Origin of the sequence: Nesterenkonia sandarakina, from assembly GCF_003003175.1 — a bacterium.
Classification (GTDB): domain Bacteria; phylum Actinomycetota; class Actinomycetes; order Actinomycetales; family Micrococcaceae; genus Nesterenkonia; species Nesterenkonia sandarakina_A.
In genome coordinates, this window is record NZ_PVTY01000007.1 from 1 (window position 1) to 56,827 (window position 56,827).

At 67.7% G+C, this 56,827-nt stretch carries 52 protein-coding genes and 1 pseudogene (1 of these 53 cut by a window edge); 20 read left to right on the top strand and 33 right to left on the bottom strand.

Annotated elements, in window-relative coordinates; translation table 11 throughout:
- The 4 genes from BCL67_RS06810 to BCL67_RS15785 all read right to left on the bottom strand — a co-directional run.
- On the bottom strand, positions 1 to 169 hold a 169-nt coding region (locus BCL67_RS06810; protein WP_146131102.1), incomplete at its 3' end, for a helix-turn-helix domain-containing protein.
- Between the two features lie 113 nt (positions 170 to 282).
- Positions 283 to 1,152 (bottom strand): formate/nitrite transporter family protein, encoded by an 870-nt coding sequence (locus tag BCL67_RS06815; protein ID WP_106122710.1) that lies wholly within the window; start codon positions 1,150 to 1,152, stop codon positions 283 to 285.
- A 132-nt stretch (positions 1,153 to 1,284) separates the two neighbouring features.
- Positions 1,285 to 1,707 (bottom strand): SDR family NAD(P)-dependent oxidoreductase, encoded by a 423-nt coding sequence (locus tag BCL67_RS15780; protein WP_258174830.1) that lies wholly within the window; start codon positions 1,705 to 1,707, stop codon positions 1,285 to 1,287.
- The gene (locus BCL67_RS15785; protein WP_258174832.1) at positions 1,704 to 1,949 is read right to left on the bottom strand and encodes an SDR family oxidoreductase; all 246 of its coding nucleotides are present in this window, start codon (positions 1,947 to 1,949) and stop codon (positions 1,704 to 1,706) included. Before BCL67_RS15785 ends, BCL67_RS15780 begins: the two co-directional genes overlap by 4 nt.
- Positions 1,950 to 2,104: 155 nt before the next feature.
- On the opposite strand from BCL67_RS15785, the gene BCL67_RS06825 reads away from it, so the two are divergent.
- Together BCL67_RS06825 and BCL67_RS06830 are read left to right on the top strand one after the other, a co-directional pair.
- Positions 2,105 to 3,922 carry a DNA-3-methyladenine glycosylase 2 family protein gene (locus BCL67_RS06825; RefSeq protein WP_374955632.1) on the top strand — a complete coding sequence of 606 codons (1,818 nt, stop codon included), beginning with the start codon at positions 2,105 to 2,107 and terminating at the stop codon, positions 3,920 to 3,922.
- A complete protein-coding gene (locus BCL67_RS06830) occupies positions 3,919 to 4,533 on the top strand; it encodes a methylated-DNA--[protein]-cysteine S-methyltransferase (protein ID WP_106122711.1) in 615 nt (204 codons plus the stop codon). Before BCL67_RS06825 ends, BCL67_RS06830 begins: the two co-directional genes overlap by 4 nt.
- Here BCL67_RS06830 and BCL67_RS06835 read toward each other — a convergent pair.
- Positions 4,451 to 7,792: a DNA polymerase III subunit alpha gene (locus BCL67_RS06835; protein WP_106122712.1), complete on the bottom strand. Its 3,342-nt coding sequence runs from the start codon at positions 7,790 to 7,792 to the stop codon at positions 4,451 to 4,453. The two genes, BCL67_RS06830 and BCL67_RS06835, sit on opposite strands and share 83 nt — an antisense overlap.
- Positions 7,768 to 8,118: a hypothetical protein gene (locus BCL67_RS06840; protein ID WP_258174834.1), complete on the bottom strand. Its 351-nt coding sequence runs from the start codon at positions 8,116 to 8,118 to the stop codon at positions 7,768 to 7,770. The genes BCL67_RS06835 and BCL67_RS06840 overlap by 25 nt, the downstream gene beginning before the upstream one ends.
- A 294-nt stretch (positions 8,119 to 8,412) precedes the next feature.
- Here BCL67_RS06840 and BCL67_RS06845 point away from each other — a divergent pair, with 294 nt between their 5' ends.
- Positions 8,413 to 8,922: a DUF805 domain-containing protein gene (locus tag BCL67_RS06845; protein ID WP_106122713.1), complete on the top strand. Its 510-nt coding sequence runs from the start codon at positions 8,413 to 8,415 to the stop codon at positions 8,920 to 8,922.
- A 22-nt stretch (positions 8,923 to 8,944) separates the two neighbouring features.
- Here BCL67_RS06845 and BCL67_RS06850 read toward each other — a convergent pair whose 3' ends face one another.
- Both BCL67_RS06850 and BCL67_RS06855 read right to left on the bottom strand, forming a co-directional pair.
- Entirely contained in the window at positions 8,945 to 9,457 is a 513-nt protein-coding gene (locus BCL67_RS06850; RefSeq protein WP_106122714.1) for a flavodoxin family protein, read from the bottom strand.
- An 80-nt stretch (positions 9,458 to 9,537) separates the two neighbouring features.
- Entirely contained in the window at positions 9,538 to 11,028 is a 1,491-nt protein-coding gene (locus tag BCL67_RS06855; RefSeq protein WP_106122715.1) for an NCS2 family permease, read from the bottom strand.
- Positions 11,029 to 11,293: 265 nt separating this feature from the next.
- Here BCL67_RS06855 and BCL67_RS06860 point away from each other — a divergent pair, with 265 nt between their 5' ends.
- Positions 11,294 to 11,722: a hypothetical protein gene (locus tag BCL67_RS06860; protein WP_106122716.1), complete on the top strand. Its 429-nt coding sequence runs from the start codon at positions 11,294 to 11,296 to the stop codon at positions 11,720 to 11,722.
- Between the two features lie 34 nt (positions 11,723 to 11,756).
- Here BCL67_RS06860 and BCL67_RS06865 read toward each other — a convergent pair whose 3' ends face one another.
- On the bottom strand, positions 11,757 to 13,043 hold the full coding sequence (locus BCL67_RS06865; protein WP_106122717.1) for an ion channel protein: 1,287 nt from the start codon (positions 13,041 to 13,043) through the stop codon (positions 11,757 to 11,759).
- 70 nt (positions 13,044 to 13,113) lie between these two features.
- Entirely contained in the window at positions 13,114 to 13,527 is a 414-nt protein-coding gene (locus BCL67_RS06870) for a phage holin family protein (RefSeq protein WP_258174835.1), read from the bottom strand.
- Positions 13,528 to 13,718: 191 nt separating this feature from the next.
- On the opposite strand from BCL67_RS06870, the gene BCL67_RS06875 reads away from it, so the two are divergent.
- From BCL67_RS06875 to BCL67_RS06895, 5 genes are all read left to right on the top strand, one after another.
- Complete coding sequence (locus BCL67_RS06875) at positions 13,719 to 14,984, top strand: phospholipase D-like domain-containing protein (RefSeq protein ID WP_258174836.1); 1,266 nt, start codon at positions 13,719 to 13,721, stop codon at positions 14,982 to 14,984.
- Between the two features lie 393 nt (positions 14,985 to 15,377).
- Complete coding sequence (locus BCL67_RS06880) at positions 15,378 to 15,911, top strand: DUF805 domain-containing protein (RefSeq protein ID WP_106122719.1); 534 nt, start codon at positions 15,378 to 15,380, stop codon at positions 15,909 to 15,911.
- A 103-nt stretch (positions 15,912 to 16,014) separates the two neighbouring features.
- Complete coding sequence (locus BCL67_RS15790; protein WP_258174838.1) at positions 16,015 to 16,278, top strand: class I SAM-dependent methyltransferase; 264 nt, start codon at positions 16,015 to 16,017, stop codon at positions 16,276 to 16,278.
- 320 nt (positions 16,279 to 16,598) lie between these two features.
- Complete coding sequence (locus BCL67_RS06890; protein WP_106122720.1) at positions 16,599 to 17,066, top strand: hypothetical protein; 468 nt, start codon at positions 16,599 to 16,601, stop codon at positions 17,064 to 17,066.
- Positions 17,059 to 17,373 (top strand): transcriptional regulator, encoded by a 315-nt coding sequence (locus tag BCL67_RS06895; protein WP_106122721.1) that lies wholly within the window; start codon positions 17,059 to 17,061, stop codon positions 17,371 to 17,373. The genes BCL67_RS06890 and BCL67_RS06895 overlap by 8 nt, the downstream gene beginning before the upstream one ends.
- A 55-nt stretch (positions 17,374 to 17,428) precedes the next feature.
- Here the strand turns inward: BCL67_RS06895 and BCL67_RS06900 are convergent, their stop codons facing one another.
- From BCL67_RS06900 to BCL67_RS06905, 3 genes and pseudogenes are all read right to left on the bottom strand, one after another.
- A complete protein-coding gene (locus BCL67_RS06900) occupies positions 17,429 to 18,322 on the bottom strand; it encodes an oxidoreductase (protein WP_106122722.1) in 894 nt (297 codons plus the stop codon).
- Positions 18,323 to 18,371: 49 nt separating this feature from the next.
- A pseudogene (locus BCL67_RS15435) lies at positions 18,372 to 18,494 on the bottom strand (AraC family transcriptional regulator); the annotation flags it as partial.
- A gap of 73 nt (positions 18,495 to 18,567) precedes the next feature.
- Complete coding sequence (locus tag BCL67_RS06905) at positions 18,568 to 19,062, bottom strand: two-component system response regulator (protein WP_181255920.1); 495 nt, start codon at positions 19,060 to 19,062, stop codon at positions 18,568 to 18,570.
- Between the two features lie 226 nt (positions 19,063 to 19,288).
- Between BCL67_RS06905 and BCL67_RS06910 the strand changes: the two genes are divergently transcribed.
- The 3 genes from BCL67_RS06910 to BCL67_RS06920 all read left to right on the top strand — a co-directional run bounded on the left by BCL67_RS06910 (position 19,289) and on the right by BCL67_RS06920 (position 21,923).
- Positions 19,289 to 20,230 (top strand): ABC transporter substrate-binding protein, encoded by a 942-nt coding sequence (locus BCL67_RS06910; protein WP_181255921.1) that lies wholly within the window; start codon positions 19,289 to 19,291, stop codon positions 20,228 to 20,230.
- Between the two features lie 7 nt (positions 20,231 to 20,237).
- Complete coding sequence (locus BCL67_RS06915) at positions 20,238 to 21,062, top strand: ABC transporter permease (RefSeq protein ID WP_219886436.1); 825 nt, start codon at positions 20,238 to 20,240, stop codon at positions 21,060 to 21,062.
- A 63-nt stretch (positions 21,063 to 21,125) separates the two neighbouring features.
- Positions 21,126 to 21,923, top strand: coding sequence for an ABC transporter ATP-binding protein (locus tag BCL67_RS06920; RefSeq protein WP_258174840.1), 798 nt, complete (start codon positions 21,126 to 21,128; stop codon positions 21,921 to 21,923).
- Between the two features lie 7 nt (positions 21,924 to 21,930).
- Here BCL67_RS06920 and BCL67_RS06925 read toward each other — a convergent pair whose 3' ends face one another.
- A complete protein-coding gene (locus tag BCL67_RS06925; protein ID WP_106122725.1) occupies positions 21,931 to 23,208 on the bottom strand; it encodes an MFS transporter in 1,278 nt (425 codons plus the stop codon).
- Between the two features lie 7 nt (positions 23,209 to 23,215).
- Positions 23,216 to 23,689, bottom strand: a complete 474-nt coding sequence (locus tag BCL67_RS06930) for an Lrp/AsnC family transcriptional regulator (protein WP_106122726.1) — start codon at positions 23,687 to 23,689, stop codon at positions 23,216 to 23,218.
- Between the two features lie 473 nt (positions 23,690 to 24,162).
- Here BCL67_RS06930 and BCL67_RS06935 point away from each other — a divergent pair, with 473 nt between their 5' ends.
- The 5 genes from BCL67_RS06935 to BCL67_RS06955 all read left to right on the top strand — a co-directional run bounded on the left by BCL67_RS06935 (position 24,163) and on the right by BCL67_RS06955 (position 30,128).
- Positions 24,163 to 24,891 (top strand): LysM peptidoglycan-binding domain-containing protein, encoded by a 729-nt coding sequence (locus BCL67_RS06935; RefSeq protein WP_106122727.1) that lies wholly within the window; start codon positions 24,163 to 24,165, stop codon positions 24,889 to 24,891.
- Between the two features lie 145 nt (positions 24,892 to 25,036).
- Complete coding sequence (locus tag BCL67_RS06940; protein WP_258174842.1) at positions 25,037 to 26,179, top strand: glycoside hydrolase family 26 protein; 1,143 nt, start codon at positions 25,037 to 25,039, stop codon at positions 26,177 to 26,179.
- A 218-nt stretch (positions 26,180 to 26,397) separates the two neighbouring features.
- Positions 26,398 to 27,138 carry a class II glutamine amidotransferase gene (locus BCL67_RS06945; RefSeq protein ID WP_106122728.1) on the top strand — a complete coding sequence of 247 codons (741 nt, stop codon included), beginning with the start codon at positions 26,398 to 26,400 and terminating at the stop codon, positions 27,136 to 27,138.
- A gap of 77 nt (positions 27,139 to 27,215) precedes the next feature.
- Entirely contained in the window at positions 27,216 to 27,515 is a 300-nt protein-coding gene (locus tag BCL67_RS06950; RefSeq protein ID WP_146131103.1) for a hypothetical protein, read from the top strand.
- Positions 27,516 to 27,770: 255 nt separating this feature from the next.
- The gene (locus tag BCL67_RS06955; RefSeq protein ID WP_106122730.1) at positions 27,771 to 30,128 is read left to right on the top strand and encodes an FdhF/YdeP family oxidoreductase; all 2,358 of its coding nucleotides are present in this window, start codon (positions 27,771 to 27,773) and stop codon (positions 30,126 to 30,128) included.
- 184 nt (positions 30,129 to 30,312) lie between these two features.
- Here the strand turns inward: BCL67_RS06955 and fmdA are convergent, their stop codons facing one another.
- The 6 genes from fmdA to leuS all read right to left on the bottom strand — a co-directional run bounded on the left by fmdA (position 30,313) and on the right by leuS (position 39,813).
- Entirely contained in the window at positions 30,313 to 31,572 is a 1,260-nt protein-coding gene (gene fmdA, locus BCL67_RS06960; RefSeq protein WP_106122731.1) for a formamidase, read from the bottom strand.
- 401 nt (positions 31,573 to 31,973) lie between these two features.
- Positions 31,974 to 32,606, bottom strand: coding sequence for an AmiS/UreI family transporter (locus BCL67_RS06970; protein WP_106122733.1), 633 nt, complete (start codon positions 32,604 to 32,606; stop codon positions 31,974 to 31,976).
- A gap of 127 nt (positions 32,607 to 32,733) precedes the next feature.
- Positions 32,734 to 35,214: a ComEC/Rec2 family competence protein gene (locus BCL67_RS06975; protein WP_106122734.1), complete on the bottom strand. Its 2,481-nt coding sequence runs from the start codon at positions 35,212 to 35,214 to the stop codon at positions 32,734 to 32,736.
- Positions 35,211 to 36,095, bottom strand: coding sequence for a ComEA family DNA-binding protein (locus BCL67_RS06980; RefSeq protein ID WP_106122735.1), 885 nt, complete (start codon positions 36,093 to 36,095; stop codon positions 35,211 to 35,213). Before BCL67_RS06980 ends, BCL67_RS06975 begins: the two co-directional genes overlap by 4 nt.
- A gap of 164 nt (positions 36,096 to 36,259) precedes the next feature.
- Complete coding sequence (locus BCL67_RS06985) at positions 36,260 to 37,261, bottom strand: DegV family protein (RefSeq protein ID WP_106122736.1); 1,002 nt, start codon at positions 37,259 to 37,261, stop codon at positions 36,260 to 36,262.
- On the bottom strand, positions 37,261 to 39,813 hold the full coding sequence (gene leuS, locus BCL67_RS06990) for a leucine--tRNA ligase (protein WP_106122737.1): 2,553 nt from the start codon (positions 39,811 to 39,813) through the stop codon (positions 37,261 to 37,263). Before leuS ends, BCL67_RS06985 begins: the two co-directional genes overlap by 1 nt.
- 77 nt (positions 39,814 to 39,890) lie before the next feature.
- Here leuS and BCL67_RS06995 point away from each other — a divergent pair, with 77 nt between their 5' ends.
- A complete protein-coding gene (locus BCL67_RS06995) occupies positions 39,891 to 41,000 on the top strand; it encodes an alpha/beta fold hydrolase (RefSeq protein WP_106122738.1) in 1,110 nt (369 codons plus the stop codon).
- A 7-nt stretch (positions 41,001 to 41,007) separates the two neighbouring features.
- Here BCL67_RS06995 and BCL67_RS07000 read toward each other — a convergent pair whose 3' ends face one another.
- Complete coding sequence (locus tag BCL67_RS07000) at positions 41,008 to 43,026, bottom strand: primosomal protein N' family DNA-binding protein (protein ID WP_146131104.1); 2,019 nt, start codon at positions 43,024 to 43,026, stop codon at positions 41,008 to 41,010.
- Positions 43,027 to 43,111: 85 nt separating this feature from the next.
- On the opposite strand from BCL67_RS07000, the gene BCL67_RS07005 reads away from it, so the two are divergent.
- On the top strand, positions 43,112 to 43,822 hold the full coding sequence (locus BCL67_RS07005) for a TVP38/TMEM64 family protein (protein ID WP_258174844.1): 711 nt from the start codon (positions 43,112 to 43,114) through the stop codon (positions 43,820 to 43,822).
- Positions 43,823 to 43,843: 21 nt separating this feature from the next.
- Here BCL67_RS07005 and BCL67_RS07010 read toward each other — a convergent pair whose 3' ends face one another.
- Entirely contained in the window at positions 43,844 to 44,752 is a 909-nt protein-coding gene (locus tag BCL67_RS07010) for an EamA family transporter (RefSeq protein ID WP_106122740.1), read from the bottom strand.
- 68 nt (positions 44,753 to 44,820) lie between these two features.
- Here BCL67_RS07010 and BCL67_RS07015 point away from each other — a divergent pair, with 68 nt between their 5' ends.
- Positions 44,821 to 45,672: a LysR family transcriptional regulator gene (locus tag BCL67_RS07015; protein ID WP_106122741.1), complete on the top strand. Its 852-nt coding sequence runs from the start codon at positions 44,821 to 44,823 to the stop codon at positions 45,670 to 45,672.
- A gap of 8 nt (positions 45,673 to 45,680) precedes the next feature.
- Here BCL67_RS07015 and metK read toward each other — a convergent pair whose 3' ends face one another.
- The 10 genes from metK to BCL67_RS07065 form a co-directional block, all read right to left on the bottom strand.
- The gene (gene metK, locus BCL67_RS07020; protein WP_106122742.1) at positions 45,681 to 46,898 is read right to left on the bottom strand and encodes a methionine adenosyltransferase; all 1,218 of its coding nucleotides are present in this window, start codon (positions 46,896 to 46,898) and stop codon (positions 45,681 to 45,683) included.
- Between the two features lie 44 nt (positions 46,899 to 46,942).
- Positions 46,943 to 48,259 (bottom strand): bifunctional phosphopantothenoylcysteine decarboxylase/phosphopantothenate--cysteine ligase CoaBC, encoded by a 1,317-nt coding sequence (gene coaBC, locus BCL67_RS07025; RefSeq protein WP_106122743.1) that lies wholly within the window; start codon positions 48,257 to 48,259, stop codon positions 46,943 to 46,945.
- Between the two features lie 122 nt (positions 48,260 to 48,381).
- Positions 48,382 to 48,645, bottom strand: coding sequence for a DNA-directed RNA polymerase subunit omega (gene rpoZ / locus BCL67_RS07030; RefSeq protein ID WP_036476028.1), 264 nt, complete (start codon positions 48,643 to 48,645; stop codon positions 48,382 to 48,384).
- Entirely contained in the window at positions 48,642 to 49,247 is a 606-nt protein-coding gene (gmk, locus tag BCL67_RS07035; protein ID WP_106122744.1) for a guanylate kinase, read from the bottom strand. The genes rpoZ and gmk overlap by 4 nt, the downstream gene beginning before the upstream one ends.
- A 26-nt stretch (positions 49,248 to 49,273) precedes the next feature.
- Entirely contained in the window at positions 49,274 to 49,594 is a 321-nt protein-coding gene (gene mihF, locus BCL67_RS07040; protein WP_106122745.1) for an integration host factor, actinobacterial type, read from the bottom strand.
- Positions 49,595 to 49,717: 123 nt separating this feature from the next.
- On the bottom strand, positions 49,718 to 50,596 hold the full coding sequence (pyrF, locus tag BCL67_RS07045) for an orotidine-5'-phosphate decarboxylase (RefSeq protein WP_106122746.1): 879 nt from the start codon (positions 50,594 to 50,596) through the stop codon (positions 49,718 to 49,720).
- Positions 50,593 to 53,985 carry a carbamoyl-phosphate synthase large subunit gene (carB, locus tag BCL67_RS07050; protein ID WP_106122747.1) on the bottom strand — a complete coding sequence of 1,131 codons (3,393 nt, stop codon included), beginning with the start codon at positions 53,983 to 53,985 and terminating at the stop codon, positions 50,593 to 50,595. The genes pyrF and carB overlap by 4 nt, the downstream gene beginning before the upstream one ends.
- On the bottom strand, positions 53,978 to 55,306 hold the full coding sequence (gene carA, locus BCL67_RS07055; RefSeq protein ID WP_106122748.1) for a glutamine-hydrolyzing carbamoyl-phosphate synthase small subunit: 1,329 nt from the start codon (positions 55,304 to 55,306) through the stop codon (positions 53,978 to 53,980). The genes carB and carA overlap by 8 nt, the downstream gene beginning before the upstream one ends.
- The gene (locus BCL67_RS07060) at positions 55,303 to 55,878 is read right to left on the bottom strand and encodes a PH-like domain-containing protein (RefSeq protein ID WP_106122749.1); all 576 of its coding nucleotides are present in this window, start codon (positions 55,876 to 55,878) and stop codon (positions 55,303 to 55,305) included. Before BCL67_RS07060 ends, carA begins: the two co-directional genes overlap by 4 nt.
- Positions 55,875 to 56,827, bottom strand: partial view of a dihydroorotase gene (locus BCL67_RS07065; protein ID WP_106122750.1) — the 3' portion only. The gene runs 427 nt beyond the window's last position; 953 of the gene's 1,380 nt are visible here — the last part of the coding sequence; its start codon lies off the right edge, out of view; the stop codon is at positions 55,875 to 55,877. The genes BCL67_RS07060 and BCL67_RS07065 overlap by 4 nt, the downstream gene beginning before the upstream one ends.

Genomic DNA, 56,827 nt, shown 5'->3' on the forward strand with positions numbered 1-56,827 from the left:
TGAGTCCTTCCTCGCCTTCGGCGAGGTACCGGGTGACCCAGGTGGTCACGGTGGGACGCGAGACTCGGAACTCCGCAGCGACGTGGGATTTGGGGATCCCGTCGCTCAGGTGACGAGTCACCATGCGCAGTCGTCCGGTCGGGGTCAGTGGTGCGTTAGCGTGGATCATGGGCGGGCTCTTCTCCTGCGGATGGGTTGTGTAGGAACTTCCATCCTGTGGCGGGGAGCCCGTTCCTCATCTCATCGACGCACCAGTGGCAAGAACCTCATGCCCCACAACAGCTAGTCCTGCTCTCCACGCGCGGCATCTGGGTCTGCCGGCGATTCACGGCGTCGCTGCTGCACCAGCTCTTTGGTCCGAACCAGCCTGAGCACCGTCACCAGCGCAATGCCGCCGAGGATGTTGAACAGCAGCGTGTAGCTGAACCAGCTCAGCCACTCCAGGAAGGTGATGTCTGCTCCGGTCTGGATGGCTCCGAAGATCAGCAGCGAGTCCAGGATGGAGTGGAAGAGCTGAAGACCCGCCAACAGGAAGCCGCCGACGACGGCCGCGACGATCCGCGCAATGTCCGCGTCGGTTCCCTGCTGCATGCGTGTCATCAGGGTGATGGTGCTGCCGCCGAGGATGGCCAGACAGATGGTCTGCAGGGAGAACGGTGCGTCCACGAAATGCGCGGCGGACTCTCGTATGGTCGATTCCCACTCCGGGAATGCCTGCATCACCAACCACATGAAGACCCAGCCGCCGGCGAGGTTTGCCACCAGCGTGCCGCCCCAGAGTTTCCCCAGTTGTGCGACGCTGCCCTCCCGCGAGACCACCGCCGCGACGGGCATCAGGAAGTCCTCGGTGAACAGTTCGCTGTGCGCCAGCAGGATCGCGATCAGTCCGACGCTGAATGCCAGACCTGCCAGCAGGTGATTGTCGGTCTCGTGCAGCACGGCCAGGTAAGCCATCACACCCAGTCCGACTTCCATCCCGCCGAAGAATCCGGTGACGAGCATCGCGCGGAAGGTGCGCTGGAGCCGTTCGGCCCCTTCGTTCACCGTGTTGTCGAAGGAGTGTTGCAGGGCCTCCTCGACAGGAGAGTCGTTCTCGCCCAGTCTCTGCGGCGTTCCTCGCTCATACGGCTGCTCTCCGAGGTTGTTGGGCACTGCGCCTGATAGCTGGGAGTCTAGTGACCAGGAATCCGCACAGTGCTATCCAGGCAGCCTCCACGACGACGACGGGCCCCGGTCTGCTGACCGGGACCCGTCGTCTTGCGGAAATGTCGACGCTGCGAGAGCCTAGCGATCCATCGGCTCCGCGAAGACGCGGAAGTCCTTGCGGTCAGCGTGGAGGTCCCACAGCTTCTCCGCCAGGACCTGCGGGTCCTTGGTGTCGCTGCCCTCGGTGATCTCACCGGGGATGATCAGCTGCCCGACGTGGATGTTCTCCTCGGCGAGCTCATCGTGGAGCATCTGCGCAAAGGCGCTCTCCCCGGCGAAGGCGATCGAGGTGCCGGCCACCTTCGCGCTGGGGCGTGCGCCGCTGCCACCGTTGATGAACAGCACGGTGCCCCGACCCAGAGCACGCATGCCCTGCAGCACCTGGTGCACGGCTGCGACGGGTCCGTAGATGGAGAACTCGACGGCTCCCTCGAGATCCTGCGCGGTGGTCTCCAGCAGCGGGCGCAGGAACTCCTTCTGAGGCAGCGGGCTGTAGGTCATGACCTCGATGGGTCCAGTTCCTGCACGGCCTTGTCCAGCGCCTCGGTCAGGCTGCGGGTGTCGCGGACATTGGCTTGGAAACCCTTGGCGGTGAAACCCTCAGCATTGAGCTCCTCAGCGAACGCGTCCACACGCTCCTGGCTGCGGGAGATCAGGGCCAGGTTGAAGCCTTCCCGGCCGAATCGACGTGCAACAGCGGCTCCCAGGCCGCGTCCTGCTCCAATAAGCGCAATGGTAGTCATATAGGTCCTTCCGTGGAGTCCGTGACCCCACACATAGCGGAATCGGACATCGTGAACATCCTGCGCCCGGTCACGTTCTATGCCGGACGCTTTGCTGACAACCACCGATGGTCGCGTCCGATTCCCGCTAGCATTCTCTGCGCCGGAGATGTGGAATGGAACACATGGACCAGGATGAAGTATTCGAGCGCCGCTACCGGGCCGTGAAGTCCCGGGATCGCCGCTTCGACGGGCAGTTCTACACCGCGGTCTCCTCCACGATGATCTACTGCCGTCCCTCCTGCCCGGCGCAGACCCCGAAGCCCGAGAACGTCACCTTCTATTCCACCTCCGCCGCCGCGCACGAGCACGGCTACCGCGCCTGCAAGCGATGCCTGCCCGAAGCGGCTCCGGGCACCCCCGAGTGGAACACCCGGCAGGACCTGGCCGGACGCGCCATGCGGCTGATCCGCGAAGGCCACATGAACGACGGCGGCGTGGAGGCCCTGAGCGCCCAGCTGGGCTACAGCAGCCGTCACCTGCACCGGACCCTGAGCGCGGAACTGGGCGCCGGACCGCTCGCACTCGCCCGGGCCCACCGGATCCACCTGGCCCGGAGCCTGCTGGTGGGCACCTCTCTGCCGATCACCGAGATCGCCTTCGCCGCCGGTTTCTCCTCGGTGCGCCAGTTCAACGACACCGCCCGAGCCGTGCTCGGCGCGACACCCCGGGAGATCCGGGTGCGCGCCCACCGGTCTGCGGGCGCTGCCCCGAAGCGCGGCGGGTCCAGCGCCGCCTCCACCTCCGGTGCCGCCTCTCCCGGTGCTGCTGGTGGAGCCGGTGGAGCGTCTGCGACGGAGCGGCTCGGGCTGCGCCTGGCCCTGCCGGTGCGGGAGCCCTTCAACGCGGTGGAGCTCTTCACCTTTTTAGCTGAACGCGCCCTTCCCGGCGTAGAGGCAACCCAGCTCGACGGCGAGGCCCTGGTCTACGCCAGGACCCTGCGGCTGGCCCACGGACCGGCCGCGATCCAGGTCACCGCGACACCTGTCACCACGTTCCCAGTGCCAGGGCACCCGGTCGCTGCGGCCTCCGCCATCAAGATCCCTGCCGCAGAGGCCCCCGCCGGTGCGGGTCCTGTCGGCTCTTCCCTGCAATGGCAGCTGCAGCTGGAGTGCGAACTCAGCGCCTGGGCCGACATCCCGACTGCCGTCGCCGTGGCCCGTCGGCTCTTTGACCTCGACGCCGACCCGCTCGCCGTCTGCGCTGCTCTCTCCGAGGATCCGGTGTTGGCACCCCTGCTCGCCCGTGCCCCAGGACTGCGGATCCCAGGAACCGCCGACGGCGCGGAGTACCTGATCCGCGCCATCGTGGGTCAGCAGATCTCGGTGGCGGCCGCGCGCACCCACCTCGGCCGGCTCGTCGACGCGCTGGGCGCCAAGCACGAGTCTTCCTTCGCGGGGCTGTCCAGGCTGTTCCCCACACCGGAGGAGATCCTCGCCGGGATCCCGGCGCCGCCGTCTCACACCGGCTCCGTCCCGCCCGTCCTGGACCCGGAACGGCCGCTGCGGCTGCCCGCCCGGTCCATCACCACCGTGCGCACCGCCGCGGCGGCCCTGGCCAGCGGGGAGCTCAGCCTGCACCAGGGAGCAGACACCCGGGCGCTGCATGACCAGCTCACCTCCATGCCGGGGATCGGGCAGTGGACGGCCTCGTATCTGATGCTGCGGGTGATGGGCGACCCCGACGTCTGGATGACAGGTGACGTCGTGCTGCTCACCGGCGCCAAGAAGCTCGGCCTGCTGGACCCGGCATCCAAGAAGACCGCGGCGCACCGAGCGTTGGAGTCCCATGCCCGGCGCTGGTCGCCCTGGCGCTCCTATGCCGCGATGCACCTCTGGCAGGCGGCCGCCGCCCTGCCAGCACTGCCCTCACCAGTTCTCCCCTCACCGGACCTCACCCCACGTGGTCACACCCGACAGAAGGCAGCATCATGACACGTCTCGACAGCAGCATCCACCACGTCAGTGTGAGTACACCCGATGGACCTTTCAGTGTGGTGGCCAATGACAGCCATGTCTTGGCCTCCGGTTGGACCTGGGACATCGCTGCCCTGCTGAAGCTGATCCATCCGGAGCTGCGGGAATTCACCGGGGAGTCAGCACCAGATGCTGGTGCTCCCCCGGCACCGGTTCGAGCTCCGGGACCTGCGGGACGGGCTTCGGTGCTGGATCAGGCTGCCGAGGCGGTGGCGGCCTATTACGCCGGTGACACCGCGGCCGTGGACGGCGTGCCGGTGAAGCAGCGCTCCGGGCCGTTTCGAGAACAGGCCTGGGAGGTGCTGCGTCAGGTGGCGCCGGGCGCGCCGCTGACCTACGCCGGGTACGCCGAGCGTGCGGGACGCCCGCGCGCGGTCCGAGCGGCGGCCGGGGCCTGCGCGATGAACGCCGCGGCGCTGTTCGTGCCCTGTCATCGGGTGATCCGCACCGACGGTGGGCTCGGCGGCTTCCGCTACGGGGTGCAGATCAAAGAGAGCCTGCTGCGGCGGGAAGCCGCCCCGGCACCGTCTCTCCGCGCAGATCCCAGGCCCGAGTCGCCTGCACGGTGACCGCCCGGGGTCCGGTGCGCCGGATGGTGCCCTCAGCCATGAGCATCTTCGCCGCGAAGAGACACTCCCCCGTATTGCGCTGAGCCTCCTCGAAGAAGCTCAGATCCACGCAGCCGGTGCCGTCGTCGAGGGTGATGAACACGACCCGTTTGCCCGAGGCCATCGGTGGGGTCTGGGTAGCCACCCGGATCCCGGCCACTCGCACGGTGGCGCCGTTGCGCAGGGACAGCAGGTCTTCGGCGAAGGTGACCCCCGCCGCCTGCAGCACCGGATGATGGAAGTCCATCACGTGTCCGCTGGTGTCCAGGGAGGTCAGGTCCAGCTCGGTGGTGACGATCTCTCGGGCCGCCAGCTCACCTGCCCCGGTGGGCATGTTGGCGATCTCCACGTCCCCGATGGGCAGGGCGAGCTGACCCTGGACCTGGCGGGCGGGAAGCTTCTTGGCGTACTCCAGGTTGGTGGACTCCACCCACTGGATGAGGTCTTTGCGGTGCTTCCGGCCTTCTGGCAGCAGAGCGTCCAGGGCGCCCACCTTGGCCAGGTCGCGCAGCGTGGAGCGTTTCAACCGCGACCGGTCGCGCAGATCCGCCAGTGAGGCGAAGGGCTGCTCCGCCTCGATCCGGCGCAGCTCGGCCTTCGATATCCCCTTCAGCCCGACCAGCGACATCCGGATCCCCCATACCGGCAGCCCCGCCACCGAGGTTGCCTCCACGTGATAGCTGCTGGTGGAGCGGTTGACGTCCATCGGCAGCAGCGGGATCTTCAGCCGACGGGCCTCGGAGACCAGCAGCCGCAGCGGGTACATGCCCGGGTCGTGTTCGAAGAGGCCGCAGAGGAAGTGGGCCGGGTGGTGGGTCTTCAGCCAGGCCGACTGGTAGGTGGGCACGGCGAAGGCCGCTCCGTGGGCCTTGCAGAAGCCGAAGCTGCCGAAGCTGAGCAGGATCTCCCAGACCCGGTCGATCACCGCAGCGGAGTATCCGCGCTTGGCGGTCTCCTCGCGGAAGAAGATCTCCACCGGTCCTGACTTGTCCTTGCTCATCGCGCGGCGCAGCTCATCGGCGACATCCAGGCCGCATTCGGTCATCGTGTCGAAGATCCGCAGGACCTGTTCATGGAAGACCACCACCCCGTAGGTCTCATCGAGGATCTCGGCCAGATCGGGATGCGGGTAGCGCACGGTCTCGTAGCCGTGGCGGCGTTCCAGATAGGGCTTGACCATGCCGGATCCCATGGGTCCGGGACGGAACAGCGAGATGTCCACCACCAGGTCGTTGAGCGTCTTGGGCACCAGCTTGCCGATCAGCTCGCGCTGCCCGGGGCTCTCGATCTGGAAGCAGCCCAGGGTGTGGGTGGACTGGATCATCGCGAAGGTCGCGGGATCGGCATAGTCCACGTCTTTGACCATGTCGATGACCTCCCCGGTGGTGCGTTCGAGCTCGGTGAGGGCATAGGCGATCGCCGACTGCATCCGCACGCCCAGGATGTCGAGCTTGATGAACCCCATCGGATCCATATCGTCCTTGTCGAACTGGCTCATCGGCAGCCCGTTGACCCCGGAGCGCTCCACCGGGGTGAGCGTGAGCAGGTTGTTGTTGCCCAGGATCACACCGCAGGGATGGGTGGAGATGTGCCGGGGCAGCCGGTCCAGACGTTCGGAGAGGTCCACCAGCAGGTCCAGCTGCTGGCGTCCGGAGCTGCGCTCGGTCTCGATCCGTTCGGCCAGGCTTTGGAGCTCGGGCTTCTCCTCGAGGGCGCGGCGGAACTCCCGGGCGGGGAAGCGCCACATGATCTCCGCGAGCTGATCGATCTCCTCCTCGGGGAGTCCCAGCGCGAGCCCGGCGTCACGGACCGCGCCGCGGATCCGGTAGGCGTTCTGCATGCTCATCAGGGTGACCCGCTGCGCGCCGAAGCGCTTGAACACCGCCCGGTAGATCCGGTGCCGCTCGGAGGACTCCACGTCGATGTCGATGTCCGGCAGGGTGGAGCGCCGGCGGGAGAGGAAGCGTTCGAAGATCAGTCCGTGCTGCAGCGGGTCGATCGGACTGATCCCCAGGGCGTGGACCACCAGGGAGGAGACCGCCGAGCCGCGGGCGGCGGCGCGGACCCCCATCTCGCGGATCAGCCGGGCCACCTCGGCGACGGTCAGGAAATAGGGGGCGAAGCCGAGGTCGGTGATGATGCTCAGCTCATGTTCCAGCCGCGCCCGCGCCGCACCGGTGCGCTCCTGGCCTGGGGCTTCAGGATCGGGACTCGTCTCAGCCGCGGCTTCCTGGGCGAGCATCTCGGCCAGGCCGGCTTCGCAGCGGGCGCGCAGCTCCTCATCCGGGTCGCCCTCGATCCCGATCACGGAGGTCTCGGGCACCTTGGGCTGGCCCCAGCCCATGTCTCTGACCGGGTCCAGCTCGCACTGGCGTCCCAGCGCCTCGGTGTTGGCCAGCAGCTCCTCGGCCGAGATCGGGGTGGTGCTGGCCGCGCAGATCTCTGCGGCCAAGGACTTCATCGCAGCGGCAGGCTTCAGCCAGCCCTGGTCGGTGGGCTGCAGCGCCGAGGTGCTGTGCAGATCCGAGAGCACCCGCACGGCGTCGAGCACATCAGCGGTGGCGGCCTCATCGGTGCTCAGCAGCCGCACCGCGTTGGTCAGCACCGGCGTGACCCGGCTGACCTGCGCGGCGCTGAGCATCCGGACCGCGTGGGCGGTGGACAGCGCCTCCCCTGGAGGCGCCAGGTGGGAGACGACCTCCACCCGCAGCGCCTCGCCGAGCACCTCACGCCATTGACGCAGCAGCGCCCGGGTGCTGCGGTAGTCCCGGGAGGCCGCGGCCGCACCGATCTCGCTCTCCGGTCCGGCCAGCACGAACAGCCGACGACGCACCTCTCCCTCCCCGGGGGCCGAGTGCTCGGCCAGGTCCTGCAGGCTCACCCGCGCGGCCTCGCCCTGCGGGCGTTCGTGGGCACGAGAGATCAGCTGGCACAGCGCCGCATACCCACCGGTGGCATTGCTGGCGAGGACCACGGCCCGGCCACGGTCCTCCACTGCGAGGCTGACGCCGAGGATCGGGGCGATGCCCAGGTCGATGCAGGCACCGAGGTGTTTGACCGCCCCATAGAGCCCGTCCCGGTCGGTGATGGCCAGGGCTGTCATCTCATCCGCCGCGGCGGCGGCCACCAGTTCGCCAGGCCGGTTGGTGCCATAGTGACTGCTGAACGAGCTGGCCACATTCAGATGGGTGAAGGTCAATGGACCCGCACCAGACGCCAACGTCCGGAGGCCAGGTGCCGACTGACGTCGATGGTGTGCACCTCGGCGGTCTCGGTGCGTGAGGTGGCTTCAAGCCGGACCTGCAGCCGCCACATCTCATGGGCCACCAGTCCGGGGCGACCGCGCTCGGCGCGGGGCTCCTCCAACCACCAGCTGCGCCGCTGATACCAGCGGACAGGGGCTTCGACCACGAGATGCCTCCGCTCTTTCCAGATCACCCGGTGGGGCAGAAACTGCTCGTCACATTCGATATCGATGGATTCAGTGAGCGTCACCGCTCCACGGCGGGGTGCTCGGTCGGCTTCGGGGCGAATAACAGTGGACATGGGCAAGCTCCCTCTTTCATGTCTCCAAGAGGTATGACGAAGCCGATGGGAAGCCCGGGAGCCTCATCGTATTCGAACATACATTCGATAGCAACAGAGGTGAGCTTAGGTCCGGGCACGGACACGACCGACTGCACAGCGAGCTCGGAGCGCCCGTTCCGGGCCCGGAGGAGATCGGGCAGCCAGGGGCCGATGGGACCGAAGCCTCTTTGTTTCACGCCGAAACACGACCAGAGTGTGCTCAATCGATACGGCCTCTGACCCTCCCCCGCATGAGCAGATCAAGGATGTGCAATGCAGCTATACGCCGGTGAGACCACATGGCCAGTGGGCAACGTCTACGGGCCCGACGCCACGCTCTCGTCGTTCTTCGAGAACTACATCCAGTTCAGGGGCTACTCCACGCGCTCGGAGTTCTGGTGGCCCTTCCTGTTCCTGGTCCTGGTCCACACTGCGATCGGCATGACGGCGATCATCACCATCAGCACCCTGTTCGCCGAGGACATCGTCACCGACGCACGGGATCTCTTCGGGGTCACCGGGTTCTCCCCCAGCGTCTGGCTCGAGGGCTTCGGCGCGATCTTCGCCGCCGCCATACTCGGCCTGCATCTGCTGATCCTGGCGCTGACCATCCCGCCGCTGCTCGCCGTGACCTGGCGTCGACTTCACGATTCAGGGCTTCCGGGCTCGATGTTCTTCCTCGGGTTCATCCCGGTCATCGGATGGTTCGTGGTTCTCCTGCTGCTCGTGCGTCCCTCTGCGCCGGAGAAGCATCACCCGGAATTCGGCGTCGCCTGGTACTGACCCCGGCCGGGCACCCAGCTGCTCAGGCCCCTCGAGAGTTCTCGGGCAGCAGCTGAGCGAGCTCGGCGCCCCATCGGGTGGCCCGGTCGATCTCCCCGGACAGGACCGGACCCTCGTATCCCTCCACGTAGAAGCTCTCAGGCTTCGCGAGGAGCGATGCGCCGTGGCTGCGCAGCAGCTTCGCCGCCTTCTTGCTGGCCGCACCGGGGAGGTTCGGGTGGCGGACGTGGGTGTCGAACACCGCGACCGGCAGATGAACGTCACCGGCGGCGCTGATCCACTCCCGCACGCCGGTGCCCCCGGGGTGACCGCCGCGGTTCGCGGCATCTCTGCGAGTCTGCGGGCGGCTCAGTCCGAAGGCATGGGTGGGAGCCCCTACGACGAGCAGGTCGGCTGTGACCGTGTCGGCGGGCGGGGCGAAGCTGACATCAAGCACCATTCCGACATCAAGCGTGGCGGCCAGACCGTCTGCCACCGCCTCGGCGATGACCTTGGTGTTTCCCCACGCGGACTCGTAGACGATGACAGCATCCATGGTGTCGTTCTCCCTCCACGACACCATCTTCTCGTCGCCGTTCAGGAGCGCACCAGGACCTTAAGTCCCGAACTGACCGGTCAGCCGACGCCCAGCGCCTCCTGGATCGGGCCGGAGACGAAGTAGAGCACGAACAATGCCGCGGTGACGTACATCAGCGGGTGCACTTCACGCCATTTGCCGCGGAAGACCTTGATCGCCACGTAGCTGATGAAGCCTGCGCCGATGCCGTTGGTGATCGAGTAGGAGAAGGGCATGACCACGATGGTCATGAAGGCGGGGATCGCCATCTCCACATCGGTCCAGTCGATCCGCACGATCTGCTGCATCATCAGGAAGCCGACCAGCACCAGGGTGGCGGAGGCCGCCTCGGTGGGGATCACGGCGGCCAGCGGGGCCAGCACGATGGTGGCCAGGAAGAGCACTCCGGTGACCACGTTGGCCAGACCGGTCCGCGCGCCGTCGCCCACGCCCACGGTGGACTCGATGAACCCGGAGTTCACCGAGGTGGAGCCCACGCCGCCGCCGATGGTGCCGACCGCGTCAGCGACCATGATCCGGCGGGAGTGCGGGATGTCGCCGTCGGCGTCCTTGATCCCGCCGGCGTTGGAGACGCCCACCATGGTGCCCAGCAGGTCGAAGAAGTTGGCCAGCAGCAGGGTGAAGATCGCGAGGGTGGCCGCGACCACGCCGATGCTCTGCCAGGAGCCCAGCAGGTTGAAGTCCCCGATCAGGCTCAGGTCGGGCATGGTCAGCCAGTCCTGGTTCAGCGTCGGCACGGTCAGGCCCCAGCCATAGGGGTTCTCGGTGCCGTCCTCGGCCACCTGCGGGCCGATGCGGAATACCGATTCGATCGTGATCGCCAGCACCGTGGCACCCACGATCGAATACAGGATCGCGCCGCGGATCTTGGCCGCCCACATGGCGAAGAGGGCGAACATCGCGATCAGGAAGATCAGGATCGGCCAGCCGTAGAGCGACCCGCCGACGCCGAGCTCCAGTCCGGTGCTGCCGTTGTTCTGGATGAAGCCGGCGTTGACCATGCCGATCAGCGCGATGAACAGTCCGATGCCCACGCTGATCGCGATCTTGAGCGCGCCGGGGACGGCGTTGAAGATGGCCGAGCGGAAGCCGGTGAGCACCAGGACCAGCAGGATCACACCCTCGATGACCACCAGTCCCATGGCATCGGCCCAGGTCATGCCGGGAAGCACGACGATGCCGTAGGTGATGAACGCCGAGAGTCCCAGGGAGGAGGAGACCGCCATCGGGAACTTGCCGATCACGCCCATGAGGATGGTCATCAGACCAGAGATCAGCGAGGTCGCGGCGGCGACGGCGGGCAGGTTCGGCTCCGAGCCGCCGCCGAGGAAGCTGCCGGTGGAGTCGGCTGAGGCGCCGATGATCAGCGGGTTCAACACGATGATGTAGGACATCGCGAAGAAGGTCGCCAGACCACCGCGCACCTCCCGACCGATGCTCGAACCGCGGGCGGTGATGTGGAAATACCGGTCGAGGGTACCGGGCTCTCGCGGGGTGGAGGTCTGGGAGGCGGGGGTCTGAGTGCTCACGGAGCACTACCTTATGGCCCCGCGAGTAATTCCGACCAACGGAATTCACCAGACGAGACCGGAGTCACGCGGAAGGACCCGGAGACCGGGTGCCGGGGACTCGATATCGTGTGGGGCGGAACCTCCCGAGACCGGCAGAGAGCCGCCGTGGATGCGGCTCGGCGGGACAGCGCCGACCTGTTCTTTCGATCACGGCAATAGAATCGAGCAGAAAAGGCACATCTACACCTCCGAGAGAGATCCATTGACAGCACAGACTTACGGATTGTTCGCCATCAAGGATGATCAGCTCATAGCAGGTTCGGCGGACTCCTCCCATATGACCTTCGAGCCGGAGGAGCTGGTCCTCCACGATCTGGATGTCTCGCTGCCCTGGGCACGCGTGTCAGCACTGGAATTCACTGCCAAGAGCGCTCCACGGCCCGCGTCCCGGGTCTTTGAGATGTCCTGGGCGGTGCTGGCTGCGGTGGGACTCGACCTGGGTCCGGTCTCGACCAGGGTGCAGGTCACAGTGCGGGGAGCCGACGGCACCCAGGACTGCGACATCGCCGTGACGAACAGAGCTCGGCTGACGCGCCGCGAGATCCAGAAGGCCAACAGGTTCGCGTCCTGGCTGGTCTCCACGCGGGCTCAGGCCCCTGCCCTGCAGCATCCGGAAGACCTGATTCAGCGCTTTGAGCTGGCGAGGGACTGACGCGTTCGCCGGACTCGAAGGATCACGGCGGCGCTCAGACGCTCGACCCTGAGACCCCCTGCTTCGACGCCGTGGGAATCAGCATCTTCGGGGCACGCATGACCAGGAGCCAGACCGGCAGGACCACCACGCACAGCACGGACAGCAATGAGATGTCCCCGACCACGACCGCTGCGATGAACAGCGCGATCCACCCGTCGCGGCATTCAGCGAGCACTGCACCGAGGATTCCGCTGGCAAGTGCCAGACCCAGCGGGACCTCGGGAATCAGCGACGCAACGATGAGTCCGGTCGCCGCCCCGATGAAGATCGCGGGAAAGATCCGACCTCCGCGGAAGCCCGAGGTGGCCGCGACGAGCAGCGCCGCGAGTTTGACCGCGAGGATGAGCAGCAGCTGGACGGTGGTGTGCTCATCAGCATGCCGCACGAGATCTGCCATCTGCTGGCCGCCCTTGAACAGGGTCACCGGTCCACCGATCGCCCCGAGGCACCCCAGGATGACTCCGCCCAGGGTGGTGTAGAGCAGTGGACTTCGCAGTCTGCGAAAGCTCGCATGCAGCGGCCTGAAGACCGCGGCCCCGGCCAGAATCACCAGGGCGGCGGCACATGCGACAGCAGCGCCGGCCAGGAGATCCGAGGGGTGTGGTGCCCCGAGCGGCGGGATCTCGGTGGGCCCGAACTGGGGGCCGTCGATCATCCGCATTGTGAGGGAACCCGCTGCCGCGGCGAGGAGCGGCAGGAAGAGCCTGTCCCAGAGCGCGCCTCCAGTGCTCGCGGTCGCCACGACTCCGGTGAGCACCAGCGCGGCGGCCACCGGGGTTCCGAACAGTGCCCCGATGGTGCCCGCGGCCGTCATCAGCACCACGAGTCTCATGTCGATCCGTGGCCACAGTCTCACGACCAGTGCCAGCACGATCGCGGTGTTGATCGCGATGATGGGTGACTCTGGGCCGAGGCTGACGCCTCCCGCCAACACCAGCAGGCTCACCAGGATGAGTCCCGGCACAGCGGCGAGTGGGATGGGCGGCGCCAGCAGCTCCACGGTGGCCGAGTCGCGTCCCCCGCGACCGGGGGCAAAGGTGCAGATGAGACCGACTGTGAGTCCCACGACGCTCAGGACCGCGAAGATCCACCAGCGCGAGTCGGGATCAAGACCGAAGAGGCTCGGCAGGTCCGTCCAGAGGACACCCTTCAGCAGGTGCGCTGCCTCCTCCACGAGGAACAGCCCGAGCCCGGAGACGACACCGACGAGAATCGCAGGAACCGACAGGCGCACAAGCGTGGCCACCGTGGGTGATGCCTCGTCGGTCCCGTTCGCCATTGCTTTGGTACCCCACTGGTCAGGAACGCCTGCCTGGCCGGAGTCCGGCCGGACTCTGTCCGCGAGAGCCTCAGGCCATCGCGCGACGGATGTTCTTCTCCTCGGCGCGCTTGTCCCACCAGCGTTTGAGCACCAGGTATCCCAGGATCCAGGTGCCCAGCGCCGTGATGATCCAGACCACCAGGGGCGTCAAGATCCACGCCGTCAGGGTCGAGAGGGTCAGGCCATCCGCCACCAGGGTCGCCACCCACACAGCCAGCAGGGTCGAGACCAGGCCTACCGCCCCGAGGATGGCGGAGGCATACTGGCGGGCCATGTTGAACACGAAGGGTCCAAGGACCGCCTGCGCCAGGACGAAGACGACGACGACGGTGATGAATCCGGTCGGCTCGAGGGTGACGCCGTCGATCAGGGTTGCGGCGACCAGCATCGCGACGGCGGCCATCACGATGTTGATCGCGGCCTGCAGCAGCATGCGCACCATGACAGGCTCTCTTCCGGGGACGGCCGTCTGGGTCCAACTGGCCGGAACCCCGCGTAGATGGTGACACGGACCCAGTCGATGACTCCATGAGAGACCCTGGCGGACACCAGGTCAAGAGATCTCGGCTGGAGGGCCTCCGCTGTGTCGCGTCTCTCGCGCAGGTGGTTGCTCGCGCCAATTAGAGTGGCTCCATGAGCTTCCTGATGCACAAGCGCCACCTCGCCACCCACCGGACGCCGCGTAAGACGCTTCCGCTGGCGGTCGCGGCCTCCGCCCTCGCTGTTCCGATGATGGCTGCGTTCTCGGTGGTGGCGTTGGATCTGCTCAAGCATGGTCAGCGCAAGGACCGGGATGCACCCCGCCCGGGGACCTTTGACGCCGAGGTCGAAGAGTCGCCGATGAACATCTACACCGACGGTGAAGCCCTCTATGGCGACATGCTCAAGGCCATCGACTCCGCGCAGGATCTGATCCTGATGAAGACCTACATCTGGAAGGACGATGAGGTCGGTCAGCGATTCATCGACGCCTTCAATGCCGCGTCCCGTCGCGGTGTCAAGGTCTTCATCATCTACGACGGGTTCGCCAATCTCGTGGTGAAGCCTGCGTTCTACGCGCAGCTCGACGACGCGGTCCACGTGTTCCGTATGCCTGCGGCGGGCAGGAGCTTCTGGAAGGCTCCGGTGCGCTCCACCGGGTTCAACCATTCCAAGATCCTGGTCATCGATGATGCCGTCGGGTTCGTCGGCGGCTACAACATCGGTGCGCTCTACGCCAAGAAGTGGCGCGACACGCATCTGAAGGTGGTGGGCCCCGCCGTCTGGGGGCTGCGCCAGACGGTCGCACGGCTGTGGAACGAGGATCGTGACGCCGCGAAGCAGATCCCGTGGATCGCCCCCGACAGCTGGAACCCTTCGGTCCGCGTGGTCGCCAACCTGCCGGTCGACCTGGTCTACCCGATCCGCAACATGTATCTGAAGGCCATTGAGCGGGCCGATCAACGGATCTGGATCTCCACGCCCTACTTCATTCCTGACCAGCAGATCCTCCGGGCCCTGAAGCTCGCCGCTGAGCGTGGGGTGGACGTGCAGGTGATGGTGCCCAAGGATTCCAACCATGTGCTCGCCGACTGGGTCTCGCGGGGCTTCTTCGGTGAGATGCTCGATTCCGGGATCTCCATCCTGCTCTATGCCAGCAGCATGATGCATTCGAAGACCGCGACGATCGACGGCGAGTGGTCGACGATCGGCACGGCGAACATCGACCGGCTGTCTCTGTCCTTCAATTACGAGTCCAATCTCGAAGTCATCGACCCTGGGTTCGCCCGGGAGATGGAGAAGGTCTTCGAGAGCGACAGCGAGCACTGCGAGGTCGTGAGCGCGGATACCTGGCGGGAGCGTCATCCGATGGCTCGGGCCACTGAGTGGGCGCTGATCCCGTTCCGCCCGGTGCTCTGACCTGACCGTTTCATCGCGCGTGGTACCGGGACTCGGCGGGTAGTCGTCCGAGTCTCATGGCCCAGTTCAGTCATCTTCTGCCGTGAAAAATATTAATTGCATTCAGTAACGGTCTCGATCCGCGCCCTGACAGTCATGCGGGCCTGCCGTCGCCGTCCCTCCGGCCTGTGGCCCGAGGAACTTTGCATCAATTCGTTTGACCGAGGTTTTTTGTTCAGGCTACGTTCAGTGCAGATGCAGTGGAGCTTCGCTTATTTCCGCACCTCAGACCGTTCTCCCGGCCTAATTTCGTCCTCCAGGAACGCACGCGGTGTGGGGTGAATTCCTGCGAGCGCGTGAAGAAATTCAGTGATCTCCGCGGCTGGACCGACGATAGGCGATACAGGAGACTCGATGACTGACTACGCGTACGACACCTCCCCCGATTCATGCACCACGCAGCGCTCGGCCCCACAAGGTCCGAAATCCTGCATCGCGGCATTCTTCAAGAACTACGCCCAGTTCAAGGGCTACGCGACACGCGGGGAGTTCTGGTGGCCCTGGCTGCTGCTCTTCGTCCTCCACACGGCCATCACCATCGGCACCGCGATCATCATCTCCACCGCCTTCCCCGACGATGTCGTGACCGAGTCCTACAACCCTGCCGGACAGCCGGAGTTCTCCTACCAGGTCTGGTTCGAAGGCGCCGCGGGCGGGGTCGTCGCGGTCGCAGGACTGCTGCACCTGCTCATCTGGGCCGCCACCATCTTCCCGATGCTGGCCGTGACCTGGCGCCGCTTCCACGACATCGGGCTCCCCGGACCGGTGTTCTTCATCTCGCTGGTCCCGATCCTCGGCAGCATCGCCTTCCTGATCCTGATGGCTCGCGGATCCGCACCGGAGAAGCGTCGCCCGGAATGGGACGCACCCGCGGCTGTCCGCGCCTGAGTCACGCTCGAGACCGCGCACGATGACCGAGGAATAACCCCTGCGCGTCGCCTACGGCCGGCGGGCCGCCGAGTATTCGCACCTTCTGGGCTCCATGGATCAGATGGATCCGCGGGATCGCGAGAAGATCATCGCGTGGGCTCAGGAGCTGCCCGCCGGTCCGGTGCTCGACGCGGGCTGCGGTCCGGGGCATTGGACGGCCCACCTGCGGTCACTTGGGGTCGAGATCTCCGGCCTGGATCTGGTTCCGGAGTTCATCGGCCACGCGCGAGCCCGGTTCCCTGAGGTGACCTTTCGGGTGGGCTCGATGACGGCTTTGGACGTCCCCGATGCCTCGCAGGCCGGATCCTGGCCTGGTACTCGCTGATCCATACCCCGGTCGCCGCCCTGCCGGAGATTCTCGGTGAGCTGCACCGAGCCCTGCGGCCGGAGGGACGGCTGCTGATCGGCTTTTTCCACGGTCTCGATGCGACGCCGTTCGCTCATGAGATCAGCACCGCATACTCGTGGTCGATCCAGGCGGCGCGGGAGCGGCTCCTCGAGTCTGGCTTCAGGGTCCTGGACGCCGAACACCGGCAGGATTCAGGGCGTCGTGCCCACGCCTCGATCACCGCGCGGCCACAGACCCGCCCTCCTGCGACCTGAAGTTGCTTGCCGCAGCGGAAAATGACACATAGACTTTCCGCTATGGAAAAGCATTCAGTCAGCCCCTCCCCTGAGGACGCCGCCCAGGCCTTGAACACGCTGACCGGTGACCGGGAACGTCTGGCGTCGGCGATCCAGGTCCCGCGAGCGCTGCTGGCGGCCTACGGCTGTCTCGCCGCCTGGTGGGTCTCCAGTGCAGCCGGCACCGCTCCGGGTGAGAACTACGAACCACCCACCTCGGGCTGGCTGGCCCTGGTCGGCGTCCTTGTGGTCACCTACCTGATCCGGCGTGAGACCGGCCTGCGCGTGCGCACCATGGGCCCCCGCGCCGGTGTCGCCGTCGCTGGGATCATCGCGGCGTGTCTCGTGCTCTTCAGCGTCTCTCTCGGCCTGGTCGCCTCCGGCTTCACCTGGGCGGTGGTGCTGACCAGTCTGATCGCGTTCGCGACGACGACGTGGCTCTCCGGCATCGCCTGCCGCTCTGCCTGGGACACCTTGCGGCATGGCTGAGGCCAGATTCGATGAGACGATCCACGCCCCGGTCCGGCTGCGGATCTGCGGGCTGCTTCGCCCGGTGGATGATCTCGACTTCGCGGTGCTGCGCGACACCTTGGAGGTCTCCGATGCGACACTCTCCAAGCACCTGAAGACTCTCGCGGCCGCAGGATACGTCTCCTCCAGGAAGGCCGCCTCCGCGGAACGCGGAGACGCCCGGCAGATCACCTGGCTCTCGCTCACCAAGACCGGACGCTCGGCGTTTGCCGCGCACGTGCGGGCGCTGCAGGAGATCGCAGGGTCGGCACGTCCCCTTGACTGAGGTCGACGACTGAGCTCAGCGAACCGCGAGCTGGCATTCTCAGTCCGCGAGAGACCTACTGCAGGTCCAGGCCGAATCGGACGCCGGTGAGCTCCTCGGACACCTCCCAGAGCCGGGTCGCCAGGGCAGGGTCACTGGCCTTCGCCGAGCGTCCGACCAGGGCCGGGCTGCCGTGCAGCTCCCAACGACCGTCTGGCCCGACGTAGCTGGCTCCAGGCAGGTCCTGGGTGGCTGCGAAAAGCGTGGGAAGCGCTCCCTGTTGGCTGGTCTGCGCCAGAAGCCGGCCCGCCAGATTGACCGTGGCGACGAGTGGCTTGCTGCGGCCCTTGATCCCGAGATTGGTCGCCGAATAGCCGGGATGCGAGGCGAGGGAGCGGACCTCGGAGCCGGAGCCGCGCAGTCGGCGTTCGAGATCCAGGGTGAAGAGCAGGTTTGCGAGCTTGGACTGGCCATACGTCTCGGCGAGCGAGTAGCGGCGGGTGCGCAGCGCGAGGTCCTGGAAGTGGATGTCCCCGGCCCGATGCGCCCCGGAGGCGAGCGTGACGACCCGGTCGATCACATGAGGCAGAAGCAGATTCGTCAGCGCGAAGTGGCCCAGGTGATTCGTGCCGAACTGCAGGTCGAATCCATCCCTGGTCACCGCGCCTCGTCCGCCTGCGACCCCGGCGTTGTTGATCAACAGATCCAGCGGGCCGCTCCAGGACTGGGTGAAGTCCCTGACCGAGGCCAGGTCCGCCAGGTCGAGGCGACGCACCTCGGTGCTTCCCGACATGGTCGCCGCGACCGCGCGGCCGCGCTCGGTGTCCCTCACGCCGAGCACCACATGGGCCCCGGCCTGGGCCAGCGCTCCTGCCGTCGCGAGCCCGACCCCGCTGGTGGCTCCGGTGACCAGCGCGGTCCGGCCGCGGAGCACTGGGAGGTCTGCTGCGGTCCAGGGGTGGTGATCCATCACCTGAGACTACTGATGCATCGGCACAGGACAAACCTGCTCAGCAGGCTCAGCTGAGGTGTGAGGCCCGCTCCACCGGCAGCCACAGTTCGGTCGTGGCGGTGCTGAAATCGGCGGCGCGGTCGAGCACCGCCACGATCGACGGTCCGGGGCGCAGCCGCCAGCCCGTGCTCGACAGCCCTGGCGCAACATCCAAGGCCTGACATCCTGAGCACGACATCCCCGGCGCGGCAGCCAGATCCGGATCAGGGCACCCAGCGGTAGCGGTGCTCGGGGCGTGCCGCCTGGCCGTAGCGCAGGGTCAGCTCCGCCCGGCCTTCGGCGCACAGGTGCTCCAGATAGCGGCGGGCCGTGACTCGGGCAATCCCGGTGGTCTCCGAGACCTCGACGGCGGAGACGTCGGCGTCGGTGGAGCGCAGCACCTCGGCCACGCGTTCGGCGGTCGCCAGGGTCAGACCTTTGGCCATCGAGCGGGAAGCCATCGGCCGCATCATCCCGAAGAGCGCGTCGACGTCGTTCTGCGGGACGGTGGACAGCGCGGCCATCCGCTTGCGTGCGGCGGCGTAGCGTTCGAGCTGATCGCGCAGCTGGCGCAGCGGGAAGGGCTTGATCAGGTAGTGCAGCGCCCCCATCGCCATGGCGGTGCGCACATGCTCGACGTCGCGCAGCGCGGTGATCAGCACGACGTCGACCACGCCGACCTCGCGCAGCCAGGCGGCGCTGCGGAGCTCCTCGAGCACCGCCAGCCCGGTCCGGTCGGGCGCCGGCCCCGCGTGCGGCGGAGTGAGCTCTCGGACATGGTCCCTTCACGGCGGAGCAATGCCGCCGAAACACCGGCTCCTTAGGCTTCAACACGTGTATACGACCGCGTCCACAAGCGCGGATACACCCGTCTCGGGGATGCACTGCATCCCGCGCAGACGACTCCGTTCACGTTCAGAAGATTCAGCCTCAGGAAATGGGACCATGAAAACCACTGCTCTGCGGACGACCACGTTCACCGCCGTTGTCATGACCTCCGCCCTGACCCTGACCGGATGCACCGGCGAACCCGACCGAGAAGATGACGACGTCATCAGCATCGCCACCCAGCGTCAGCCACACCTCTACGCTCCCTACGCCTACGAGGACTTCGCACCCGAAGGAACGACCATCGAAGTCGTGCCGATGGATACCTCCACCGATCAGATGACCGCGCTGCTCTCCGGTGACGTGGACTTCGCACTGATGGGCGTCCCGACCGTGATCACCGGGGTCTCGGAGGGATCTGACATCACGCTCGTCGCCTCCGGCGCCGACGGCGGCAGCGGACTCATCGGTGATGCCGAGATCGAGGGCGTCACCGACCTAGAAGGCAGAACTGTGGGCTACGTCCCCGGCTCCTCGCAGGAGATGGCGTTCCGGCTGCTGGCCGAGGAAGCGGGACTGGACCCGGACACCGACATCAACATGGTCAATCTCGGTTACGCCGACATGCATGACGCCTTGAGCAGCGGGGACATCGACGCCTTCGCAGGAGCCGAGGTCGGGGTCTCGCTCTCGCTTCTGGAGGGTGCCGAGCCGGTCGAAGACATCTATACCACGCCCCTGGGTCCGGTGAACATCGGACTTGCGACCACCGGCACGCTCGCCGAGGAGAATCCCGATCTGGTCCAGGAGCTGCTCGGCATCCATGAGCAGGCGACGGCCCACCTCGAGGAGAACCCCAGCGAGTGGATCGAAGCCGTCCAGGAGCAGTTCTCCTTCGAGAACGAGGTCTTGGAGCAGGCGGTAGAGAACATCTGGCTGCGTTCGGACATCGACGAGGAGTACCGCAGCAACATCGACGAGCTGGCGCTGCAGATGCAGGAGCTGGAGATCATCTCTGAGGCACCCGTGGCAGACGACGTCGTCACCGAGATGGAGTGAGGCGCTGATGACAGCTCTCGCCCCCACGGCCTCTGCAGAAGTGCGTGAAGCTCCGCCGCGACACGAACCGGCCGCGCCGAGACGTCGGCGCTGGTCACCGCGGGCTCTACTGCTGGCGCTCCCAGTCCCGATCGCGGTGCTCGTGCTCTGGAGCCTCGGCGTGCAGTTCAGCTGGAACTTGCCCTTCGGCATCCGCATGGCGCAGCTGCCGACTCCGTCCCAGGTCGGGATTCGCCTTGCGGACCTGTTCTTCGGCGGTCTGGTCCCCGGGCCCTACAGCGGAGATATCTGGAGACATATCTGGGCCTCCCTGGTTCGCGCGGGCAGCGGATTCGCCCTGGCGGCCGCGCTCGCCGTGCCGTTCGGGATCCTGCTGGGACGATCCAGGAGCGTCACGCAGCTCTTCGAGCCGCTGATCAACATCGTGCGCCCCATACCTGTGACCGCATGGGCTCCGTTGGCGCTGATCGTCATCGGCATCGGGGACCGCTCCGCGATCTTTCTGGTCTTCCTCGCGGCCTTCTTCCCCATGCTGATCAGCACCTCTGCCGCGGCGGCGCAGGTTCCCCCACGGCTGCTCGAGGCGGCCGCCATGCTGGGCATGAAGCCCTGGAAGCGAATGATCCTCGTCGTCGCCCCGGCCTCGGTGCCGGGCATCTTCAGCGGGCTCCGCGTGGGCCTTGGCCTGGCGTGGGCGCTCCTGGTCGTCGGTGAGATGACCGGCGTCAACATCGGACTCGGCGCGATGATCATGGAAGGCCGAGTCGTTTCACAGATCGACCTGATCATGTCCGGAATGATCATCATCGGGATCTTGGGGGTTCCTCTCTGATCGATTCCTGGTCTTCGCCTTGAAAGTCATCTCCCGCAATCGCCCCGTCCTCCAGGAGGTCACATGAGCATCACCGCCGACTCACCATCGATGACGACCCAGACCACCGAAGCGCTGTCCTTCACGAACGTCGGAAAACGCTACGGCGAGGGACCCTTCGCCATGCAGGGATTCGACCTCCAGGTCAGCCCCGGGGAGCTGGTCGCGATCGTCGGGGCGAGCGGATGCGGAAAAAGCACCGTGCTCCGAATGATCGCCGGCTTCGAATCGCATTCCGAAGGCGAGATCACCCTGGACGGCAACCCTGTCTCCTCCCCCGGCCCTGATCGCGGATTCGTCTTCCAGGACTATGGCTTGTTTCCGTGGCTCAGCGTCGCGGAGAACGTCGAGCTGGGACCGAAGCAGAAGGGACTCCCCCGTGCCCATAGGCGTGATCTGGTCGAGCAGCACCTGGATCTGGTGGGGCTCGGCCGGGTCAGGGACAAGTACCCCCATCAGCTCTCTGGCGGCATGCAGCAGCGCGTGGCGATCGCCCGCGTGCTGGCGAACCGGCCCACAGTGATGCTCATGGACGAACCCTTCGGGGCCCTGGATGCATTGACTCGGGAACAGATGCAGTCCGACCTTTCCCAGATCCGACGCTCTGTGGGGACGACCGTGCTGTTCGTCACGCACAGCATCGAAGAAGCGGTGCGCCTCGCCGATCGGGTGGTCATCATGACCGGTGGGCTGTCCCAGGGTATTCCCGGTCACATCCGACGCATCTTCGACGTCACTCTCGGACTGGATCGTGACCCGACCAGCGTCGAGTTCACCGATCTGGAGCGCCTAATCTCCCAGGAAGTCCACGCCCAGGGCTGACCTCCGGCTAGAGCACGTCCACCCGGCGGCCGGCGAAGAGTCCCACCACCGCCATCACGACGACGGCTGCAGCGATGATCCACAGCACCGGGGACCAGGAGCCGGTGAACTCGAACAACGTGCCGGCCAGCAGCGGGCCCACGGCGGCGAGCAGATAGCCGACTCCCTGAGCCATGCCGGAGAGACGACTGGCCTCCGCTGAGGTCCGGGCGCGCATGCTGATCAAGGTCAGTCCTGCCAGCAGGTTTCCTCCGGAGGCGAAGCCGACGATCAGCGCCCAGGCCGGCATCGCCGCAGGCAGGAAGATGATGCCGAGCACCCCGATGAACATGATGGCTGCCAGCGCCACGACCACCGCGCGCTGGTCCTGAGCGCGCTGCATGATCGGACCCATCACCAGGCTCGCAAGGATCCCGATGGCCTGGTAGGCGCCGAGCCAGAAGCCTGCGGCTGCCTCGGTGACGCCGTGGGAGGTCTGGATGGCCGGGAACCAGGTCAGCATCAGGTAGAAGATCCCTGACTGCAGGGCGAAGTAGGCGGTGACCTGCCAGGCGACCGCGGAGCGCCACATCGTGCGGCTCCGGGAGCCCGCCGCAGGCAGCGCCGGGTCAGGGACCGCTGAACCCACATCGGCTCCGGCGGCAGCCGCTGGGCTCGTGAGGTCTGACCCGCCAGGCGTCGCGGCGGAGCCGGAATCGGTCCGCTGCGGGCCTCGAAGCCGGACTCCCCAGAGGGCGGCGGAGACGAGCGCGAAGAGGGCCGAGACTCCGAGGGTGAATTCCCACCCCCTGGCCGCGGCCACCGGCACCGCCGTGCCGGAGGCGACCGCCGCACAGCCGACGAGCACGGCCGTATAGAGCCCGGTCATGACCGGCACTCGGGCGGGGAAGTCACGTTTGACCACCGCCGGGACCAGCACATTGCCCACCCCGATGGCGGCGCTGAGGATCACGGTGCCGGCGAAGAGCGAGAAGCTGCCCAGCGGCAGAGACCGCAGCAGCGTGCCGAGTCCCAGCAGCAGCAGTGAGACGAAGATCGTCCGCTCCAGGCCCCAGCGGCGCCCGAGCGCGGCCACGAAGAGCGCCACGACGCCGAAGCCCAGTGCGGGGATGGCGCCGAGGAGCCCCAGGGCTGCCGGACCCAGCCCGGTGTCCTCACCGATACGTTCGATGAGTGGACCCACCGCGGTGATCGCGGGACGCAGATTGGCCGCCACGATCAGCACCGTGACGACCATCAGCAGATGCGGCAGACCCCGAGGCGCAGACTCCCCGGCAGCGCTCATGCGGGACTCACTCGTCGAAGGACTTCCCGGTGTTCAGATGTGGGCGCTGACTCTTGATGATCTTCATCGGGAAGGCGGAGTCCGTGCCCTGGACCCCGGGAATGGTCAGCACCTTCTTGGTGAGGAACCGCTCATAGGCGTGCAGATCGGCGACGGCGACGCGGGCGAAGTAGTCGGGCGAGCCGAAGAGCCGGAGCAGCTCGAGGACCTCCTCGTAACCTGCCATGGTGTCTTCGAAGCGTTCGACGGTCTCGCGGTCTCCCCATTTGAGCTCGATGTCCAGACCGACCTCGAAGGACTGACCCAGAGACTCGGGGTTGATGTCCGCGGTGTAGCCCAGGATGACGCCTTCGGCCTCCAGTCGCTGGACGCGGCGCAGGCAGGGACCGGCGGTGAGTCCGACCTTCTGGGCCAACGCCGCATTGGAGATTCGTCCGTCTTCCCGCAGCGCAGAAATGATTGCGCGATCCACACCGTCCATCGTCTGATTCTTGCACCAGATTCACCGCTTCGGCGGTTGGGGCACCAAAATTCCCACATTGTGGAAACGTCGTCCAGGGTGGCAGGGCACCGGAAGAACGTCTCGATCCGGTCCTTCCGTCACAGCTGGGTCACTCACATGTTATTCACAGAAACGTTGATAACAGCCAGGTAACGAAGCATTTTCCGCGTGATTCCGGGCTTCTTGGGTGCCTGACGTCACCCAAGCTCCGGTTGACGCAATCAAATCGAGACCTTTTACTGGTTAACGGACATCTTCTGTGATGCCGCTGTGACGACTGGGCCACCGTTCCCAGGCTCACCACACGGCATCAGGAAGCACCGGGGTCGGCTACCCACCACCGTCCATGCCGACTCGGGTGAAACTTGACCGCTACACACCATGAAGGCGGACGGTGACACTAGGACGGCCCGGGAGGGTCACGAGTGCAGGGACTTCGGGACTCAACTCTCATGCAGACCAAGCAGACTTTCAAGAAGGTTCTCGGCGGCTCTCTCGCTGCCGCCACGCTGGCCGGTGCGGCCGTCGTCGCTCAGGCCCCGGCCGCAAGCGCCTCGGGTCAGTGGGACCAGCTCGCACAGTGCGAGTCCGGTGGCAACTGGTCGATCAACACCGGCAACGGCTACTACGGCGGCGTGCAGTTCTCCCAGCAGTCCTGGCAGGCAGTGGGCGGCTCCGGTCTCCCCAGTGATGCCAGCAAGTCCGAGCAGATCAGCCGGGCACACGCACTCTGGGAGATCCAGGGCTGGGGCGCATGGCCCTCCTGCTCCGCGCAGCTCGGCCTCTCCGGCAACCCGGGTGGCGGCGGCAACACTGCTCCCGCACAGTCCGAGCCGGCACCGGAGCAGTCAGCTCCCGAGCCCGCACCGGCCCCTGAGCCAGCACCCGCTCCTGAGCCCGCACCGGCGCCCGAGCCAGCACCCGCTCCTGAGCCCGCACCGGCCCCCGAGCCAGCACCCGCACCGGCACCTGAGCCCGCCCCCGTGGAGCAGGCACCGCAGCAGGTCGAGGTTCAGACCTCGGGCGAGACCTACACCGTGCAGGCCGGCGACTCGCTGTCCAGCATCGCCAACGCTCTGGGCCTCGACTGGAACGACATCTGGAACGCCAACACTGACACCGTCCAGGATCCGAACCTGATCTTCGTCGGCGATCAGCTGAAGCTGCCCGTCGCAGGCTGATTCAACATTGTGCCACCCGGCACACCATGAGGGGGCGTCAGCGCACAGCTGACGCCCCCTCACTGTGTGTCCCACCGAAGTGAGGAGCCCTGTGCGGCCACGTCTGCGATCTGACCGCCTGTCTCCCCTGCTCGCCACTGCTGCCGTGAGCGCACTCACGGTCGGATGCTCGGCCCCTTCGGAGTCCGGGCCCCAGGCGGAGAACTCCTCGCCCACCCACCAGCGGTTGGCCGGGCCGACGCAGGCGCTCCCCGGGGACCGTCCGACCATCGGATTGAACCCCGACTGGGGCGTCGAGACGCTGGAGCAGTTCGCCACTACGACTGGCGTCACTCCCGGCGCCGCCGTGTCCTTCATCCACATGCCGTTCTCCGAGACCGATGCCGAGAACGTGCGCGACGCCGCCGACCAGGTCGCCGGAATGGGCGGGGTGCTCATGCTCACTCTGGAGCCGCATGAGGGGCTCGAAGCCGTCACCGAGGAATCGATCGCCGAGCTGATCGATCTCCTCGTCGAGGTCAATGACGCCGAGGTGCCGGTCATGCTTCGCTTCGCCCACGAGATGAACGGGTCCTGGTACCCCTGGGGCATGCAGCCCGAGGCCTATATCGACGCCTTCCGCGAGGTCGCCGCGGCGGTTCGCGAGCAGACCACGGGCACCGAGATGATCTGGGCGCCGAACTACGGCGGCGGGTATCCCTTCGTCGGCGGCCAGTACGCGCCCGAGCCCGGCACCACCGACTTTGAGCTGCTGGACACCGACGGCGATGGCGAGCTGACCCAGCTCGATGACCCCTACGATCCGTTCTACCCCGGTGACGACGTCGTGGACTGGGTCGGGATGTCGCTCTATCACTGGGGCGACTCCCATCCGTGGGGCAGCAACGACCTGCCGGAGCCGGAGAAGTTCTCCGAACAGCTGCGCGGGACATACTCGGGGCTGGCAGGCGATGAGAGCATGCTCCCGGACTTCTACGAGCTGTACGCCGCGAATCGCGACAAGCCCCTTGCCATCCCGGAGACCGCCGCGTTCGTCACCGCTGACGCTGACCCGGATCTGGCCCTGGAGATCAAGCGGCAGTGGTGGCAGCAGATCTTCGCCGAAGACCTGCGCTCTGAGTTTCCCCAACTGCGTCTGATCAACTGGTTCAATTGGGACAAGCACGAACCTGAGGTCGACGGGCTGGTCCGCTGGTCGGTGAGCACCGATCAGGACATCGCCGATGCCTTCCGTGAGGACCTTCCCGAATGGGTCGCTGAAGCCCACGATGTGAACCGGGCCGGATGACCTGGAGCATCAGATCACTCCGAGCTCCGGCCTGAGCTGAACCAGCCGATCCCGCTTCCGCGCCAGCTCACGGCCCCGACGAGTGACGATCACCGACGTCGCGCTCGAGGGGTAATCTCACCCTGCGCGGGTGATGTGACGCATCGCACGGGTACGTAGGATGAAGCTGCCGCGCGCCGTCGCGGTGTTCGGATCCGTCCCGATGGCAAGGAGACGACATGTGTCGCTGGCTGGCGTATTCAGGTTCCCCCGTACGGTTGGATGACCTGCTCTATAGACCCACCAACTCCCTGGTCATGCAGAGCAAACACTCGCGGCTGGGAGCCGAGACCACCAACGGCGACGGGTTCGGGGTCGGCTGGTACGGGGCGGGACCGACCCCGGGGGTCTTCCGCAGCACCGAGCCGGCCTGGCACGACCGCAATCTGCGCGAGCTCGCAGCGCAGGCCTCCGCCGGCCGCGTGTTCGCCCACATCCGGGCCACGACCGGTACGGCTGTCCAACAGACGAACTGCCACCCGTTCCGCCACGGTCGCTGGCTCTGGATGCACAACGGGCTGCTCACGGGCTTCCTGACCATGAAGCGTGACCTGGCCATGGCGGTCGATCCCAACCTGTATCCAGAGATCGAAGGCTCAACCGACTCCGAGCTGTTCTTCTACCTCGCGCTGACCTTCGGTCTGGAACAGGACCCCCGCACGGCCGTCGCCGAGGCGGTCGGCTTCATTGAGGACATCGCGACGCTCCGCGCTCAGTACCCGGACCACCCGATGCTCCAGGGACTCTCCGACGACACTCGGCTGGTGGTCTCCGAACCGTTGGGGGATCTCCGGGGCGCATGGCAGGAAGTGCCGGACGCGACCTGCGTCGTCGTCCACGGAGGCGAGGTGGAGCTCAACCCGTTTGTGCCCGCTGTACCGAGCGTCGCGGGCCGCCAAGACCGCGTCTCCACCGCCTGAACCTGGGATGATGTATGGACCACTCAGGCGTCCACAACGGGGCGTCCATGCGTTCCCGCTTCGCTCGGAGGCACGTCATGTCCAGGACCTTCCAACGCGTCATGGGTGTGGCCTTGCTGCTCGGTGCGGGTGCCCTGAGTCTGCCGGTGACGGCAGCCTTGTTGGACGGCTCTGCCGCCGAGAATTGGATCATTCCGGTGCAGGCGGGGGTCATGGCAGTCATCGGTGCGGTGTGTGGCCTGGCCCTGCCAGCCCTGGCGCCGACTGACGTCTCCACGGCCGTACGGGCGCTCATCGGCGCCGGGTGGGGCCTGATTGCGGGCACGGTCGGTGTATTCGTCTTCTGGTTCCTGCTAGGTGGGTTCGGGGGCACCTGACCGCTGGCTCACGCTTCAAAGACGCCGAGTTCTGCACGGCGCCGAAGTCGGCGGAGAGGGCAGAGCGCTACCGCCGATAACGGAGCTTCGTCAACGAACCGGTCGCAGGGAGTGGCCCCCTGCGCCGACACGTCCCCTGGCGCCGCATCTTCGGCGCAGACGGGGCGGCACCCTGAGACCTCGAGGCGGCTCGTGGGCCACAATGGCACGAGTAGCACCGCTGGCTATCGAGATTCGGCCGAGAAGGGACGCCTGATGACTCGCTCCAACCCTCCCGTGGATGAAGCCGACGAGAACGATCTCGAGATCGGCAAGCCCAAGGAGTGGGCCGCCGGAATTCCGGGCGTCTATCACTCGATGCAGCCGGCGCTCAAGCACATGGGCATCGAGCGCAGCGCGCGGACGCTGCTGGCGATGAATCAGAAACAGGGATTCGACTGTATGAGCTGCGCCTGGCCGGACCCCAGCGGTCACCGGAGCACGTTCGAGTACTGCGAGAACGGGGCCAAAGCGGTCACCTGGGAAGCCACGCCGGTGACAGTCGCCTCAGACTTCTGGGCCGAACATCCGATCAGCGAGCTGCGCGGCCGCTCCGAGTACTGGCTGGGAATGCAGGGCCGGCTCACTGAGCCCGTGTACAAGGCTGCGGGTGATACCCACTATCGTCCGATCGACTGGGACACCGCGATCAACCTCGTCTCAGAGAAGCTCAAAGGACTCTCCTCCCCTGACGAGGCTGCCTTCTATACCAGCGGCCGCGCCTCGAACGAGGCGGCGTTCATCTACCAGCTGTTCATCCGCGGATTCGGCACCAACAACATGCCCGACTGCTCAAATATGTGCCACGAATCGTCCGGCGTCGCGATGGGCGAGACCATCGGCGTCGGCAAGGCAACGGTCGCCTACGACGATTTCCTCACCTGCGATCTGATGATCCTGATAGGCCAGAACCCCGGAACGAACCATCCGCGCATGCTCAGCGCCATGGAGAAGCAGAAGGAGAACGGCGGTCAGATCGTCGCGGTCAACCCCCTGCCCGAGGCAGGTCTGCGCCGGTTCAAGAACCCACAGAAGCCTCGGGGCATTCTCGGGCGAGGCACCGATCTGGCTGATCAGTTCCTGAAGATCAGAGCAGGCGGCGACATGGCGCTGCTGCAAGCGGTCTCCAAGCGGGTGCTTGAGGCTGAGGAAAGAACCCCCGGCCGCGTGCTTGATCAGGAGTTCATCGCCCAGCACTGTGCGGGGCTCGTCGAGCTGCGTGAACACCTGTCTCACCTGGAGGAGCAGACCGTCCTGGACGCGACGGGACTGCGTTCCGAAGAGATCGATGAGCTGACCGATCGCTATATCAACGCTGACTCGGTGATCATCACCTGGGCGATGGGCGTCACGCAGCAGAAGAACGGTGTCGGGACGATCAAGGAGATCATCAATCTGCTCCTCCTGCGGGGCAACTTCGGCCGACCAGGAGCCGGTGCATCACCGATTCGCGGGCACTCCAACGTCCAGGGTGACCGCACCATGGGAATCTGGGAACAGATGCCGGCGTCCTTCCTCGATGCGCTCGGGCGTGAGTTCTCGTTCGAACCTCCCCGCGAGCACGGGGTCGACTCGGTGGCCGCGGTGCGCGGAATGCGGGACGGTGACATCAGGTTCTTCCTCTCCCTGGGCGGCAATTTTGCGGCCGCAATGTCTGACACCGCGGCCACGGAGGCGGCGATGCAGAACCTTGAGATGAACGTGCAGATCTCCACGAAGCTGAATCGATCCCACACCGTGGTCGGCCAGGAGGCTCTCATCCTGCCGACGCTGGGCCGCACCGAGATCGATGTCCAGGCGTCTGGCCCGCAGTTCGTCTCCGTGGAGGACACGGTCAGCGCGGTCCATTCCTCCGAAGGCCGGGTCGAACCGGTGGCGCCCGGCCTGCTCTCAGAGGTCGCCATCGTCAGCCGGATCGCCCAGGCGACCCTGGGCCCCAGGATTGCAGCTGACTGGCAGGGGTTTGAAGATGACTACGATCTCATCCGCGAGCACATCTCCCATGTGGTGCCGGGCTGTGAGCACTACAATCAGCGGATCCGGGAGAAGGACGGCTTCCTGCTGGCCAACGGGCCGCGTGACTCCCGCACGTTCAACACGCCAAGTGGCAGAGCGAGGATGACCGTGAATGAGTTGGACCCGATGGACTGTCCGTCCGGTCGACTGATTCTGCAGACCATGCGCTCCCATGACCAGTTCAACACCACCATCTACGGCTACAACGATCGGTACCGCGGGATCAAGAAGGGCCGACACGTGATCCTCGTGAACCCCGAGGACCTGGCTCTGCTCGGCTTCCGGGATGGTGATCTGGTGGATGTGCACGGCGAGTACCTGGACGGCAAAGACCGGGTGCTGAGAGGATTCCGTGCCGTGTCCTACCCCACGGCCCGTGGCTGCGCCGCTGTCTATTACCCGGAGGGCAATGTTCTGGTGCCGCTGGATGACACCGTGCAGGGCAGCAACACCCCGGTATCGAAAGGGATCATCATCCGGTTGGAGCGCGCGACGAACGGTCCCGCCGGAGGCAGCAGCGAGGAGAACAAGCACGACAACATGCCTGAGACGGTCTGACTGCCGAACTGCGATCCACAGCCCGGGCTTTTTCTCGGTGCCCACGCGAACGCCACGCGTGCCGAACGCTCACCGACTATGAGCAGCTGGATCTGCCGCACCCCTCGCCTGGGTGAACGCCCCCGCCGGCTCGTCGAAGAGCTCTGCACTCACAGGGGCGCTCACCCATGCACCTCAGGAAGGGCTACTTCTGATTGGCTGCACTGGGTGCACCGATCCCCGGGTCGATCTGTACGGGACCCGACGCGGACGGACGAACGTCGAAGTCGAAGATCGCGGTCGGCAGATACACCGTTGAACACGAGTTCGGAATATCGACGACGCCCGAGAGCCGCCCTTCAATCGGCGCCGCGCCGAGCAGCAGGTACGCCTGCTCCGGGCTGTAGCCGAACTTCGTCAGGTAGTCGATGGCGTGCAGACATGCTCGCTGGTAGGACAGGTGGGAGTCGAGATACCGCTGTTCACCGTCGAGAGTCACGGAGGTGCCGGAGAAGGCCAGCCACTCGCTGTATTGCGGATCGACGTTGCCGGGCATGAAGATCGCATTCTCTGAGACGCCGTAGGTCTCCATACCCCCCTTGATCACATCGACCCGGAGGTCGACGAAGCCACCCATCTCGATGGCCCCGCAGAACGTGATCTCGCCGTCGCCCTGGGAGAAGTGCAGGTCACCGAGAGACAGGTTCGCACCGTCGACGAACACCGGATAGAAGACCCGACTCCCCTTGGTGAGGTTCTTGATGTCCTGATTTCCCCCGTTCTCGCGGGGTGGTGCGGTACGGGCCGCCTCGGAGCCGACTCTGTCCCACTCACCGTGATCAAGCCCACCGAGGACCGCATGCTCAGACTCGGGAGGAAGCGCGAGCGGAGGCACCCGGTCTGGGTCAGTGCCGATCAGTGCCCCCTCGCGAGCATTCCATTTCGCGAGCAGCTCCGCTGAGGGCGCGGTACCCATCAGTCCTGGATGGACGATGCCGGTGAAGGAGACACCTGGGACGTGCCGCGAGGTGGCGGTCTGACCCGAGAAGTCCCACACTGCCTTATAGGCGTCGGGGAACTGTTCGGTGAGGAACCCACCCCCATTATTCGTTGAGAAGATGCCGGTGTAGCCCCAGCCTTGACCGGCGAGCGGGCCCTCGTCTTCCTGCGGAATCGGACCGACGTCCAGAATGTCCACGATCAGCAGGTCTCCGGGCTTCACCCCCTCGACGTGGAACGGTCCGCTCAACACGTGGACCGTGAGCAACGGGGCATTGAGGATGTCCTCCGCGGAATCGTTGTTCTCGATGGCACCGTCGAACCATTCTCGGCAGTCCACCCGGAAACTTTCGCCGGGCTTCACCGTCGCCACGGGCGGAATCTCGGGGTGCCAGCGGTTGTGGCCGAGCTTCTCCTGGTCGCCGAACTTCTTGGAGGAATCTAGCTTGAACAGATTTTTGGGCATCTCTACTTCTCCTTCTGAATTCAACACTGCCTGTGGTCACGTCAAATGTCGGGCAGAAGAACCTCCGTTCAGGTCCGCGGGAGCTTCGCGTGACGCGGGTCCCGAGTGACCCGGGCCGGCCGTCCGGCTTGCTGGGGCAGCCTGGTCACAACTTCAGGCTCGTGTGCGCTTCGCAGGGAAGCCTCTGCGGCTTTGAACGCCGGACTACCTGCTCGGGACAGATTCACCGAGGTGATGAGCCGGACGGCCGATGCCTCGCAATATTGGCAGCGGCGCTGCCGCGGAACGTCGTCCATCGAATAAGAGGCGTCGAACCTGCAACCGTGCTCGCACTTGAAGCTGTAGACCGGCATATGGCCTCACCATCCTGTTGCTGTCGGGCCCTCGAAGGGGCGTTTCTTTCAGGTCGACGCATCCACCGTGTTCTTGTCGCGCGAGATGCTGGTTCTCTTCGGCGCGCCGAGGAGCCAGGCGAGGACGAACAGTCCGACTGCCAGCGCCGCGCCGATCAGGGCTGATCCATCGCCGCTCGGGTAGTTCTGTGTCAGCAGCAGGAACGACGGGATCGCCCCGGTGAAGATGCCGAGGAACACGGTGAACCAGCCGGTACGTCGCTGGATGCTTTCTCTGCCGAGGCCGAGCAGCACGAAGAACATGGACCAGAGCACTGCCCAGGAGAACCAGATGACACCGAACAACGGGTCATCGATCAGAGTGAAATGAAGGGTGCCGTAGACCACGGCACATGCTGCGACAAAGAGCGAGAACCAACCCAGACCTTCGCCGGGTGCACCGGTCAGGAGGTTCCACGCAACGTAGAGGTAGGTGAATCCGAAGAGGAACAGCCCTGATGCGCCGAGTATGACCCCGGGGTCACCGTCGGACTGTGTGAGGATGATCGTCGGAAACACCACCTGCATCGCTCCGACGAACAGGTTCATGGCTGCGGCGGCTTTACCAGGAACGACACCCAGCAGCATCAGTCCGTTGATGACCAGGACCGCACCGACATAGAGCAGACCCACACTACCCATGATCGCCTCCCCGCGATGCTGAGAAAAGCGGCTTATAATACCAGTCTGTCTTCTGATCAGGAAATTGTCGAGGCCTTTTCTGGCTCAGAGCGCAAACCACTGGGGCCTGAGGGTTCGTCGATCCGGTTCAGGGAACTGACAGTGCCTCGAACCCTTCTGAATCCACGGTGAAGACGACCGTGCCGTGTAGGTCGGTGCGGTAGACCGCAGCACCGAGACCCTCCAGAGTGCCCAGGATCTCTCCCGAGGGATGTCCATAGCTGTTGTCCTCTCCGACTCCGATCAGCGCCGCGGCAGGACGGGTCGCCTCCAGCACCTGCGTACCCCCGTTGGCCGCTCCATGATGAGCGACTTTCAACAGATGAACCCCTACAGGCGCTCCCACGCGACGCAGCAACGACGAGGCCACCTCCTCCTCGAGATCACCCAGTGTCAGCACCCGCAGCGGTTGACCGACTGAGCCCACCGTTGCGTCGGGCAGCTCGGGGTCCGCGATCTCGAAGAACGCCACCAGCGAGTTGTCGTTGGCCTCGGTGTGATGAGACTCCGCAGCCCACACCGTCATCCGCACACGGAGCTGATCAGTGAACTCGAACGTCTCGCCAGCCTGGGGCCGACGCACCTGGGTGCTCGAAGGCAGCTCCGCGACAGATTCGACCTCGGTTGAGACATCCCACCCGGCGCTCCCGGCATGCAGGATCGACCCCGCCGCACGGTCCTCGATCACACCCGGGGCGCCTCCGTAATGGTCACGGTGTTCGTGGGTCAGCAGCAGCGCCTCGACCGTCTCGACCCCGAGCGTCTCGAGGCATTGGTCCGCCAGCATCGGGTCCTCCCCCGCATCCACGACGACCCCGGCGGACTCCTGCGTGCGGATCACCAGCATGTCCCCTTGGCCCACATCACACAGCGCCACCCGCCACTGATCAACACCACGCGAGGGCGCGAGCGCCGTCACCGGAAGCACCAGGGCCACTACGGCTGCAGCGGCTCCCGCCAGGACAGCCACATGCCACCCCCGGAACCGATCCACCAGTCCCCAGGCCAGGACCACCGCGGCGAAGAGATAGAGCACCACCAGGGCCCCGCCCACCCAGCCTTCGGGCCACGGCGCCGTGGCCTGTGGCAGTCCGGCCGCGAACCTGCCGATCAGCCCGAGACAGGCGGCGGCCAGTCCGCAGCACCAGAGGATCGGTGCCGCCAACCAGGGCAGGGTCGTGGAGATCACCGCCGCGAAGGTCCCCGGCACGGTGATGAACGGGACGAACGGTGCTGCCAGAACGTTGGCCGGCACGGCATAGGTGCTCATCGACGACGAGAGCGGCAGCAGCACCGGCGTCACGAAGAGCTGAGCGGAGAACGCCAGGGCCAGCGGAGCCGCGATCACCGCGGGCAGAAACCCCTCGAGGCGCTCCCGGATCCGCGTGCCCAGGATCACGATTCCGGCGGTGGCGGCAGCGCTCAGCTGGAACGCGGGCTCCGTCGCGTAATAGGGATCAAAGACCAGCAGCCCGAGCACACAGAGGCAGAGCAGCGAGAACGCCGCCCGGCCGCGACCGGCGAAGAGCGCAATCGCTGCGATGCTGCCCATCACCCCGGCCCGGATCACGCTGGGTTCCGGGTGCACCAGCAGCACGAAGAGCACCAGTCCGATGAGCGCGACCGGAACCGTCATCCAGCGCGGCGCACGCAGCAGACGCACGGTCCCGATGAGGGCGCCCATGACCAGCGCGCAGTTGGCTCCGCTCACCGCGGTCAGGTGACTCAGGCCCGCGGCGCGCATCGCCTCGCTGAGCTCCTCATCCTGGTACGTACGGTCCCCCAGAATCAGCCCCGGCAACAGCGCGGGGGCGTCGCCCAACGCATGGGAGGACGCCGCCGCGGTGGCGGAGCGCAGCCTGTTGAAGATCTCAGTGAACTCGGCGCGATCATCGGCAGGAAGCCGCTCCAGCGCCTCGCCGAACGGAAAGACCACAGCAGTCTCCCTCTGGCCCGGCTCGGTCGAGCGGAGCCTCACCAATCCCTGATAGCGCTGACCCGTGAGAAGGGGCAGGTCCTCGGCGGCGGGTCTCACGGCGGCGTCTCCGTCACCTCCAGCGTCTGCGGCGTCTCCATCATCTCCAGCGTCTGCGGCGTCTGCGGCGTCCTGGATGATCACCACCGGGGCGTCCACAACGGCAGGGATCTGCGCGCCCGAGAGCGAGGCCGTCTCCACCAGCGCCCGGGCCATGACCCGGGTCTCGCCCCCGAAGCCTGGGGTGGCCAGCAGCTCCGGCTGACCGGAGATCCGCAGCGTGACCATGACCGGGGCGTCCCCCTCCACCGCCTCCGCCCAGCCGCTCAGCTCATACCCCCGGGCCTCAGCCCCCGCCTGGAGTGCGACGACTCCCGCCAACACGCAGCAGAGCAACGCATGCAGCATCGCCGGATGTAACACCAGCCGGTGGAACAGACCGACACTCACGCCCAACAGGCCGCCTGCTCCCAACAGGATCCAGCCCAGCTGCAGCGCCGGCTCCCAGGGCAGATGCACCGCAGCCAGCGCCACCGCCCAGGCGCTCAAGGCGGTGGGCAGCAGCCGCAGATCCAGCGGCTTCCTGGCGGTCACCAGGTCACCAGACCCTCCACGTCGGCCAAGATCACCGGCCCGATCCCGCTGACCCCGGCGAGCTCCTCCAAGGAGCCGAAGGGGCCGTTCGCCTCCCGGTAGCTGATGATCCGCTCCGAGAGTGCGGGACCGATCCCGGGCAGCTCGTCCAGCGTCGCGGCATCGGCGGTGTTCAGATTGATCAGTGACCCGGCCCCAGGATCCGGTCCCACACCGGACCCTGCACCCGACTCCGCCTGCGCCCCTGCTTCGGCCCCCGGCGGCCCGGCAGCCTCCCGGCCGGCAGCCGGTGGTCCGGTCCCGGCCTCGAACTCCTCCGGCGTCGGCACCCAGATCACGGTGCCGTCCTGGACCGGTGCCGCGAGATTCAGCCCCCGCGGATCCGCCTCGGCGGTCATCCCTCCGGCGGCCTCGATCGCCTCGTGCACCCGCGCTTCCGCGGGCAGCTCCACCACCCCCGGCTCCTCGACGGCACCGGCCACGTGGACCACGACGGGCCTCGGCTGCTCCGCACCCGGCGGCCCCTCCGAGGTGCCTGGCGGTGGGCTCCCGGCACCTGCTTCACCACCGGAACCCGGGACTGCCGGGGCGGCCGAGGAGTTCGGGGGTGATGGCGCCGACGGACCCGAAGATTCCGCAGTCCCCGCCGCGTCCGTCCCAGACTGCCCGGCTCCCTGCAGCGCCGGGGGGTCCGGCACGGGGGCTCCCGCCGGGCCGGAGGTGCTGAGCCAGGAGACCCCCAGCCAGGTCAGCACCGCAATGACCAGGACCACCACTCCGGCGAGCTTCAACCGGATCCGCGCCGGGGCGGAGTGTTCGAGTTCGCGCTCCGCGCGCAGCCGTTCGCGCCGCGTCAGCTGATCCTCCGCCCAGACCTCCATGGGGCGAGGCTATTGCCGGGATGGTTCAGCTGCGCGGAGCGAGACCGGGCTGTGCGCAGACCGTCGCAGCGTCGTCGTCGGACCGGGCTTGGGGAAAACAGTCACGAAGCGGACAACTCAGGGCGGAGCGTCCCGAAGGGCCGAGCGTCAGGAACGACGGAGCGTCAGGGAGCGGCAGGAAGGGCGGGGTTCAGGGACACCGCGAGGGCGCCCAGGCCCAGATGCGCGCCCAGGACCGGGGGAAGATCCACCACCGGCACCGGGGAGGCGGAGAGCGGAGCCAGCGCCTCGGCCAGCTCCAGGGACTGGGCGGGGTTGCCGAACCCGTGCACCGCCAGCCGCGGGGCGTCCATCGAGTGCGCATGCTGCGCCACCCGCGCCTGGAGCCGTTCCAGCGCGCGTGGCATGGTGCGGGGTCGCTCCACCGGCTGGATCTCACCGTCGACGAGCTGCAGCAGCGGCTTGACCCAGAGCAGCCCGCCGATCAGCGTGGACATCGCGTTGATCCGTCCACCGCGGCGCAGCTGATCGAGGTTGGGCAGCACGAACAGCGACTCCGCGGCGTGGGCGCTGCGTGACGCGGCCTCGGCCACCGACTCCAGGGTGCCGCCGAGCTGCGCGGTGATCGCCGCGTCGATCACCGCGTGCCCGAGCCCCAGGCCGGCCTGGCGGGAGTCAACCACGGTGACCGGGAAATCCAGCTGTCCCGCGGCCAGCCGGGCGGCCTCCACGGTCCCGGAGAGCTTCGCGGAGAGGTGGATGGACACCACCCCGGCGTATCCCTGGTCCCGCAGCGCCTGATAGGAGTTCAGCAGCCGTCCCGGCGAGGGCCGTGAAGTCCGCACCGGGTTCCCCTGGGCCAGCGCCAGCGGCAGGTCCCGGTCCAGCTCTTCACTGGTCTCCGGGTAGATCTGCTCGCCGATCATCACCGGGAGCGGCACCGAGATGATGTTCGCCCCGACCGGACCCAGCAGCACCTCCTGGGTGTCGCGGTCCACCGGAAGCGAGCAGGACGAGTCGGTGACCACCGCGATGCGGCCCTTCTTGCGGCGCAGGTTGGGTCTGCGCCCCGGCACCGCGGCCCGCCGGGCGAGCAGGTCGGCCTCGATGGCGCCGCGCCATCGGACCAGGCTCTGCTGGCAGCGTTCCGCGGGCCGCGGGGTCATCAGCCTGTCACGACGTTGACCAGCTTCGGTGCGCGCACGATGACCTTGCGCACCCCGCCGCCCTCGGCGATGTAGCGCTGGATCCGCGGCAGCGCCAGCGCCAACGTCTCGAGCTCGGCCTCGGTGATGTCCGCAGCGACCTCGAGCTTGTCGCGCAGCTTGCCCTTGACCTGGACCACCGCGGTGACGGTGTCCTGGACCAGCAGTGATTCATCCACGGCCGGCCAGGCGGAGTTCGCCACCGAGGGCTCGTGGCCGAGCATCGCCCACATGTCCTCGGCGGTGTAGGGCGCCACCAGGGAGAGGATCTGCGCGGTGACCTCCGCGGCCTCGCGAACTGCCGGATCGGCTGCGCCGGCGCCGGAGTCGATCTCCTTGCGGGCGGCGTTGACCAGCTCCATCGTGCGGGCGATCACGACGTTGAACTTCTTGTCCTCGACCAGCTGGGCCGCGTCCTGGATGGTCCGGTGGGTGACCGCGCGCAGTCCCTTGACCCCGTTGACCGGATCAGCCCCGGCATCAGAGCTGACATCCTGGGCCAGTCGCCAGGCGCGGGCCAGGAACTTCGCCGAACCCGAGGGAGAGACGTCGGCCCAGTCCACGTCGTCCTCCGGCGGGGAGGCGAAGACCATGGTCAGCCGGACGGCGTCGACCCCGTAGATGTCGAGCTGCTCGCCGAGGTTCACCCCGTTGCCCAGGGACTTCGACATGGCCTTGCCCCCGTTGAGGACCTGACCCTGGTTCAGCAGCGCCTTGAACGGCTCGGTGAAGTTCACCAGACCCAGGTCGAAGAGCACCTTGGTGAAGAACCGGGAGTAGAGCAGGTGCAGGATGGCGTGCTCGACCCCGCCCACGTACTGGTCCACCGGCAGCCACTTGTTGATCTCCTCGCGGGGGAAGATCTCGGCATCGTTGTTCGGGTCGATATAGCGCAGGTGGTACCAGGAGGAGTCCACGAAGGTGTCCATGGTGTCGGTGTCCCGGGTGGCGGCGCCGCCGCAGGACGGGCACTCCACATTGACCCAGTCCGTCGCTCCGGCGAGGGGGGACTTGCCCTTGGGCGCGAGCTGCTCGCCGCGCATCCCGGTGGGCAGCTTCACGGGCAGCTGATCCTCCGGCACCGGGACCTCACCGCAGTCAGCGCAGTGGATGATCGGGATCGGTGCACCCCAGAAGCGCTGGCGCGAGAGGAGCCAGTCGCGCAGCCGGTAGTTGACCTTGGCCTCGCCGACGGCCTTCTCGGCGAGCACCTCGATGGCGCGGGCGATCGCGGCGTCCTTGCCGAGTCCTTCCCAGGCCGGGGAGTTGATCGCATTGCCCTCACCGGCGGTGGCGATGCCGGTCTGGGACGGGTCCTCTTCGCCGGTGTCGACGACGACGCGAACCTTGAGTCCCATGGTGCGGGCGAACTCCAGGTCGCGCTGGTCATGGGCGGGAACGCCCATGACCGCGCCGGTGCCGTAGTCGGCGAGCACGTAGTCAGAGGCCCACAGCGGGAGTTCTTCACCGGTGATCGGGTGGATCGCGTAGCGGCCCAGGAAGACGCCGGTGCGTTCCCGCTCGGCGGACTGGCGCTCGATGTCGGAGACGCTGCCCAGCGCGGCCCGGTAGGCCTCGAGCTCGGCGCGCTTGTCCTCGGTGACCAGGTCCATCGCCAGATCGGCGTCGGCGGCGACCACCATGAAGGTGACCCCGTAGAGGGTGTCCGGGCGGGTGGTGAAGACCTCGACCGGCGGGTGCTCCGGGGCGTCGGGCGCCGAGGTGATCTCGTAGCGCACGGAGGCGCCGGTGGAGCGGCCGATCCAGTTGCGCTGCATGGAGAGCACCCGGTCGGGCCAGTGGCCCTTGAGCTCGTCCATGTCCTCGAGGAGCCGGTCGGCGTAGTCGGTGATCTTGAAGTACCACTGGTTCAGCGACTTCTTGATCACAGCGGTGCCGCAGCGTTCACAGGCCCCGTCGACGACCTGTTCGTTGGCGAGCACGGTCTGGTCCTTCGGGCACCAGTTGACCGGTGAGTCCTTCTTGTACGCCAGGCCCTTGTTGTAGAACTGCAGGAACAGCCACTGGGTCCAGCGGTAGTAGGACTCATCCGAGGTGTGCAGCCGGCGGGTCCAGTCGGTGCTGATCCCGTAGCGCTTGAACGAGGCCGCCTGGGTCTCGATGTTGGCGTAGGTCCAGTCAGCGGGGTGCGCGTCGTTCTTGATCGCCGCGTTCTCCGCGGGCAGCCCGAAGGAGTCCCAGCCGATCGGGTGCAGCACGTTGTAGCCGCGCAGCCGAGCGTACCGGGCGGGGATGTCCCCGATGGCGAAGGCCTCGGCGTGACCCATGTGCAGGTCGCCGGAAGGGTACGGGAACATGTCCAGCACGTACTTCTTCTCCCGGGTGTCGGCCGGATCCACCACGAAGGTGCCCTGTTCCTCCCAGAGGGGCAGCCAGCGGGCCTCCATCTCCTGGAAGGAGTACTGCTTCTTCTCACCCTGGGAGTCAGCCGAAGGGCTGCTGGGCTGAGTCGCAGTGGTATCGGCTGCAGCGGTTTCGCTCGCGTGGCTCACCTGGGGGGCACCTCGTCGTCGTCGGGTCGTATCTTGGACCCCGCCAGTCTAATTGAGTTCCCCGGTAGGCTTGGCCAGTGAGCCGCACGTGGACCGAGCACCCAGCTCGAACAGGAATCAGACGAGACGTCCCGCTGGACTTCGCCTCCCCCGAGGCCGCGGGAGGCTCCAGGACCGGCACCGGTTCGGACAGCCAGACCGACGACGACGGCGCGGCCCGGCTGAGCACCTCAGCGGCGGTCTGGCACTACCCCGCCCAGACCCCGGCGGCCACCGCGGCCACCGCGGCACCGGGTCCGGCACGTCGGCTGCTGCTGATCCATGGCTTCCGCGGGGACCATCACGGGATGGCGCTGATCGTCGACGCGCTGCCGGAGTTCGAGGTCTTCGTCCCGGATCTCCCAGGCTTCGGAGCCACCCCGCCGCTGCAGCGCCGACCTGCCGGTGCCGTCGGTCCTGCCGCTCACGGCCCTGCGGTTCACACCCTGGCGACCTATGCGGCCTGCGTGGAGGCCCTGGCCGCGGCCTTGGAGCTGGGGCCCTCCGATGTGCTGGTTGGCCATTCCTTCGGGTCAATCGTGGTCGCGGCGCATGCCGCGCAGACCAGCCCCGCGGCGGACGCCGCACCGACCCGCCCCGCGCAGGCTGACCCCGCAGTGCAGATCTTGCCGGCTCGACGGTGGGCCGGGCTCGCGCTGTTCGCGCCGATCAGCGATGACATCTTCACCGGGAGCCTGCTGCCGGGGGCGGCGGCCGTGGACCTCTACTACCGGTCCAGCCAGTGGCTGCCCCACCGATGGGCCCAGGCGCTGCTGCGCTCTCCGCTGGCCCAGGCGGTCACCAACGCCTCGATGATCGTCACTCGCGAGCCGGAGCAGGTGGCGTACATCCGGGATCAGCACCGCCAGCATTTCAGCGGCTACGCCGATCCGCAGACCCTGCTGCAGGCCTACTGGGCCTCAAGCCGACACACCGTCACCGAATTCGCGCAGCAGCTCGACCTTCCGGTGCTGCTGGTGCCGGGAGCAAAGGACCAGCTGAGCACCCCGGCGGGGCAGCGGCGACTGCGCCGGACGCTCCCGCAGGCACGCTCGGAGGTCCTGCGCGACACCGGGCACCTGCTGCACTACGAGAAGCCGGCCCAGGCCGCCCGTGCGCTGCGGCGGTTCGTCGCGACGCTGGACTGATCCAGCATCAGAACTGCAGGCTCGCGATGTCGTCCATGGCGATCCGCAGGCCGCGGCCGCCGCGCGCGGCCCCGGGAGGGGCGGCGCTGTGCGTGCGGCGGATCCGGCGGATCTCGGTGACCACCGCTGCCGCCTCGGCGTAGCCGAAGAACAACAGGTAGCGGTGCCGCCCGTCATCCAGCGCGGCCGGTCCGATCCAGGCGCGGCCTTCAGGCAGCTTCACCTGGGCGAGGAAGGCCTCGGCCTCGGCGGGGTCGCCGGTGAGGCTGAGCATGCGCTGCGCCGGCGGCAGTCCGAGCTCCAGCCGGTTGTAGAGCTCCCGGCGGGCGTAGCCCACCGGATCCCAGCGCACCATGGTGGCGGTGAGCTCCTCGGCGTCGGCGGTGATGACCACGGTGCCGCCCTCGTCCTTGTGCGGTCGCACCAGGGAGGCCGCGCGGAACCAGCGGGAGAGCACCTGGCGCGGCACGTCCAGACCCTCCCGGCTGAGCTGGGTGTCACCGTCGAGCAGCAGCGCCGTCGCATACCCGGTCTCCGCCACGGGCTCCACGCCGGGGGTGCTGACCACCAGAGCAGGTTCCTGACCCACTTCGGCGATCGGGTGATCCGAGGTCGACGAGATCACCGGGGTGTTCGGGAACGCCCGACCGAGCTCCTGCGCGGTGCGATCGGCGCCACGGGTACCGGCGCGGAAGGTGGTGGAGCCGCATTCGGTGCAGCGGTGGTTGCGGTGGTGCAGCCCGCACCAGCGGCACTTCAGCGTCCTGGACTGCCCGTGGTGGGCCGGCAGGCTCAACGGTCCGTGACATTGCGGGCACTGCTGTCGGCTGCGGCAGCGCTCACAGAGCACCGCCGGGATGAATCCGCTGCGCGCGACCTGGATCAGCACCGGTCCGTGCTGCAGTCCGTCGCGGGCCGCCTTGTATGCGGCCGCGGGCAGCCGGGCCTGCCGGAACGCGGGTTCGCGCTCCTGCTCATAGGAGTCCACGGTGGCGATCATCCGGGGCGCGGCACGACGGCGCTCCTCACGCTCGGGGGCGGCCTCGGCGAGCCAGCCGCGCTCGACCAGCCGCTGCACCTCCAGGCTGCGGGAGGTGGAGAGCATCACCAGCTCCGCACCGGTCTGCACCGTGCGCAGCAGCGCCACCTCCCGGACATGGTGATACGGCGCCCTGGGGGCCGCGTGGGTCTGTTCACCATCTTCGAAGACCACCAGCAGCCGCAGCCGCGCCACCGGGGCGAAGACCGCGGAGCGGGTGCCCACCGCCACTCGGGCCTGCCCGTAGCGCAGGTCCAGGAAGGACCGGTAGCGCGCCGAGGGGCCCATCTCGGCGGTCAGCTGGACCGCGATCCCACTGCCCAGCGTGGCGGTGAGGGCTTCCATCAGCGTCTCCACATCGCGCTGGTCAGGCACCACGACCACGGCGTCTCCCTCCCCCGCCAGGCAGTCCTGCACCCGCTCCAGCACCTGCTGGGTCCAGGACTGCGGCCCATAGGACTTCAGGGCCAGCGCGGCGCTGCGTGGACGCGGGTTCTCGGGGTCGAGCTCGGCGGTGGGGGCGCGCAGACCGGCGTACTCCTTCTCCACCCGAGCGGCGCGCGGCGGGATCGCGGCGCGCAGCACATCGGCGGTGACACCGGCGCCGCGTTCCGCGACCTGCTGGGCAAGGCTCAGGATGTCCTCGGAGAGCACCGGCAGGGCGGTCACGAGCTTGGTGATCAGGGAGAGCCGCGACGCGGTGGAGGCTTCCTGCTTGCGACGCAGGACATACCCGGTCATCTCCCGTCCGGAGAACCGCAGCTTCACCCGGCATCCGGGCACGATCTTCTCGGCGAGATCGATCGGCACCACGTAGTCGAAGGGGCGATCAAGGTGCGGCACGGCGGACTCCAGCAGCACCTCCGCCACCGGGAGATCCTCGGTGGCTCCGGCTGGCAGCTGCGGGGCGGGCTGCGGCGCCAGGGAGTCCAACAGGGCAGGCTGGTTCGAGTGCTGCCCCGCTGCTGATGCTGGGTCCTGCGCCACGCTGATCCACCCCTTGCCATGATTTCCGCTGCCCTGCGATCGTATCTCTCACCATGGACACTCAGGGATGCGTAGAGTTGAGCCGATGAGCCACAAAGCCCTCGGTCCCGCGTGGGGCTCCTTCTTCCGCAACGCGCTGCTCGTCGCCGTGCTCGCCGGCATGATCTACGCCGCTTTCAATCTGCGGCTTCCCCCGCTCGATGAGCTGCAGCAGCGCATCGAGGACTTCGGATGGGCGGGCTGGCTGGTGTTCGTCGGGCTCTACGCCGCCGTCGCGATGACCCCGATCCCGGTCACCATCATGGCCGTCAGCGGCGGACTGATCTTCGGCACCCTCGAGGGAAGCGTGCTCTCGGTGATCGGAGTGCTCATCGGCTGCTTCGCCGCATACCACCTGGCCCGCCTGCTGGGCACCCAGGCGGTGCGAAAGCTGCTGGGGTCACACGCGGAAAAGGTTGAGTCACACCTGGAGGGCGCCGGCTTCGAGGCCGTCTGCGCCCTGCGGCTCACCCCGGGGGTCCCCTACTGGCCGGTGAACTACGGCAGCGGCGCCTTCGGCGTGACCCAGCGCGACTTCGTCGTGGCCAGTGTCATCTCGACCGTCCCCGGGCAGGTCGCCCTGGTGGCGCTGGGCGCGTTCATCGCAGACCAGACCATCGTCAACGGTGTCGTGATCGGCGTCTCCTGGGCCGTGGTGGTGGCGATGACGATCTGGGCCTACCGCAGCTGGCGCGGCACCTCGAACCACCGACTCCCCGGGGCCGGATTCGCTGCCGAAGCCTCGACCGGAACCTGAGCCTGAGCCTCCTCCGGCTGGTCAGCGCACGGCAGCCCCGTCGGCCTGGAGATCGATCTCCGGACTCCGGGGTCGCCGTGCCCCACCGGCGAGCGTCAGCGCGTTGCTGAGCACCACCAGCACCACACCGGTCCAGCCGAGGAGATCGATGGACTCACGCAGGAACACGGCGCCCACCACCGCGGCGAAGAGCGGGTTCAGGGACATGCCGAGCCCGAACATCAGCGGGGTGATGTGCCGCAGCACGATCAGGTCCAAGGCGTAGGGCACCGCGGTGGCCAGCACCCCAGCGGCCGCGGCGTAGAGGAACGCCTCCGGGGGCAGCGTGACCTCCCACAGGACGATGATCGCGATCGGGACCATGGCGGCCGAGGAGAGCAGCGTGGCCACGGCCGTGCCCTGCACACCGGGCACGCGCTGCCCGACGAGCCGGTTGGTGAGGATGTATCCCGCCCAGCAGAGTGCCGCCGCGGCTGCCAGCCCCAGCCCGAGCAGGTCGCTGGTGGGGCCCGGTCGGGTCAGCAGCACCACCCCCGTCAGGGCCAGCAGAGCACAGAGCAGGTCGCGGGCCCGTCGTGAGGACAACAGCGCCACTGCCAGGGGGCCCAGGAACTCGATGGTCACCGCGGTGCCCAGGCCGATCCGGTCCACCGCGGAGTACAGCGCCGTGTTCATGCCGGCGAAGAAGAACGCCAGCAGCCCGACGGCGCGCCACTGGCCGGGGTTGAAGCGCCAGAACCGCGGGCGGGCGATCGCGCACAGCACGATGCTGGCGACCACCTGTCGGGCTGCGACCACTCCGACCGGAGTGAAGGTCGCGAACGCCAGGGACCCTATGGCAGCCCCGGACTGGGTGCTCAGCGCGCTGGCGGAGATCACCGCGAACCCTCTCCCCGGACGCCCGGCGAGGGGCGAGTCTGATCTGTTCATGGCTCGAGTCTCGACCCGGCTCAGGCATACGCAAAATGCATACCTGAGGAGTGATATACGCTTCAGGTATGTCATGGGAGCTCAGACACATCCGCACGCTGGTGGCGATCGCAGAGAGCGGCAGCCTCACCGATGCCGCAATCGCCCTGGGCGTCTCTCAGGCGCAGGTCTCCCGGACCCTGAAGGCGCTGGAGCAGGCCTGGGGTGTGAGCCTGGTGCGTCGTGGCTCCCGCGAGGCGTCGCTGACCGCGCAGGGACGCCAGGCCGTGCGCCGAGGGCGCCATCTGCTGGCCCTGGCGGACCAGCTGGAGGCCGACTCCCAGGGCCTGGAGCGGCTGCGTCTCGGCTACGCCTGGGCCGCGGTCGGACGGCACACCCAGGCCCTGCAGCGCACCTGGGCCGAGCAGCACCCGCAGGTCGCCCTGGCGCTGGTCCGGGGCTCCGGAACCCTCGCGGGGCTGGCAGAGGGTCTCGTGGATGCCGCGATCGTGCGCACCACACCTGCGCCAGCCAGATTCGACTCAGCCCTGGTGGGCGTGGAACGTCGCGTCGCAGGCTTCCCCGCGGAGGACCGGTGGGCGGCTCGCCGTCGGATTCGGATGGCCGACTTCGCGGGGCGCCCGCTGCTGGTCGACACCCGGGCCGGAACCACCACGCCCGCGCTCTGGCCGGAGGCGCAGCGCCCCGCGTTCGCCGCAGAGGTCGACAGCGTCGACGCCTGGCTGGACGCTATCACTGCGGGGGTGGGCATCGGGGTCAGCGCGGAGGCCACGGCGCACCAGCACCAGCGCGCCGGCGTGCTGTACCGGGTGATCTCCGACGCCCCTCCGGTCGAGGTCCGGCTGGTCTGGCACCGCGGTGAGCACAGCGCCGCCATTGCCGCGCTGCAGCGGCTGCTGACCGAGCTCTATGCGCGCTGACCAATAGGTCAGGCGTTGAAGAAGGACTTCAGCTGCTCGACCCGGTCCAGACGCTCCCACGGGAAGTTCTCCCCGTCACGGCCGAAGTGCCCGTTCTTGGAGGTCTCGCGGTAGATCGGACGCAGCAGGTCCAGATCCTCGATGATGCCCAAGGGGCGCAGGTCGAAGACCGCGTCGATGGCGGCGGAGATCTGGGCCGGGTCCACCTTCTCGGTGCCGAAGGTCTCCACGTAGATGCCCACCGGGTGGGCGCGCCCGATCGCGTAGGCGATCTGGATCTCGGCGCGGTCGGCCAGTCCTGCGGCCACGACGTTCTTGGCCACCCAGCGCATCGCGTAGGCCGCGGAGCGGTCCACCTTCGAGGGGTCCTTGCCGGAGAACGCGCCGCCGCCGTGGCGGGAGAACCCGCCGTAGGTGTCGACGATGATCTTGCGTCCGGTCAGGCCGGCGTCGCCCACGGGCCCGCCGACCACGAAGGGGCCGGAGGGGTTGATGATCTCGGAGAGCGTGGCCAGGTCCAGCCCGGTGTGCTCCAGCACCGGCGCGATGACCTGGGCGCTGATCTCGCTCTGGAGCTGCTCCTGGGAGATATCCGCGGTGTGCTGGGTGGAGACCACCACGGTGTCGAGGCTGACCGGGCGGTCGCCGTCGTAGCCGATGGTGACCTGGGTCTTGCCGTCGGGCCGCAGGTAGGCCAGCTGGCCGTTCTGGCGGACCTTGGTGAGCTGCGCGGAGAGCTGGTGGGCCAGCGAGATGGCGCTGGGCATGTAGCTGGGGGTCTCGTTGGTGGCATAGCCGAACATGATGCCCTGGTCGCCGGCGCCCTGGGCGTCACGGCGGTCCTCGGCGCCCCCGCGGGCCTCGAGGGAGTTGAACACTCCGGCGAAGATCTCTGGGGACTGCTGACCGATGGAGATCGAGACGCCGCAGCGGGCGCCGTCGAACCCGTTGGCCGAGGAGTCGTAGCCGATGTCCAGCAGCGTGTTGCGCACGATCTGCGGGATCTCCACGTAGCCCGAGGTGGTGACTTCACCGGCCACGTGGACCAGCCCGGTGGTGGTGAGCGTCTCCACGGCCACCCGGGAGTTCCTGTCCTCGGCGAGCAGCGCGTCGAGGATCGCGTCGGAGATCTGGTCACAGATCTTGTCCGGGTGACCGATCGTCACGGATTCGGAGCTGAAGAGGCGCAGCGAGGACCCAGCCGCGGAGGTGTTGGAATGCGTCACCCGGTCATCCTACGGCAGGCTGATCCGGACCTGACCAGCGTGCTTCACACGACGTAAGCGGCGGCCGCCGCGATGATCGCCTCGGCTGCCTCGTGCTTGGTCCCGCGCAGGGTCGTCACCACTGCCTCGGCAGCGGTGGGAGCGGCGGCGGCACCGGCGGCAGCGGCGGTGAGCCTCGGCGCGGTGAGGATGTGGATCTCGGTCTCGTCGCGACCGAAGACCAGCCTCTCCCCCACCTGGTTGAGCACCAGCAGGTCGCAGCCCTTGCGCAGCAGCTTGGCCTGGGCCAGCTCCAGCGGGTCGGCCTCGGCACTGCCGGTCTCCGCGGCGAAGCCGACGATGACCTTGGGCCCGGTCCCCGTCGTCCGGCGCTGCTGGACGGTCTCGGCGAGGATGTCTGGATTGCGCTCCAGGGTGATGACGGGGTTCTCCCCGTCGTCGGTCTTCTTGATCTTCTGCGCGGCATAGCTCGCGGGTCGGAAATCGGCGACGGCGGCGGCCATGATGAGCAGGTCCGCCTCCGGTGCGGCGCGCTGGACGGCGGCCTGAAGCTCGGCGGCGGTCTCGATGTGTTCGACCGTGATGTTCCCGGCGTGCTCCGGGGCCTGGACGTCCATGATCCCGGCGATCAGGTGCACCTGGGCTCCTGCGGCGGCGGCGGTCTCGGCCAGCGCGGCGCCCTGTTTGCCGGAGGAGCGGTTGCCGAGATAGCGCACCGGGTCCAGGGGTTCGCGGGTGCCGCCGGCGGTGATCACCACCGTCCGGCCCTGCAGGGGTCCGGCGGGTGCTGACCCGGGAGCGCCGTGGTCGGCGTCGGCAGGGACGTCAGCAGAGAGCTCAGCGATCAGCTCGGCGACCCGGGCGAAGATCTGCTCAGGCTCCGGGAGCCGTCCCGGGCCGGTGTCCTTGCCGGTGAGCCGGCCGACGGCGGGCTCCATGACCTCGACGCCGCGGCTGCGCAGCACCGCGACGTTCTCTGTGGTGGCCGCGCTGTTCCACATCTCGGTGTGCATCGCGGGGACCATCAGCACCGGCGCCTCGGAGGCCAGCAGCGTGGTGGTGAGCAGGTCATCGGCCATCCCGGCGCGGGCCCGGGCCAGAAGATCGGCGGTGGCCGGGGCGACGACGATCAGGTCGGCCTCCTGGCCGAGTCGGACGTGGCGGACCTCGTCGACGCCGGAGAACACCGAGGTGGTCACCGGGCGGCCGCTGATCGCTTCCCAGGTGGCCCGTCCGACGAACTTCTCCGACGCGGGGGTGGGGATCACATCGACCTGGTGTCCGGCCTCTCGCATGAGCCGCAGGAGGAGGACCGCCTTATAGGCGGCGATGCCGGCACTGACTCCAAGAACGATGCGCATCCGCCCAGATTACCCCGCAGGCACGCACGTGGGTGACTGCGGGGTGGTGCTGCTCGACCGGCCGTGCCGTGCAGAGACAGCTGTCCGATCAGGGGCGCGGCCCGATCGGCCGCGCCGGGTGATCAGGAGGCGGGGTTGACCGCGGGGTGGTTGACCAGCAGGTCCTCGTTGATCTCGCGCAGCGCGATGGACATCGACTTCTCGTTGAGCTTGGTGTCCACCAGCGGCCCGACGTACTCGAAGAGGCCCTCGTGCAGCTGAGCGTAGTACGCGTTGATCTGGCGAGCGCGCTTCGAGGCGAAGAGGACCAACGAGTACTTCGAGGCGCTCTTCTCCAGGAGGGAGTCGATCGACGGGTAGATGATGCCTTCGGTCTGCTCAGTCACTTGGGGAGTTGTCCTTCAGATTGGGGTGATGCATAGGTGAAGCCCATGCGTGCTACAAGTTCGGCTGCGGCGCGATCGAGCTCGTCGTTGATGATCGAGACATCGAATTCCTGCTCTGCAGCAAGCTCTATCTTAGCCGTTTCCAGCCTGCGCCGCTGTTCCTCCTCGGATTCCGTGCCGCGACCGACCAGCCGGGAGACCAGGTCCTCCCAGGACGGCGGTGCCAGGAACACGAACTGCGCCTCGGGCATGCTCGCTCTGACCTGGCGGGCTCCCTGCAGATCGATCTCCAGCAGGACCAGCTTTCCAGCCGCCAAGGCGGCATCCACGGTGGAGCGCAGCGTGCCATAGCGGTGCTTGCCGTGCACGGTGGCCCACTCCAGGAACTCCCCGCGCTCGACGAGCTCGTCGAAGCGCGCGGGGTCGATGAAGTGATAGTCGACCCCGTCGACTTCGGTGGGGCGCGGCGCGCGAGTGGTCGCCGAGACCGAGAAGTGCACCTCTGGATAGTGGGTGCGGATGAATCGGCTCAGCGTCGACTTGCCGACGGAGGTCGGTCCGGCGAGCACGGTGACGGCGGGACTGCCGGGGACTGCTGACAATGCACTGGCTCCTTGGGCTGGGGTGGTCAGCCCAATTCTGCCAGATACTCCTTCAAGGCTCGTCTCTGCTTGACCCCGAGTCCGCCGAGACGACGGTTCACCGAGATCCCGAGGTCCTCCAGGGCCTTGGTGGCGGTCACGCGACCGACGCCGGGCAGGGATTCCAGCAGCTCCAGGGTCTTGAGCCGAGCCACGGCTTCGGAGCTGGACGCGCGTTTGAGGACATCATCGAAGCTGATGCCCCCGTTGCCGAACTCCTTCTTCAGCTGTGCCCGCTCGACTCGGGCGGCCAGCGCCTTGCGCCGGGCGGTGTCGCGCTCTTCTTTGGTCAGTTCTCGCAGTGCCACGATTCTCCCCCAACGTCCGTGGTGCCGCCGCTAGGAACGGTTTCTGCTGACTGCACCAGGTGATATGGAGCAGAATCTAGTGGCTTCAGGGACGAACATCAATAGAGAACGGCCTGCGAGTTCTCAGCCCAGATCCGCCTTCGCCAGCTCAATGGCCCTTGTCAGCGAAAACAGGTCAGGTCCTTGACCGAGGATGCCCCGTGAGGAGTTCACCAGGACCTGCTCGCGGTAGCTTGCGCCGAAGCCGTCGCGCAGCGTCTGCGCATCCGCGCCCTGGGCGCCGTAGCCCGGTGCCAGCAGCGGCAGCCTCCCGGCGGCGAGATCGATCCCGTGGTCTGCGGCGAGCCCCGCCGTCGTCGCGCCGACGACGAGCCCGATGCTGCCGAGCTCCCCGGCGTCGTCCTGGATCAGCGCGGCGGAGGCGGCTGCCGCCGCGGCGGCGATCTGCCCGGCCACGGTGACCCCCTGCGGGTCGCGGGCCAGCTGGACCTGCTGGCCCTCCGGGTTGGAGGTCAGCGCGAGCACGAAGAGTCCGCCGTGGTGGCGGGCGGCGGCGTCGATCGCGGGCTGCAGCGAGCCGAAGCCCAGATAGGGGCTCACGGTCAGCGCGTCCGCGCCGAAGTCGCCGTGCGGGTTCAGCCAGGCCTCGGCGTAGCCCGCCATCGTGGAGCCGATGTCGCCGCGCTTGGCGTCGGCGATGACCAGCAGCCCGGCCGCACGGGCCTGGTGCTGGACCTCGCTGAGCACCTGCATGCCGGAGACCCCGAAGCGTTCGAAGAACGCGACCTGAGGCTTGAGCACCCCGACCCGGCCCGCGCAGGCCTCGAGCACCCTGGCGCAGAAGCTCCGCAGTCCGGCGGCGTTCTGGGTGAGTCCCCAGTCGCTCAGGATCTGCGGGTGCGGGTCCAGGCCCACACAGAGCCGACCATGGGTGCTCATCGCGGCGCCGAGCCGGATGCCGAAGGAGATCTCGGCAGCCTGGCTCGGGGCGCTGGAGCTCATGCCCGGGCCTGTTCCGCCGGCGCCGCCTGCGCCGCAGCGGAGGCCTGCGTCCGTGCAGCCTGCGTGGCAAGTTCTGCCTGGTGGCGCTGTTCGGCCTGCTTCAGCCGTTCCGCGTGCTCCTGCAGCGAGGCGACGGACCAGCTGAACTGGCCCAGCGCCTCGATGGCCTGCACGGCGGCGCCGAACTCGGCCACGGTGGTGATCACCGGGGTGCCCACCGAGGTGGCCGCGGCGCGGATCTCGTAGCCGTCGCTTCGGGCGTCGCCGCCGGAGGGGGTGTTGATGATCAGCGCGATCTCTCCGCTCTCCACCCGTTCCAGGATGGTGCCGCCCTGGGTGTCGGCGTCGGCGATCTTCGCCACCGTGGTGGTCTCGACCCCGTTGCGGCGCAGCACGTCCGCGGTGCCGCCGGTAGAGACGATGGAGAAGCCCAGGTCGGCCAGGCGCTTGACCGGCATGATGATCGCGCGCTTGTCCCGATTGGCCACCGAGACGAAGACGTTGCCGGAGGTGGGCAGCGGGTTGTTCGCCGCCTGCTGGGCCTTGGCGAAGGCGGTGTCGAAGTGCTTGTCGATGCCCATCACCTCGCCGGTGGAGCGCATCTCCGGGCCGAGCAGGGAATCGACCACGCGTCCCTCGGGGGTGCGGAAGCGGGCGAAGGGCAGCACGGCCTCCTTCACTGAGACCGGCGCGCCCGGGGGCAGCTCGGAGCCGTCCCCGGTGGCCGGCAGCAGGCCGGAGAGCTGGTGCCCTGAGCCTGCGCGCAGCTGCGCGATGCTGACCCCGGTGCCGATGTGCGCGGCGGCCTTGGCCATCTGCACCCCGGTGGCCTTGGAGACGAACGGCACCGTGCGGGAGGCGCGCGGGTTGGCCTCGATCACGTAGAGGATGTCGGAGGCCAGGGCGAACTGGATGTTGATCAGGCCCTTCACGCCCACGCCCTCGGCGATGGCCCGGGTGGCGACCCGGACGCGTTCGAGCACGTCGGGGCCCAGCGTGATCGGCGGCAGCACGCAGGCGGAGTCGCCGGAGTGGATCCCGGCCTCTTCGATGTGTTCCATGATGCCGCCCACGAAGAGCTGCTCGCCGTCGTAGAGGGCGTCGACGTCGACCTCGATGGCGTCCTCGAGGAACCGATCCACCAGCACCGGGTGCTCCGGGGTGACCTCGGTGGCGTTGGCGATGTAGCGCTCCAGGCCGGGCTCGTCGTAGACGATCTCCATGCCGCGTCCGCCGAGCACGTAGCTGGGCCGGACCAGGACCGGGTAGCCGATGCTGTCGGCGACCTTCTTGGCGTCCTCGAAGCTCACCGCGGTGCCGTTCTTCGGGGCGATCAGTCCGCCGCGCTGGAGCACCTGGTCGAACTCTCCGCGGTCCTCAGCGAGGTCGATCGCCTCCGGGGAGGTGCCGAGGATGGTCACGCCGGCGTCGGCGAGCTGCTGGGCCAGCTTCAGCGGGGTCTGCCCGCCGAGCTGGACGAAGACGCCGGCCACTCCTCCGGTGCGCTCCTCCGCCGCGATGACCTCGAGCACGTCTTCCAGGGTCAGCGGCTCGAAGTAGAGCCGGGTGGAGACGTCGTAGTCGGTGGAGACGGTCTCGGGGTTGCAGTTGACCATCACGGTCTCGTAGCCGGCCTCGCGCAGCGCCATCGTGGCGTGGACGCAGGAGTAGTCGAACTCGATGCCCTGCCCGATCCGGTTGGGCCCGGAGCCCAGGATGATCACCGAGGGCTGATCGTGGTGCACGATCTCGTCCTCGAGGTCGTAGGAGGAGTAGTGGTAGGGGGTGAAGGCCTCGAACTCGGCGGCGCAGGTGTCCACGGTCTTGTAGACCGGGCGGATCCCCAGCGCGTGGCGGACTCCGCGGACCACCGCGGCGTCCATGTGGCGCAGCGCGCCGATCTGCTCGTCGGAGAAGCCGTGCCGCTTGGCCAGGCGCAGCGCCTCGACGTCGAGCTCGGGGGCCGAGGCCACGGCCGTCGCGGTCTCGTTGATCAGCTGCAGCTGATCCAGGTACCAGGGGTCGATGCCGGTGATCTCGTAGACCTGCTCGATCGAGGCGCCGGAGAGCAGCGCCCGCTGCACCTGGTGCAGCCGCTCGGTGGTCGCCGTCGCCATCTTCGCCAGGAGCTGCTCGAGCTCCTCCGGGCCGGCCACGGTGAAGTCGAACTCGCTGCCGCGCTGCTCCAGGGAGCGCAGCGCCTTCTGCATCGCCTCGGTGAAGTTGCGTCCGAACGCCATCGCCTCGCCCACGGACTTCATCGTGGTGGTCAGCGTGGGGTCCGCGGCGGGGAACTTCTCGAACGCGAACCGCGGGACCTTCACCACGACGTAGTCCAGCACCGGTTCGAAGCTGGCCGGGGTCTTCTGGGTGATGTCGTTGGGGATCTCGTCCAGGGTGTAGCCCAGGGCGAGCTTGGTGGCGATCTTGGCGATCGCGAAGCCGGTGGCCTTGGAGGCCAGCGCGGAGGACCGCGAGACCCGCGGGTTCATCTCGATGACGACGACGCGGCCGGTCCCGGGCTCGATGGCGAACTGGATGTTGCAGCCACCCGTGGCGACGCCGACCTCGCGGATCACGTTGATCGAGATGTCACGCAGCCGCTGGTACTCGCGGTCGGTGAGCGTCATGGCCGGAGCCACGGTGATGGAGTCGCCGGTGTGCACGCCCACCGGGTCGAAGTTCTCGATGGAGCAGACCACGACCACGTTGTCCTTGGAGTCGCGCATCATCTCCAGCTCATACTCCTTCCAGCCCAGGATGGACTCCTCCAGGAGCACCTCGGTGGTCGGTGAGTACTGCAGCCCGGCGCCGGCGATCCGGTGCAGGTCGCGTTCGTTGTAGGCCATCCCGGAGCCCAGTCCGCCCATGGTGAAGGAGGGGCGCACCACCATCGGATAGCCCAGCTCCTCGGCGGCGGCCAGCGCCTCCCCCATGGAGTGCACGATCAGCGACTTGGCGGACTCCGCGCCGGAGCGCTCCACCACGCCCTTGAACTTCTGCCGATCCTCGCCCAGCTCGATCGCGGCGATGTTCGCGCCGATGAGCTCGACGCCGAACTTCTCCAGCACCCCGTCCTTGTCCAGCGCGATCGCGGTGTTCAGCGCGGTCTGCCCGCCCAGGGTGGGCAGCAGCGCGTCGGGGCGCTCCTTCTCGATGATCTTCGCGACCACCTCGGGGCTGATCGGCTCCACGTAGGTGGCGTCGGCGAACTCCGGGTCGGTCATGATGGTGGCCGGGTTGGAGTTGACCAGGATGACCCGCAGGCCCTCCTCCTTGAGCACTCGCAGGGCCTGGGTGCCGGAGTAGTCGAACTCGGCGGCCTGTCCGATGACGATCGGGCCGGAGCCGATGACCATGACGGACTTGAGGTCTTGACGCTTAGGCATTGAGTGGGTTCCCTCCACGGGTCTCAGTGTCGGTGATGGTCTCAGTGGCGGCGGTCGCGGTGCCGGAGGTGTTTGCGGCGGTGACGGTGTCGGCACCGGTGCTGGTGCGCGCGTCGGTCATCAGTTCGACGAAACGGTCGAAGAGGTAGGCCGAGTCATGCGGGCCGGCCGCGGCCTCGGGGTGGTACTGCACGCTGAAGGCGGGGATGTCGAGGCAGCGCAGGCCCTCCACGACGCCGTCGTTGAGGCTGGAGTGGCTGACCTCGACCCGGCCGAAGCGGTCCTGCGGGGCGGTGACCACCTCGCCCACCGGGGCGTCCACGGCGAAGCCGTGGTTCTGCGAGGTGATCTCGACCTTGCCGGTGGCGTGGTCCATCACCGGCTGGTTGATCCCGCGGTGGCCGAAGGGCAGCTTGTAGGTGCCGAAGCCCAGGGCGCGGCCGAGGATCTGGTTGCCGAAGCAGATCCCGAAGAACGGGGTCCGGTGCTCCAGCACCTCGCGCAGCAGCCCGATCTGGTTCGCGGCGGTGGCGGGGTCTCCGGGTCCGTTGGAGAGGAAGACTCCGTCGGGGTTCAGCGCCTCGATCTCGGCGAAGCTGCTGGCGGCGGGAAGCACGTGCACGCGCAGTCCGCGTTCGGCCATCCGCACCGGGGTCATGGTCTTGATCCCGAGGTCGATGGCGGCCACGGTCGCGACGACCGCGTCGGTCCAGCCGTGGTCGCGGGGCTCCACGACGTAGGCGGTGTCGGTGGAGACCTCTTCGGCCAGGCGGGCTCCGGCCATCGAGGGCTGGGCCTTGACCTCGGCGACCAGCTCGGCGACGGGACGAGCGGCCTGGTCTCCGGAGAAGATCCCGGCCTTCATCGACCCTGCGGAGCGCAGGTGCCGGGTGATCGCCCGCGTGTCGACGTCCTTGATCCCGACGATCTCCTGGAGGGCGAGCTCCTCGTCCAAGGTGCGTCGGGAGCGCCAGTTCGAGGGGCGGCGGGCGGCGTCGCGGACCACGTAACCGGCGACCCAGATCCTGCGCGACTCGGCGTCCTCGTCGTTGATCCCGGTGTTGCCGATGTGCGGTGCGGTCTGGACCACGATCTGCCGGGCGTAGGACGGGTCGGTGAGCGTCTCCTGGTACCCGGTCATCCCGGTGGCGAAGACGGCTTCACCCAGGCGGGCGCCCTGGGCGCCATAGGCGGCGCCGCGATGCACGGTGCCGTCCTCGAGGACCAGCAGCGCGGGAGCCGCGGCCGGGGCGGAGGGCGGCGTCTGGGCAGCTGGGGAGGACGGCGCGGAGGCCAGAGTGGCAGAGGTGTGTCGGGTCATGATGATGGTGACTCCTCGTCGGAGGGACTGGCGTAGGGACGGGCAGAGGGACTGATGACGGATCTGAGCTCGTCGAGGAGCTCCTGGTGGGCTTCTGCGTGGCGGGCACGGAAGGCGGTCTCCACGGGCTCCTCGCCGAGCCGCCAGCCGATGATGACGGCGCCGTCGCGTTCCACGAACTTCCCCACCACTCCGCGGTCGGTGCGCACATGGTCCAGCGCGGCCGCGGAGATCAGGTAGTTGGGGGCACCGGAGCGGAAGACGGCGACGCCCTGGTCGTGGACCTCGAGCCGTCCGTTCGTGCGCACGCCGAGGCCGTGGACGGCGACGCGGTCGAGGTAGTCCCCGGCCTTGACGGTGCCGATGACCATGCCCTCGGCGGCGGCCCGCGGCTGCGCCTCGAGCAGTGCGGCGGGGACGTCGTCAGGGGCCGGAAGTCCGCCCTGTCGGCGTTTGCGGCCGCGCCAGCCGAGCCAGAGCAGGCCCAGCAGCAGGGCGATGATGCTCAGCGCGATCCACAGGTAGTTCAGGTAGGTCCCGGTCATGTCCGGGGCGGTGGTGGCCAGGGTCACGCGCTCACCTCTCGTGCCGGAGTCTCGGGCGTCGGGTGGGTCAGCGGCGTGTTGAGCTCGCCGTCGAGCACCACCGGGTGTCCGTGCAGGAAGGTCGCGCGCACCGACCCGGGCAGCTCCATGCCGCGGAACGGGGAGTTCCGGCCCTTGCTGGCGTGACCGGCTGGGTCCACGACCTGTGTCGACTCCGGGTCGATGAGGATCAGGTTGGCGGGCTCTCCCGCCTCGAGCGGGCGGCCCTGGTGGGCGTGGCGGTAGATCCGCGCCGGCATGATCGAGGTCACCTCGGCGAAGCGTCGCCAGTCCATGAGCCCGGTGGCGATCATGGTCTTGATGATCACCGGCAGCGCTGTCTCCAGTCCGGTCATCCCCATGGCCGCGGCGGACCATTCGCATTCCTTGGCCTGGGTGGGGTGCGGGGCGTGGTCGGTGCCGATGATGTCGATGGTGCCGTCGGCGAGGCCGGCGCGCAGCGCCTCGACGTCGGCGCTGGTGCGCAGCGGCGGGTTGACCTTGTACACCGGGTCGTAGCCGCGGACCAGCTCGTCGGTGAGCAGCAGGTGGTGCGGGGTGACCTCGGCGGTGACGTCGATCCCGCGCTCCTTGGCCCAGCGGATGATCTCCACCGAGCCGGCGGTGGAGACGTGGCAGATATGCAGCCGCGAGCCCACGTGCTGGGCCAGCAGCACGTCGCGGGCGATGATGGATTCCTCGGCCACGGCGGGCCAGCCCGGCAGTCCGAGGATCGCGGAGACGTCGCCCTCGTTCATCTGGGCACCCTCGGTGAGCATCGGTTCCTGGGCGTGCTGGGCGATGAACCCGTCGACGGTCTTGACGTATTCCAGCGCCCGACGCATCAGCACCGGGTTGTGCACGCACATCCCGTCGTCGGAGAACATCCGCACCTGGGCGGAGGACTCGGCCATGGCGCCGAGCTCGGCGAGCCGCT

What these genes read in the sequence shown, in the direction of transcription:
- BCL67_RS15780 (WP_258174830.1), bottom strand. Translation starts at nt 1,707, where the DNA reads ATGACCTACAGCCCGCTGCCTCAGAAGGAGTTCCTGCGCCCGCTGCTG.
- BCL67_RS06880 (WP_106122719.1), top strand. Translation starts at nt 15,378, where the DNA reads ATGACTGACTACGCGTACGACACCTCCCCCGATTCATGCACCACGCAG.
- BCL67_RS06830 (WP_106122711.1), top strand. Translation starts at nt 3,919, where the DNA reads ATGACACGTCTCGACAGCAGCATCCACCACGTCAGTGTGAGTACACCC.
- BCL67_RS07010 (WP_106122740.1), bottom strand. Translation starts at nt 44,752, where the DNA reads ATGAACAGATCAGACTCGCCCCTCGCCGGGCGTCCGGGGAGAGGGTTC.
- BCL67_RS06945 (WP_106122728.1), top strand. Translation starts at nt 26,398, where the DNA reads ATGTGTCGCTGGCTGGCGTATTCAGGTTCCCCCGTACGGTTGGATGAC.
- BCL67_RS06925 (WP_106122725.1), bottom strand. Translation starts at nt 23,208, where the DNA reads ATGAGCGCTGCCGGGGAGTCTGCGCCTCGGGGTCTGCCGCATCTGCTG.
- BCL67_RS06935 (WP_106122727.1), top strand. Translation starts at nt 24,163, where the DNA reads ATGCAGACCAAGCAGACTTTCAAGAAGGTTCTCGGCGGCTCTCTCGCT.
- BCL67_RS06845 (WP_106122713.1), top strand. Translation starts at nt 8,413, where the DNA reads ATGCAGCTATACGCCGGTGAGACCACATGGCCAGTGGGCAACGTCTAC.
- BCL67_RS06825 (WP_374955632.1), top strand. Translation starts at nt 2,105, where the DNA reads ATGGAACACATGGACCAGGATGAAGTATTCGAGCGCCGCTACCGGGCC.
- BCL67_RS06970 (WP_106122733.1), bottom strand. Translation starts at nt 32,606, where the DNA reads ATGGGTAGTGTGGGTCTGCTCTATGTCGGTGCGGTCCTGGTCATCAAC.
- BCL67_RS06900 (WP_106122722.1), bottom strand. Translation starts at nt 18,322, where the DNA reads ATGGATCACCACCCCTGGACCGCAGCAGACCTCCCAGTGCTCCGCGGC.
- BCL67_RS06910 (WP_181255921.1), top strand. Translation starts at nt 19,289, where the DNA reads ATGAAAACCACTGCTCTGCGGACGACCACGTTCACCGCCGTTGTCATG.
- coaBC (WP_106122743.1), bottom strand. Translation starts at nt 48,259, where the DNA reads ATGCGCATCGTTCTTGGAGTCAGTGCCGGCATCGCCGCCTATAAGGCG.
- BCL67_RS06870 (WP_258174835.1), bottom strand. Translation starts at nt 13,527, where the DNA reads ATGGTGCGCATGCTGCTGCAGGCCGCGATCAACATCGTGATGGCCGCC.
- BCL67_RS15785 (WP_258174832.1), bottom strand. Translation starts at nt 1,949, where the DNA reads ATGACTACCATTGCGCTTATTGGAGCAGGACGCGGCCTGGGAGCCGCT.
- BCL67_RS07005 (WP_258174844.1), top strand. Translation starts at nt 43,112, where the DNA reads ATGAGCCACAAAGCCCTCGGTCCCGCGTGGGGCTCCTTCTTCCGCAAC.
- BCL67_RS06930 (WP_106122726.1), bottom strand. Translation starts at nt 23,689, where the DNA reads ATGGACGGTGTGGATCGCGCAATCATTTCTGCGCTGCGGGAAGACGGA.
- carA (WP_106122748.1), bottom strand. Translation starts at nt 55,306, where the DNA reads ATGACCCGACACACCTCTGCCACTCTGGCCTCCGCGCCGTCCTCCCCA.
- BCL67_RS06890 (WP_106122720.1), top strand. Translation starts at nt 16,599, where the DNA reads ATGGAAAAGCATTCAGTCAGCCCCTCCCCTGAGGACGCCGCCCAGGCC.
- BCL67_RS06875 (WP_258174836.1), top strand. Translation starts at nt 13,719, where the DNA reads ATGAGCTTCCTGATGCACAAGCGCCACCTCGCCACCCACCGGACGCCG.
- BCL67_RS06950 (WP_146131103.1), top strand. Translation starts at nt 27,216, where the DNA reads ATGTCCAGGACCTTCCAACGCGTCATGGGTGTGGCCTTGCTGCTCGGT.
- carB (WP_106122747.1), bottom strand. Translation starts at nt 53,985, where the DNA reads ATGCCTAAGCGTCAAGACCTCAAGTCCGTCATGGTCATCGGCTCCGGC.
- BCL67_RS06920 (WP_258174840.1), top strand. Translation starts at nt 21,126, where the DNA reads ATGAGCATCACCGCCGACTCACCATCGATGACGACCCAGACCACCGAA.
- BCL67_RS06840 (WP_258174834.1), bottom strand. Translation starts at nt 8,118, where the DNA reads ATGTCCACTGTTATTCGCCCCGAAGCCGACCGAGCACCCCGCCGTGGA.
- BCL67_RS06850 (WP_106122714.1), bottom strand. Translation starts at nt 9,457, where the DNA reads ATGGATGCTGTCATCGTCTACGAGTCCGCGTGGGGAAACACCAAGGTC.
- BCL67_RS06985 (WP_106122736.1), bottom strand. Translation starts at nt 37,261, where the DNA reads ATGACCCCGCGGCCCGCGGAACGCTGCCAGCAGAGCCTGGTCCGATGG.
- BCL67_RS15790 (WP_258174838.1), top strand. Translation starts at nt 16,015, where the DNA reads ATGGATCCGCGGGATCGCGAGAAGATCATCGCGTGGGCTCAGGAGCTG.
- BCL67_RS06895 (WP_106122721.1), top strand. Translation starts at nt 17,059, where the DNA reads ATGGCTGAGGCCAGATTCGATGAGACGATCCACGCCCCGGTCCGGCTG.
- BCL67_RS06915 (WP_219886436.1), top strand. Translation starts at nt 20,238, where the DNA reads ATGACAGCTCTCGCCCCCACGGCCTCTGCAGAAGTGCGTGAAGCTCCG.
- BCL67_RS07015 (WP_106122741.1), top strand. Translation starts at nt 44,821, where the DNA reads ATGTCATGGGAGCTCAGACACATCCGCACGCTGGTGGCGATCGCAGAG.
- fmdA (WP_106122731.1), bottom strand. Translation starts at nt 31,572, where the DNA reads ATGCCCAAAAATCTGTTCAAGCTAGATTCCTCCAAGAAGTTCGGCGAC.
- BCL67_RS06980 (WP_106122735.1), bottom strand. Translation starts at nt 36,095, where the DNA reads ATGGAGGTCTGGGCGGAGGATCAGCTGACGCGGCGCGAACGGCTGCGC.
- pyrF (WP_106122746.1), bottom strand. Translation starts at nt 50,596, where the DNA reads ATGAGCTCCAGCGCCCCGAGCCAGGCTGCCGAGATCTCCTTCGGCATC.
- BCL67_RS06955 (WP_106122730.1), top strand. Translation starts at nt 27,771, where the DNA reads ATGACTCGCTCCAACCCTCCCGTGGATGAAGCCGACGAGAACGATCTC.
- BCL67_RS06865 (WP_106122717.1), bottom strand. Translation starts at nt 13,043, where the DNA reads ATGGCGAACGGGACCGACGAGGCATCACCCACGGTGGCCACGCTTGTG.